General features: G+C 72.9%; 44 protein-coding genes and 5 pseudogenes. 15 read left to right on the top strand and 34 right to left on the bottom strand.

Going from position 1 to position 56,688, the window contains the following annotated elements:
- Nucleotides 1-120 precede the first annotated feature (120 nt).
- From ACFP3V_RS17840 to ACFP3V_RS17830, 3 genes are all read right to left on the bottom strand, one after another.
- Nucleotides 121-483, bottom strand: coding sequence for a hypothetical protein (locus ACFP3V_RS17840; RefSeq protein ID WP_380584530.1), 363 nt, complete (start codon nt 481-483; stop codon nt 121-123).
- Nucleotides 484-876: 393 nt separating this feature from the next.
- Nucleotides 877-1,560 carry a ribonuclease HII gene (locus ACFP3V_RS17835; RefSeq protein WP_380584528.1) on the bottom strand — a complete coding sequence of 228 codons (684 nt, stop codon included), beginning with the start codon at nt 1,558-1,560 and terminating at the stop codon, nt 877-879.
- Nucleotides 1,561-2,012: 452 nt separating this feature from the next.
- The gene (locus tag ACFP3V_RS17830) at nt 2,013-2,615 is read right to left on the bottom strand and encodes a TetR/AcrR family transcriptional regulator (protein ID WP_380584624.1); all 603 of its coding nucleotides are present in this window, start codon (nt 2,613-2,615) and stop codon (nt 2,013-2,015) included.
- A gap of 133 nt (nt 2,616-2,748) precedes the next feature.
- On the opposite strand from ACFP3V_RS17830, the gene ACFP3V_RS17825 reads away from it, so the two are divergent.
- The gene (locus ACFP3V_RS17825) at nt 2,749-4,293 is read left to right on the top strand and encodes an MFS transporter (RefSeq protein WP_380584526.1); all 1,545 of its coding nucleotides are present in this window, start codon (nt 2,749-2,751) and stop codon (nt 4,291-4,293) included.
- A 231-nt stretch (nt 4,294-4,524) separates the two neighbouring features.
- Here the strand turns inward: ACFP3V_RS17825 and ACFP3V_RS17820 are convergent, their stop codons facing one another.
- A complete protein-coding gene (locus ACFP3V_RS17820; protein WP_380584524.1) occupies nt 4,525-6,885 on the bottom strand; it encodes an immune inhibitor A domain-containing protein in 2,361 nt (786 codons plus the stop codon).
- Nucleotides 6,886-7,129: 244 nt separating this feature from the next.
- Between ACFP3V_RS17820 and dapA the strand changes: the two genes are divergently transcribed.
- Nucleotides 7,130-8,023, top strand: a complete 894-nt coding sequence (gene dapA / locus ACFP3V_RS17815; protein ID WP_380584522.1) for a 4-hydroxy-tetrahydrodipicolinate synthase — start codon at nt 7,130-7,132, stop codon at nt 8,021-8,023.
- A 144-nt stretch (nt 8,024-8,167) separates the two neighbouring features.
- Here dapA and ACFP3V_RS17810 read toward each other — a convergent pair whose 3' ends face one another.
- Complete coding sequence (locus ACFP3V_RS17810) at nt 8,168-8,548, bottom strand: winged helix-turn-helix transcriptional regulator (protein WP_380584520.1); 381 nt, start codon at nt 8,546-8,548, stop codon at nt 8,168-8,170.
- Between the two features lie 39 nt (nt 8,549-8,587).
- On the opposite strand from ACFP3V_RS17810, the pseudogene ACFP3V_RS17805 reads away from it, so the two are divergent.
- A pseudogene (locus tag ACFP3V_RS17805) lies at nt 8,588-9,784 on the top strand (MFS transporter); the annotation flags it as partial.
- 172 nt (nt 9,785-9,956) lie between these two features.
- On the opposite strand, the pseudogene ACFP3V_RS17800 reads toward ACFP3V_RS17805, so the two are convergent.
- The 3 genes and pseudogenes from ACFP3V_RS17800 to ACFP3V_RS17790 all read right to left on the bottom strand — a co-directional run.
- Nucleotides 9,957-10,100, bottom strand: a pseudogene (locus ACFP3V_RS17800) (tRNA (guanosine(37)-N1)-methyltransferase TrmD); the annotation flags it as partial.
- A gap of 5 nt (nt 10,101-10,105) precedes the next feature.
- Nucleotides 10,106-10,405: a YciI family protein gene (locus ACFP3V_RS17795; protein ID WP_380584518.1), complete on the bottom strand. Its 300-nt coding sequence runs from the start codon at nt 10,403-10,405 to the stop codon at nt 10,106-10,108.
- A 12-nt stretch (nt 10,406-10,417) separates the two neighbouring features.
- The gene (locus ACFP3V_RS17790) at nt 10,418-11,059 is read right to left on the bottom strand and encodes a histidine phosphatase family protein (RefSeq protein WP_380584516.1); all 642 of its coding nucleotides are present in this window, start codon (nt 11,057-11,059) and stop codon (nt 10,418-10,420) included.
- A 78-nt stretch (nt 11,060-11,137) separates the two neighbouring features.
- On the opposite strand from ACFP3V_RS17790, the gene ACFP3V_RS17785 reads away from it, so the two are divergent.
- Nucleotides 11,138-11,689, top strand: a complete 552-nt coding sequence (locus tag ACFP3V_RS17785) for a GNAT family N-acetyltransferase (protein ID WP_380584514.1) — start codon at nt 11,138-11,140, stop codon at nt 11,687-11,689.
- Between the two features lie 73 nt (nt 11,690-11,762).
- On the opposite strand, the gene ACFP3V_RS17780 is transcribed toward ACFP3V_RS17785, so the two are convergent.
- Both ACFP3V_RS17780 and nrdR read right to left on the bottom strand, forming a co-directional pair.
- Complete coding sequence (locus ACFP3V_RS17780) at nt 11,763-14,639, bottom strand: vitamin B12-dependent ribonucleotide reductase (protein ID WP_380584512.1); 2,877 nt, start codon at nt 14,637-14,639, stop codon at nt 11,763-11,765.
- 164 nt (nt 14,640-14,803) lie between these two features.
- Complete coding sequence (gene nrdR / locus ACFP3V_RS17775; RefSeq protein ID WP_380584510.1) at nt 14,804-15,271, bottom strand: transcriptional regulator NrdR; 468 nt, start codon at nt 15,269-15,271, stop codon at nt 14,804-14,806.
- A 626-nt stretch (nt 15,272-15,897) separates the two neighbouring features.
- Here nrdR and lexA point away from each other — a divergent pair.
- Nucleotides 15,898-16,569 (top strand): annotated as a pseudogene (gene lexA / locus ACFP3V_RS17770) (transcriptional repressor LexA); the annotation flags it as partial.
- Nucleotides 16,570-16,749: 180 nt separating this feature from the next.
- Here lexA and ACFP3V_RS17765 read toward each other — a convergent pair.
- The 11 genes and pseudogenes from ACFP3V_RS17765 to miaA all read right to left on the bottom strand — a co-directional run bounded on the left by ACFP3V_RS17765 (nt 16,750) and on the right by miaA (nt 33,372).
- A complete protein-coding gene (locus ACFP3V_RS17765) occupies nt 16,750-18,816 on the bottom strand; it encodes an ATP-dependent DNA helicase (RefSeq protein WP_380584508.1) in 2,067 nt (688 codons plus the stop codon).
- Between the two features lie 63 nt (nt 18,817-18,879).
- Nucleotides 18,880-20,160 carry a lysine N(6)-hydroxylase/L-ornithine N(5)-oxygenase family protein gene (locus ACFP3V_RS17760; protein WP_380584506.1) on the bottom strand — a complete coding sequence of 427 codons (1,281 nt, stop codon included), beginning with the start codon at nt 20,158-20,160 and terminating at the stop codon, nt 18,880-18,882.
- 32 nt (nt 20,161-20,192) lie between these two features.
- Entirely contained in the window at nt 20,193-20,810 is a 618-nt protein-coding gene (locus ACFP3V_RS17755) for a GNAT family N-acetyltransferase (RefSeq protein ID WP_380584504.1), read from the bottom strand.
- Complete coding sequence (locus ACFP3V_RS17750) at nt 20,807-22,630, bottom strand: IucA/IucC family protein (RefSeq protein ID WP_380584502.1); 1,824 nt, start codon at nt 22,628-22,630, stop codon at nt 20,807-20,809. The genes ACFP3V_RS17755 and ACFP3V_RS17750 overlap by 4 nt, the downstream gene beginning before the upstream one ends.
- 11 nt (nt 22,631-22,641) lie before the next feature.
- On the bottom strand, nt 22,642-23,988 hold the full coding sequence (locus ACFP3V_RS17745) for a pyridoxal phosphate-dependent decarboxylase family protein (protein ID WP_380584622.1): 1,347 nt from the start codon (nt 23,986-23,988) through the stop codon (nt 22,642-22,644).
- A gap of 1,273 nt (nt 23,989-25,261) precedes the next feature.
- Nucleotides 25,262-26,650, bottom strand: a pseudogene (locus ACFP3V_RS17740) (diaminobutyrate--2-oxoglutarate transaminase); the annotation flags it as partial.
- 122 nt (nt 26,651-26,772) lie between these two features.
- Nucleotides 26,773-28,281 carry a GTPase HflX gene (gene hflX, locus ACFP3V_RS17735; RefSeq protein ID WP_380584500.1) on the bottom strand — a complete coding sequence of 503 codons (1,509 nt, stop codon included), beginning with the start codon at nt 28,279-28,281 and terminating at the stop codon, nt 26,773-26,775.
- A gap of 31 nt (nt 28,282-28,312) precedes the next feature.
- Nucleotides 28,313-30,598, bottom strand: coding sequence for a RelA/SpoT family protein (locus tag ACFP3V_RS17730; protein WP_380584498.1), 2,286 nt, complete (start codon nt 30,596-30,598; stop codon nt 28,313-28,315).
- A gap of 198 nt (nt 30,599-30,796) precedes the next feature.
- Nucleotides 30,797-31,660, bottom strand: a complete 864-nt coding sequence (dapF, locus tag ACFP3V_RS17725; protein WP_380584620.1) for a diaminopimelate epimerase — start codon at nt 31,658-31,660, stop codon at nt 30,797-30,799.
- Between the two features lie 99 nt (nt 31,661-31,759).
- Complete coding sequence (locus ACFP3V_RS17720; RefSeq protein WP_380584618.1) at nt 31,760-32,224, bottom strand: hypothetical protein; 465 nt, start codon at nt 32,222-32,224, stop codon at nt 31,760-31,762.
- Between the two features lie 218 nt (nt 32,225-32,442).
- Nucleotides 32,443-33,372, bottom strand: a complete 930-nt coding sequence (gene miaA, locus ACFP3V_RS17715) for a tRNA (adenosine(37)-N6)-dimethylallyltransferase MiaA (RefSeq protein ID WP_380584496.1) — start codon at nt 33,370-33,372, stop codon at nt 32,443-32,445.
- Nucleotides 33,373-33,462: 90 nt separating this feature from the next.
- Here miaA and ACFP3V_RS17710 point away from each other — a divergent pair, with 90 nt between their 5' ends.
- Nucleotides 33,463-33,927 carry an antitoxin gene (locus ACFP3V_RS17710; protein ID WP_380584494.1) on the top strand — a complete coding sequence of 155 codons (465 nt, stop codon included), beginning with the start codon at nt 33,463-33,465 and terminating at the stop codon, nt 33,925-33,927.
- 6 nt (nt 33,928-33,933) lie between these two features.
- Here ACFP3V_RS17710 and ACFP3V_RS17705 read toward each other — a convergent pair whose 3' ends face one another.
- On the bottom strand, nt 33,934-34,635 hold the full coding sequence (locus tag ACFP3V_RS17705) for a class III extradiol dioxygenase subunit B-like domain-containing protein (RefSeq protein WP_380584492.1): 702 nt from the start codon (nt 34,633-34,635) through the stop codon (nt 33,934-33,936).
- 51 nt (nt 34,636-34,686) lie between these two features.
- On the opposite strand from ACFP3V_RS17705, the gene ACFP3V_RS17700 reads away from it, so the two are divergent.
- Nucleotides 34,687-35,619 (top strand): alkaline phosphatase family protein, encoded by a 933-nt coding sequence (locus tag ACFP3V_RS17700; protein WP_380584490.1) that lies wholly within the window; start codon nt 34,687-34,689, stop codon nt 35,617-35,619.
- A 72-nt stretch (nt 35,620-35,691) separates the two neighbouring features.
- On the opposite strand, the gene miaB is transcribed toward ACFP3V_RS17700, so the two are convergent.
- On the bottom strand, nt 35,692-37,185 hold the full coding sequence (gene miaB / locus ACFP3V_RS17695) for a tRNA (N6-isopentenyl adenosine(37)-C2)-methylthiotransferase MiaB (RefSeq protein ID WP_380584488.1): 1,494 nt from the start codon (nt 37,183-37,185) through the stop codon (nt 35,692-35,694).
- Between the two features lie 136 nt (nt 37,186-37,321).
- Here miaB and ACFP3V_RS17690 point away from each other — a divergent pair, with 136 nt between their 5' ends.
- The gene (locus tag ACFP3V_RS17690) at nt 37,322-38,329 is read left to right on the top strand and encodes a TAXI family TRAP transporter solute-binding subunit (RefSeq protein ID WP_380584486.1); all 1,008 of its coding nucleotides are present in this window, start codon (nt 37,322-37,324) and stop codon (nt 38,327-38,329) included.
- A gap of 174 nt (nt 38,330-38,503) precedes the next feature.
- Here ACFP3V_RS17690 and ACFP3V_RS17685 read toward each other — a convergent pair whose 3' ends face one another.
- Entirely contained in the window at nt 38,504-39,304 is an 801-nt protein-coding gene (locus tag ACFP3V_RS17685) for a MerR family transcriptional regulator (protein WP_380584484.1), read from the bottom strand.
- Between the two features lie 252 nt (nt 39,305-39,556).
- Here ACFP3V_RS17685 and ACFP3V_RS17680 point away from each other — a divergent pair, with 252 nt between their 5' ends.
- Nucleotides 39,557-40,255: a maleylpyruvate isomerase N-terminal domain-containing protein gene (locus ACFP3V_RS17680; RefSeq protein WP_380584482.1), complete on the top strand. Its 699-nt coding sequence runs from the start codon at nt 39,557-39,559 to the stop codon at nt 40,253-40,255.
- Between the two features lie 14 nt (nt 40,256-40,269).
- On the opposite strand, the gene ACFP3V_RS17675 is transcribed toward ACFP3V_RS17680, so the two are convergent.
- Together ACFP3V_RS17675 and ACFP3V_RS17670 are read right to left on the bottom strand one after the other, a co-directional pair.
- The gene (locus ACFP3V_RS17675; protein WP_380584480.1) at nt 40,270-41,664 is read right to left on the bottom strand and encodes a sensor histidine kinase; all 1,395 of its coding nucleotides are present in this window, start codon (nt 41,662-41,664) and stop codon (nt 40,270-40,272) included.
- A gap of 18 nt (nt 41,665-41,682) precedes the next feature.
- Complete coding sequence (locus ACFP3V_RS17670) at nt 41,683-42,393, bottom strand: response regulator transcription factor (RefSeq protein ID WP_380584478.1); 711 nt, start codon at nt 42,391-42,393, stop codon at nt 41,683-41,685.
- A 228-nt stretch (nt 42,394-42,621) separates the two neighbouring features.
- Between ACFP3V_RS17670 and ACFP3V_RS17665 the strand changes: the two genes are divergently transcribed.
- The 4 genes from ACFP3V_RS17665 (at nt 42,622) to ACFP3V_RS17650 (ending at nt 46,287) form a co-directional block, all read left to right on the top strand.
- The gene (locus ACFP3V_RS17665) at nt 42,622-43,347 is read left to right on the top strand and encodes an ATP-binding cassette domain-containing protein (RefSeq protein ID WP_380584476.1); all 726 of its coding nucleotides are present in this window, start codon (nt 42,622-42,624) and stop codon (nt 43,345-43,347) included.
- A gap of 143 nt (nt 43,348-43,490) precedes the next feature.
- Complete coding sequence (locus tag ACFP3V_RS17660) at nt 43,491-45,083, top strand: FAD-dependent monooxygenase (protein WP_380584474.1); 1,593 nt, start codon at nt 43,491-43,493, stop codon at nt 45,081-45,083.
- Nucleotides 45,084-45,355: 272 nt separating this feature from the next.
- The gene (locus tag ACFP3V_RS17655; RefSeq protein WP_380584472.1) at nt 45,356-45,868 is read left to right on the top strand and encodes a cupin domain-containing protein; all 513 of its coding nucleotides are present in this window, start codon (nt 45,356-45,358) and stop codon (nt 45,866-45,868) included.
- Nucleotides 45,865-46,287, top strand: a complete 423-nt coding sequence (locus ACFP3V_RS17650) for a rhodanese-like domain-containing protein (protein ID WP_380584470.1) — start codon at nt 45,865-45,867, stop codon at nt 46,285-46,287. The genes ACFP3V_RS17655 and ACFP3V_RS17650 overlap by 4 nt, the downstream gene beginning before the upstream one ends.
- Before the next feature lie 117 nt (nt 46,288-46,404).
- Here the strand turns inward: ACFP3V_RS17650 and rny are convergent, their stop codons facing one another.
- The 3 genes and pseudogenes from rny to recA form a co-directional block, all read right to left on the bottom strand.
- Nucleotides 46,405-47,817, bottom strand: a complete 1,413-nt coding sequence (gene rny / locus ACFP3V_RS17645) for a ribonuclease Y (protein WP_380584468.1) — start codon at nt 47,815-47,817, stop codon at nt 46,405-46,407.
- 71 nt (nt 47,818-47,888) lie between these two features.
- Nucleotides 47,889-48,407: pseudogene (recX, locus tag ACFP3V_RS17640) on the bottom strand (recombination regulator RecX); the annotation flags it as partial.
- 63 nt (nt 48,408-48,470) lie between these two features.
- Nucleotides 48,471-49,580: a recombinase RecA gene (recA, locus tag ACFP3V_RS17635; RefSeq protein ID WP_380584466.1), complete on the bottom strand. Its 1,110-nt coding sequence runs from the start codon at nt 49,578-49,580 to the stop codon at nt 48,471-48,473.
- A gap of 233 nt (nt 49,581-49,813) precedes the next feature.
- Between recA and ACFP3V_RS17630 the strand changes: the two genes are divergently transcribed.
- Nucleotides 49,814-50,953 (top strand): AI-2E family transporter, encoded by a 1,140-nt coding sequence (locus ACFP3V_RS17630; protein ID WP_380584616.1) that lies wholly within the window; start codon nt 49,814-49,816, stop codon nt 50,951-50,953.
- 413 nt (nt 50,954-51,366) lie between these two features.
- Here the strand turns inward: ACFP3V_RS17630 and ACFP3V_RS17625 are convergent, their stop codons facing one another.
- From ACFP3V_RS17625 to ACFP3V_RS17610, 4 genes are all read right to left on the bottom strand, one after another.
- Nucleotides 51,367-51,561: a DUF3046 domain-containing protein gene (locus tag ACFP3V_RS17625; protein ID WP_380584464.1), complete on the bottom strand. Its 195-nt coding sequence runs from the start codon at nt 51,559-51,561 to the stop codon at nt 51,367-51,369.
- A gap of 31 nt (nt 51,562-51,592) precedes the next feature.
- Complete coding sequence (locus tag ACFP3V_RS17620; RefSeq protein ID WP_380584462.1) at nt 51,593-51,904, bottom strand: AzlD domain-containing protein; 312 nt, start codon at nt 51,902-51,904, stop codon at nt 51,593-51,595.
- Nucleotides 51,904-52,608, bottom strand: coding sequence for an AzlC family ABC transporter permease (locus ACFP3V_RS17615; RefSeq protein WP_380584460.1), 705 nt, complete (start codon nt 52,606-52,608; stop codon nt 51,904-51,906). Before ACFP3V_RS17615 ends, ACFP3V_RS17620 begins: the two co-directional genes overlap by 1 nt.
- Nucleotides 52,609-52,692: 84 nt before the next feature.
- Complete coding sequence (locus tag ACFP3V_RS17610; RefSeq protein ID WP_380584458.1) at nt 52,693-54,348, bottom strand: MFS transporter; 1,656 nt, start codon at nt 54,346-54,348, stop codon at nt 52,693-52,695.
- A 112-nt stretch (nt 54,349-54,460) separates the two neighbouring features.
- Between ACFP3V_RS17610 and ACFP3V_RS17605 the strand changes: the two genes are divergently transcribed.
- Nucleotides 54,461-55,099 carry a TetR family transcriptional regulator gene (locus ACFP3V_RS17605; protein WP_380584456.1) on the top strand — a complete coding sequence of 213 codons (639 nt, stop codon included), beginning with the start codon at nt 54,461-54,463 and terminating at the stop codon, nt 55,097-55,099.
- A gap of 7 nt (nt 55,100-55,106) precedes the next feature.
- Here the strand turns inward: ACFP3V_RS17605 and ACFP3V_RS17600 are convergent, their stop codons facing one another.
- Nucleotides 55,107-56,528: a S8 family peptidase gene (locus ACFP3V_RS17600; protein ID WP_380584454.1), complete on the bottom strand. Its 1,422-nt coding sequence runs from the start codon at nt 56,526-56,528 to the stop codon at nt 55,107-55,109.
- Between the last annotated feature and the right edge of the window lie 160 nt (nt 56,529-56,688).

Below are 56,688 nucleotides of genomic sequence, written 5' to 3'. Positions count from 1 at the left end.
GCGCGCCCCAGGCCGGAGACTCCATCAGGCCGAGCGCCGCGGCCCTGCCCGACCAGGGGCCCGGCTTCCGACCAGAACGACCATCAGCCCAGCTGGGCAGTGGCGGCCGCGCTCAGGAGGTCAGACAGTCGGGCCGCAGACCAGCAGCAACCGGGTGGCGTGTTCCCGGGCCTTGGCGGTCGCGGCGGCGACGGCCGCCTCGTCCCCGCCGTTGACCGCGAGCACCACGACCTCGCGCCGGACAGCGCGGCAGGCGAGCGCCTCCGCGTAGAAGACGTCCGCCGCCTCGTCCAGTTGGGCCCAGTAGCGCTCGGCCCCGAAGGACTCCTCGTGCTGCTGCCAGGGGTGGGGCTCGGCCGTCGTCAGGACGAGGATCTGCTCGGGCGCCCGGCCGGTCTCCAGCAGCAGGTCGACCGCCTCGTCGGCCCGGTCCATCGCGCCCTCGGGGCTCGACGGCAGGACCTGCGTCTCGACCTGGTGCACGTCCGCCGCAGCGGCGGGCGTCCGCCGAACGGCCGGACCGGGCTTGGGAACACGGGCGGGACCGGCAGGCGGGCCGGGAACCGGCCGACGCGCCGGCGGCCCGGGGCGCGGACCCGGACGCGGCCCGGGAACGACAGAGGAAGGTACAGGCATGGTGCGGGCTACCGGGTCCGTCTCGTCGGTGGATGGAACGCCCTGGCCCGAGTCGGTCTTGTGGATCTCCAGCTCCTCGGCACTGCGTGGCGGCGCACCGGATGGCACCGCACAGGCGCAGGGAAGCTTACTCCCAGGCCGCACGCCCTCGACAGGGGGGTACGGGCAACACACCCGACCGATGGTCCGCGTACACCCGGACGTCGTCGTCCTGCCGCCCCGGCGTCGTCCGACGCCCCGTCAGAACCCCAGCGCCAGTTGCTCGCCCGAGTCCTCGCGCTGACGGACCACCCGCAGGTGCCGCCACTTCGGCAGCTCCTCCCAGTAGGCCCAGGACATCCGGTGGTGCGGCGTCGGCCCCAGCTGCTCGAGAGCCGCCTTGTGCACCGGCGACGGGTAGCCGGCGTTGTCGGCGAAGCCGTAGTCCGGGTGCCCCGCCCCCAACTCCGCCATGGCGGCGTCCCGGTGGACCTTGGCCAGCACGGACGCGGCGGCGACGGCGACGCACGACTGGTCGCCCTTGATCACCGTGCGGACGCGCCACGGCCCGCCGAGGTAGTCGTGCTTGCCGTCGAGGATCACCGCATCCGGCTGCACCGGCAGCGCCTCCAACGCGCGGACGGCGGCGAGGCGCAGCGCAGCCGTCATGCCCAGTTCGTCGCACTCCTGCGGGCTGGCGTGCCCGAGGGCATGGGCGGTGACCCAGCGGGCCAGCACAGGAGCGAGTTCCTCACGCCGCAGCCGGGTGAGCAGCTTGGAATCGGTCAGCCCCTCCGGCGGGCGGCGCAGCCCGGTGATCGCCGCGCACACCGTGAGCGGCCCGGCCCAGGCCCCGCGCCCGACCTCGTCCACCCCGGCCACGAGGGTCGACCCGGTCGCACGCAGGGACCGTTCGACGCTGTGGGTGGGGGGAGCGACTGCCATGGCAACAGACTAGCCGCCCCCCGACCCCCGATTTGCCGCCCCCGACGCCCGGTTGCCGCCCCCCACACCCCTCATGCCGCCGCCTGCCCGCCCGGGCGCCGCCCGAGCGGTGGCCAACGACTCCTGGACGGCGAAAGCACCGGCAACAACGCTCCCTCATTTCCGGCCGCCGCGGCCGGACCCCAGGTCCCGGCAGGGCCATGGGCCGGCCCGGCGCATGGCCGGCGCTCCCGGTCACGCGCGGGCCCCGGCCCCCGGCGCATCGCGCGCAGCCAAGCCCCGCAGTCCGGCCAGGCGGAACAACCACGGCCCAGCGCCCGCGGCCAAGCCCCGCGGTCCGGCCGGGCGGAACAACCACGGCCCAGCGGCCGCGGCCAGGCCCTGCCGGGCGGGGGCAACTTCCCTGGCGGGCAGGCATCCTGACGTCGCGTTCGCGTCATGCCGCGGCGTCGTCAGGTCGTGTCCGGCCGATGAGTGCGGACGATGGGCAGAAGGACCTCGTCCACCGCGGCGCGGGCGTCTGCGGGGGTGAACTCGCCACCGCCCAGCTTGGAGCGGTACATCATCAACGCGGGGATCACGTCCACGACAGCCGGGGTCACCGAACCGGGGCGGATCTCGCCGCGGGCCTCCGCCGCCGCGAAGACCTCGCGCAGCAGCTGCTTCACCGGGTCGACCAGGCGCTCGTGCATGAAGCCGACGAAAGCCGCCGCCCGCTCGTGGTCCAGTTCGCTGATCACCGCACGGGCCGCGCAGCCGGGCGGGGAGGTCATGGCGACGCGCAGCCGGTCGAGCACCTCCAACAGGTCCCCGCGGAGGGACCCCGTCGCCGGGGGCACGCCGGGCTCCGGCAGGGTGGACCGCAGCGCGTCGAGGACCAGTTCCTCCTTCGACGGCCAGCGGCGGTAGACCGAAGCTTTGCCGGTACGCGCCGCCGTGGCCACGGCCTCCATGCTGAGCCGTGCGTACCCGGAGGACGTCAGCTGCTCCAGAGCGGCGTCGAAGATCGCCGCCTCCAGCTCGGCGCCCCTGCGGCGCACCCCGGCCCGACGCATCGCTTCCACCGCCTCCTGCTCCCTCCCGCTTCCGGCCATCCCAGAATAAGGAACGATTGCGTTCACAAGAGATACAGGACTACCGTCCAAGGTATTGATTGCGAGCGTCCTCTCATAGCCGCAGGGGGAAGCCGTGGCCAATCCATCCACGCTTGCCAAAGCACCACCCGCACAGGCCCGGCGAGGACAGCATCCGGGCCTCTCCCTCACGATCATTGCCACCACGCAGTTGATGGTCGTCCTCGACATCACCATCGTGAACATCGCGCTGCCGCACATCGCGAGCGCGCTGCACTTCTCGGAAGCCACCCTCTCCTGGGTGCTCAACGCCTACACGCTGACCTTCGGCGGCCTGCTCCTGCTCGGCGGCCGGATCGGCGACATCCTCGGGCGCAGACCGACGCTGATGGCAGGCGTGCTGATCTTCAGCCTCGCCTCCCTCCTCGGCGGCCTGGCCACCGCCTCGTGGATGCTGCTGGCCGCCCGTGCGCTGCAGGGCATCGGCGGCGCCATCGCTTCGCCGACGGCCTTCGCGCTGATCGCCACCAACTTCGCCGAAGGCCCCGCCCGTAACCGGGCGTTCGGCGTCTACTCGGCCGTCGCCGGCGCCGGAGGCGCGATCGGGTTGCTGCTCGGCGGCATCCTGACGTCCTGGCTCTCCTGGCGCTGGGTGTTCTTCGTCAACGTGCCCATCGGACTCGCCTTGGCCATGCTGGCGCCGCTCTACGTCAACGACTCCGAGAAGCACCCCGGCCGTTTCGACCTGGCCGGTGCCCTGAGTTCGACCCTCGGCATGGTCGCGCTCGTCTACGGTTTCATCCGGGCCGCCGACAAGGGCTGGTCCGACGTCTGGACCGGGGTCTCCTTCGCCGTGGCGGTCGTGCTGCTGGCGAGCTTCCTGGTGATCGAGCGGCGCACGCCGCAGCCGATCACCCCGCTCCACCTGTTCCGCAACCGCAACCGGTCGGGCGGCTACGGCCTGATGCTCTGCCTGGCCGCGGCCATGTTCGGCATCTTCTTCTTCATGACCCAGTTCATCCAGAACGTCCTGGGCTACAGCCCGGTCCGGGCCGGCCTCGGCTTCCTGCCGATGAGCGCCTCGATCATCCTCGCCGCACAGGTCGCGGCCAGGCTGCAGAGCAAGTTCGGCGCCCGGCCGTTCCTGATCCTGGGCACGCTGCTGATGACCGGCGGCACGCTGTGGATCACGCAGATGAACACGGGCTCCAGCTATGCCGAAGGCGTGCTCGGGCCGACGATGGTCTTCGGCTTCGGCATGGGCTGCATCTTCGTACCGGTGATGCTGAACGCGGTCTCCGGAGTCAAGCCCCACGAGACCGGTGCCGCCACCAGCCTGCTCAACGCCACGCAGCAGGTGGGTGGTTCACTCGGCCTGGCCATCCTGGTCACCGTCTTCGCGACAGCCAGCCGCAACGAGGGCAGACACCAGGCGGCGCAGTTCCTGCAGCACGCCACTCCGGGCCAGTTGGCCACGTTCAAGTCCAGCGGCCACCTGCCGCCCGCGTACGCCAACGAGGTCTTCGTCCACGGCATGACCAGTGCCTTCGAGGTCGGCCTGATCTTCTGCGCGGTGGCCTTCCTGATCGCGGTCTTCGTGATGCACCCGGTCCGGCCGGACGCCCTGCCCGCGGACCGGCCTCCGGCCACGGAGGCCTGAGCGGCCGGCCGGCCCGGCGGCCCCCGGCAGCAGCCCGCGCAGCCCCGGCGGCCGAGCCGACGGCCCGCACCGGCCTGCCTCGTACGCCAGCCCGACCGCCCGCCGCCCGCCGGACCCCGTCCGCCTGCCCGACCGCCCCGCCGGCCCCTGTCCCACGACAGCGGACGGAACGCACGGCCGCCCGCCTGGAGGAAGCCTCCGGCGGGCGGCCGCTGCTGACAAGCCGTCGGCTCAGCTCTGCGACGGTGAGAGCTTCAGCCACACCGACGAGCCGTCCTTGGAGAACTTCTCGACGGTGATCCGGGTCCCCGTGTCCGGGACCTTGACGCTGCCCCACGGGTCGTTCGCCGACCAGTACGAACCCTTGTGGTCGTCGAAGACCGAGACGCCCTGCTGCGACGGGACGACCGTGGTCACGCCGTAGCGGTGCACGGCCAGCGACGCCGTCGGCGCCAGGCCGAAGGTGGCGTCGTAGGCCTGGAGTCGGTGGTTCATCAGGATGTCGGTGCCGCTCCAGACAGTCGGCTGCGGGTGCGCGTCGACCGGCAGGGCCAACCCCTCGCCCGGGTGCTGGCTGGTGTTGTTGTCCGTCTGGGACGTGTCCCAGAGCCACACCTGCACACCGTTCTGGTACGGGTAGTGCTCCACCCAGTCGGCCTTCGTGTCCAGCCAGCCGAACTGGTACGGACCGGTCTTCAGCGTGGCGTCGTAGGAGACGTACTGCCGGTTCTCCACGATGTAGTACTCGGGGTAGGCGGTGGTGATCGACGCGCCCACCCGGGAGAAGCCGGAACTGGTCCAGCCCGCAGCCTCGGTCTCGGCGTCGTCGCTGAACAGGGTCGAGCCTCCGCCGGTGACGGTGATGCGGTCGGCCGCGAAGCCGAGGCCGTGCACGGCCGTGTCGGTGGTGTAGCGGAAGCGGAACTGGATCTTCTGCCCCACGTAGCCGTCCAGCGGGTAGACCAGTTGCCTGTGGCTGTCCGAGGCGCCGTTGAGGGCCGGCTTGCCGGCGCCGTCGGTGCTCAGCGGGCCGCCGTCGGCGGTGCCGTCGACCACGGTCCAGTTGGCCCCGCCGTCCTTCGAGACCTCGGCGTACACGTAGTCGTAGTCCGGCTCGGTGTCCCACCAGCCGTCCAGCGAGACGGCAGCGGCGCCGCTCACGCCGCTGAGGTCGATCTCGCGGGCCAGCGTGGCCGTGCGGCTGTCGCCGGTGCCGCTCCACCACTGGGTGCTGCCCTGCCCAGGGGTGGTGATGTCCGTCGTCACCTTCTTGTCGGGCAGGTTGACCACCAGCCCCTGGCCTTGGTCGCTGTTGTACTCGGACAGGTTCAGCTTGACCGTCTTCTTCGAACCGGCCTGGGCCGTCGTGTAGTTGAGCCAGCCGAGCTGCAGCTTCGACCAGGCGTCGAGGTCGTCCGGACGGTCTCCGATCTCGGAACCGCCGGTGCCCAGCCAGGAGCCGGAGGACATGATCGACCAGAAGCCGGTGGAGTTGTCGCCCCCGGCGGTGTCGTACAGGTCCGGCAGACCGAGGTCGTGGCCGTACTCGTGGGCGAAGACGCCGAGCCCGCCGTTCTCCGCCTGCATGGTGTAGTCGCCGACCCAGACGCCGGTGTCGCCGACCTGCGTGCCGCCGAGCAGGTTGCCCTCCGGCCCGGTCACCCCTGCCTGCGAGGCGAAGGCGTAACTGCGGTGCGCCCACAGCGCGTCGGTGCCCTGGACGCCGCCGCCGGCGGACTCGTCCACGCCCGCGTGGACGATCTGGAAGTGGTCGATGTACCCGTCGGGCTCGTTGAAGTCGCCATCGTGGTCGTAGTCGTAGCGGTCCCACTGGTCGTACTGGGCCAGCGTCGCCTTGATCTCCGCCGTGGTCCTGCCGGCCGCCTTCTGCTGCGCCGCCCAGGCGTTCACGCCGTCGGCGATCAGCTGGTAGGCGTTGGCGCAAACGTGGCTGCCGCAGTAGTCGGACCCGTAGCGGGCCTCGTTCCAGTCGACCTTGACCCAGTCGCTGACGGAGCCGTCGACCGAGTAGCGGCCGGAGGACTGCGCCTCGTAGTAGGTCTTCAGCGAGGGCTTGCTGCCGCTGAAGTACATGTCCTGGTAGTGCTGCTGGTTGAAATCGGCCAGCCAGGAGGTGGTGTTGTCGACCGAGCGGTCGGGCGGCTCGATCCGGTTGTGCAGCGGCCCGGGGGTGCCGCCGTACTTGACCTTCCCGTTGTAGAGCGTGGTGTTGTCGACCTTGTCGCCGAACTCGACCAGGACGGTGAAGATCTTGTCGGTCTTCTCCCGCGCCAGTTCGGCGTACTTGCCCTTGCCGAGCCGCACGACCTTGGAGCCGTGCACGGTCTGCACGGTCCGCTTGCCCGAGAGCACGTCCTGCAGGGCGGCCTGACGCTCCTTCTGCTGCTGCTTGGCGATCGGAGCCGCGTAGTCGTCGCTCTGCACCGTGCGCACGGTGCCGTCGGCGGCGGCGATCTGCTGCGGCTGCGCCACGGCGACCGGGCCGTACGCCGCGGCCGTGGCGACGGCCGCGGACAGCGCCGTGAGCAGGACCGCGGTGCGCCTCAGGACTGAGCCTCTTGTCTCTGCCACCAGGTGATTCCTCCCCCGCGTGCGCACAACAAAGAGGCCCACGAGGGTAGTTGGGCCTCTCCTGCAGCACGCGTATCCAGTGGCAGACATTGGATCGTAAGAAAGGTAAGAAAATCCAGTACTTCTCCGAACTTTGTGACCACTGGACGGGGTGGCAGCAGGGCGGACAGTTGAGCAACCGTGAACAGTCAGTGCCAGAGATCATTGCTGGTGCTACACGGCCATCCCGGGCGACGCTGTTCCCATGAGCACCTCCCCCGCTTTCGGCCGCCTCGCGGTCGCGATGGTCACCCCCTTCCACGGCGACGGCAGCCTCGACACCGAAGGGGCGCAGGCGCTGGCCGCCCACCTCGTCGACCAGGGCTGCGACGCACTGGTCCTCAGCGGCACCACGGGCGAGGCGCCGACGACCACCGACCAGGAGAAGCGGTCACTGATCCGCTCGGTGGTCGAGGCGGTCGGCGATCGCGCCCGGGTCCTCTCCGGTGCCGGCAGCAACGACACCGCGCATGCCGTCGAGCTGGCCCGGCAGGCCGAGGCGGCCGGCGCCCACGGGCTGCTCGTCGTGGCCCCGTACTACAGCCGGCCCCCACAGGAAGGCGTCCGGCGGCACTTCGAGTCCGTGGCCGACGCCACGTCACTTCCGGTGCTGCTGTACGACGTTCCGGCCCGGACCGGCGTCCGCCTGGACCGTGACACCCTGCGCCGCCTCGCGGAACACCCACGCGTCGTGGGGGTCAAGGACTGCACAGGAGACCTGCTGCACTGCGCCCGGATGATCGCGGAGACGGGCTTGCAGTACTACTCCGGCAACGACGACCTCAACCTGCCTCTGGCGGCGGTGGGCGGAGTCGGGGCGATCAGCACGGTGGCCAACGCCGCCCCCCGGGAGAGTCGGGCGGTGCTCGACGCCTACGCCCGTGGCGAGACCGAGCTCGCCGCCCGTCTGAACGCCGAGTTGCTGCCACTCGTGGAGGCCATGATGGGCAGCCACCCCGGGACGGTGACCGCCAAGGCGCTGCTCGCGCACCAGGGCCTGCCCTCGGGCCCGGTGCGCCTCCCGTTGACCCCCGCGGACGAGGAGTTGACGGACCGTCTGGTGACCATCCTGCATGCGAGCGCCCTCTGCCCCGCCTGACCCCCGGGTCCGGCGTCGCCGCCCTGAGGCGACCGGCACGCAGGGGACCCGTCCTCGGGTCGTCCGTCCTCGGGTCGTCCGTCCTCGGGTCGTCCGTCCTCGGGTCGTCCGTCCTCGGGGCGCCCGTTCTCCGTTGACGCGTCCTCAGTTCACCGCGTCGTAGACGGCGCGCGCGGCCGTGACGTCCGCCCGGTGGCGCTCGGCCCAGTCGGTCAGCGCCACCAGCGAGTCGTAGAGCTCCAGCGCCATCGGCGTCGCCTGGTACTCCACCCGCGGCGGGACGGTCGGATGGACCGTGCGGGTCAGCAGGCCGTCCCGCTCCAGGTTGCGTAGGTTCAGCGTCAGGATCCGACGGCTGATGCCCTCCAGCGCGCGCTCCAACTCCGTGAAGCGGATGGGCCCCTGACTGGCCGCCACCAGGATGGAGATGTTCCACTTGGCGGCGACCCGGCCGAGCACCTCCACCATCGGGCAGGTGTCCTCGACCAGCTTCCGGGCCGTTACCTCGGTGTTCCTGCGTGACATGAAAGTGCCTCCTTCCGCCGGTCCCGATGGTCACACACCATGGGCTCTGTTACAAGAAGTTCCCCAAGGACGAGGGAGGCCCTTGTGAAGGCCCGTGGCCTGGCCCTGGCGGTGCTCTGTGCCGGGACGTTGATGATCGTTCTCGACGGCACCGTGGTGACCGTCGCCCTGCCCGAGATCCAGCGGCAACTCCGGTTCGGCAGCACCGGACTGGCCTGGGTGATGAACTCCTACCTGATCGCCTTCGGCGGCCTGCTGCTCCTCGCCGGCAGACTCGGCGACCTCCTCGGCCGCCGCCGAGTGCTACTGGCCGGACTCGCGCTGTTCACCGTGGCCTCCCTGCTCTGCGGCGTGGCCGCGGACGCCTGGCTGCTGATCGCGGCACGGGCGCTGCAGGGTGCAGGCGGAGCGCTGGTCTCCGCCGTCAGCCTGGGCATGACCGCGGCGCTCTATCCCGATCCGCGGCAGCGCGGCCGTGCCTTCGCCGTGTTCGGCTTCACCGGCTCCGCAGGAGCCGCCCTCGGCCTGGTGCTCGGCGGCATGCTCACCCAACTCGCGGGGTGGCACTGGGTGTTCCTCATCAACGTGCCGATCGGCCTCGCCGCTTCGCTGCTGTCGGCCCGGATCCTGCCGGACGCCCCCGGCCTCGGCCTGCACCGGCGGGCCGATGTCCCCGGCGCGCTGCTGGCGACCGCCGGTCTGATGCTGGCCGTCTACGTCACCGTCGAAACCGGGACCCACGGCTGGCTCTCCGGCTTCACCCTCGGCCTGGGCGCGCTTTCGCTCGCCCTGCTCGGCGCCTTCCTGTGGCGGCAGTCCCGGACGGCTGACCCGCTGCTACCCCTGCGCCTACTGCGCAGCCGCTCGGTGCTGGGCGCCAACCTGGTGCAACTGCTGATGGTGGCGGCACTGTTCACCTTCCAGGTGGTGCTCGCGCAGTACCTGCAGCAGGTCCGCGGCTACAGCGCCGGCCGGACCGGGCTGGCCATGGTCCCCACCGCCGTCGCCATCTCCGTGGCCACCCTCGGCTTCGCCGCGCGGCTGATCCGCCGCCACGGCGAGGGCCGGGTGCTGGCCGGCGGGCTGGCCGCCCTGGTGGCCGGACTGGCCTGGCTCACCCGTGCCCCGGTGCACGGGAGTTACGTCCTCGATGTCCTGCCCGTGGCCGCCGCGGCGGCCGGTTTCGGGCTGGCGGTGACCGCGCTCACCGGCCTGGCCATGGACACGGCCGAGGCCGACGCCGGACTGGCCTCCGGACTGTTCAACACCGGCCAGCAGATCGGTGCGGCGCTCGGCGTGGCGGCCACGGCCGCACTGGCCGCCGCCCGCACATCCCGGCTGCGCGCCGTCGGCAGTGATCCGGTGGTGGCGCTCAACGGCGGCTACCACGCCGCCTTCGGCATGGGTGCGGTTCTGCTCGCCGTCGCGCTGGCGGTGGCGGTGGCGCTCTTCGTCCGGCCCCGGCNTCCAGCAGGTCGGCCATCCGGCCCGGCGCGAAGGAGTCGTCCTGGTGCGACTCGGCGTTGCCGAGCACGCCCGGCAGCAGCCGGGCCTCCGTCAGGAGGTCTGCTCCTCACGGTAGTTGACCAGCGCCGACGCGGTCTTGGTGGCCCGGAACTCGACGACGTCGTACCGGGCCACGCCGCCCTTGGCGAAGGGGTCGTCCGCCAGCAGCGCGTCCAGCGCGGCCCGCTCCATCTGCGGCGCGATCAGGATGCCGCCGTCGCGCGGTACCTTGGCGCCCGAGGCGAGCAGCAGGCCGTCGGCGTACGCGGTGTCCAGCCACTCCCGGTGCTCCGGGATCAGCGCGTCGACCTGCTCGATCGGCGCGGTGTAGGACAGCGTGACGACGTACATGGCGGCAGCTCCTCAGGAGGGGTAGGCCCAGCGTTCGAAGGGCCGGTCCAGGGTATAGCGGCCGTCCGCACCCAGGAGCAGGATGCGCATCTCGCCGTTGTCGGGGTTCGACAGGGCCTCGAACTCCTCGACGCTCCAGTGGAACCAGCGCATGCAGAACAGCCGCATCAGCAGCCCGTGGATCACCAGCAGCACGTTGGGCGGATAGTCCGGGCGCAGGAAGTTGCGGTGCATGGTCTCGAAGAAGGCGCCCACCCGGTCGTAGACGTCGGCCCCGGACTCGCCCTGGGTGAAGCGGTAGAAGAAGTGCCCGTAGGTGTCGCGGGCCTTGCGCTGGCGGCGGATGTCCTCGACGTCCTGCAGGTTGCCCCAGTCCTGCTCGCGGAGCCGGGGCTCCTCCATCACCCGGATCCGGCTGGGGTTGAGGCCGAGCAACTGGAAGGTCTGCCGGGTGCGCAGATAGGGCGAGACGTAGACCTGGGCCCGGTCCTGTCCGAACAGCCCCCGGATCTCCTCGCCCGCCCGTCGGGCCTGCTCGCGGCCGCGGGCGGTGAGCTCCAGCGCGTGGTCGGGGACGCGCTGGTAGATGGTGTCGTCGACATTCCCCTGTGACTCACCATGTCTGAGCAGCACAATCCGCCGAGGTCGGGCCATGGCGCCACGATAGCCCGGTTATTCGGTTGACCCCCGTCCGGACGGACTGCCAGGGTGCTCCGGTCCATATGGCGAGACATGACCCGTACGAACGAGGAGCGAACCGTGGTCCTGGGTGAACGGGTGCGGCTGCGCCCGATGGAACCGTCCGACGCCGAGGCCCTGTGGCGCTGGAACAGCGACCCCGAGGTCATGCGCTGGATGTCCGACGGCTACCGGCAGACCCTCGCCAGGACGGTGGAGCGGTTCTCACAGCGGGAGCCCAACCGCTACGAGGACGTCCTCTACGGGGTGGAGTGCCTGGACGACGAGATGCTGGTCGGTCTGGTCCGGCTGCACGGCGCGGAGCCGGAGACCGGCATCGCGGAGATCGACGTCTACATCGGCGAGAAGCAGTACTGGGGCCGGGGCCTCGCCACCGACGCCATGCGCACCATGTGCCGGTACGGCTTCGAGCAGATGCGCCTGCACAAGATCACGCTGACGGTGGTGACCGAGAACCGCTCCGCCCACCACGTCTACTCGAAGCTCGGCTTCGTCGAGGAGGGCCGTCTGCGCCAGGTCTTCCGCCGCGACGGGCGGTGGCACGACATGTACCTCATGGGCCTGCTGGAGGGCGAGCTCCGCTGAACTGCGCAGCAGGCCGAAGGGGCCCCGGCCGGCGAACCGGTCGGGGCCCCTTCGTCACTGACGGCTGCTCAGCTCAGCTGCAGCCGCTGGTCGAGCCGCAGCCCTCGCAGAGGTAGCAGGAGCCGGCGCGGCGCATCTTGGTGCCGCAGGAGAAGCAGAGCGGGGCGTCGGAGTTGATGCCCTGCTGGATCTCCAGCAGCTCCGTGGAGTTGTGCACCTGCGGCGTCGGCAGCGGCTGGACCTGGGCGGACGCCTGCGGCTTGGCCGCCTGCTCGCGCGGCGCGGACTGGGCCAGGCCCTCCACGTCGACGTCCTCGGCCTCGACCGGCTCGTAGGAGCCGGTCTCCAGGTGGCGCTGACGCTCCTCCACCGAGTGGATGCCGAGCGCCGAACGGGTCTCGAAGGGCAGGAAGTCCAGGGCCAGGCGGCGGAAGATGTAGTCGACGATCGACTGGGCCATCCGCACGTCCGGGTCGTCGGTCAGACCGGCCGGCTCGAAGCGCATGTTGGTGAACTTCGAGACGTACGTCTCCAGCGGCACGCCGTACTGCAGGCCGACCGAGACGGCGATGGAGAAGGCGTCCATCATGCCCGCGAGGGTCGAACCCTGCTTGGACATCTTCAGGAAGACCTCGCCCAGGCCGTCGTCCGGGTAGGAGTTGGCGGTCATGTAGCCCTCGGCGCCGCCCACCGTGAAGGAGGTGGTGATGCCGGGACGGCCCTTCGGCAGGCGCTTGCGGACCGGGCGGTACTCGACGACCTTCTCGACGGCGGCCGGGGCCTCCACGGCGGCGGGCTCCGCCTTCGCCGCGGACTCCTTCTTCTTCGCCGAGAGCGGCTGGCCCACCTTGCAGTTGTCGCGGTAGATCGCCAGCGCCTTCACGCCGAGCTTCCACGCCTCGAAGTAGATCTCTTCGACCTCTTCGACGGTGGCGCTCTCCGGCATGTTGACGGTCTTGGAGATGGCGCCGGAAATCCAGGGCTGAATCGCCGACATCATCCGCACGTGGCCCATCGGGGAAATGGACCGCTCGCCCATCGCGCAGTCGAAGACCTCGTAGTGCTCGGGCCGCAGACCGGGCGCGTCGATCACGTTTCCGTGCTCGGAGATGTGTGTGACGATCGCCTCGACCTGCTCGTCCTGGTAGCCCAGGCGCTTGAGCGCCCGCGGCACCGTGCCGTTGACGATCTGCATCGAGCCGCCGCCGACCAGCTTCTTGAACTTGACCAGGGCCAGGTCGGGCTCGACGCCGGTGGTGTCGCAGTCCATCATCAGGCCGATGGTGCCGGTCGGGGCCAGCACCGAGGCCTGGGCATTGCGGAAACCGTTCTGCGCGCCCAGGCGGACGACGTCCTGCCAGGCCTCGGTGGCCGCGGCCCAGACCGGGGTGTCCAGGTCGTCCATGCGCACGGCGGCGGCGTTGGCGTCCGCGTGCTGCTTCATGACCCGCTGGTGCGGCTCGGCGTTGCGGGCGTAGCCGTCGTACGGGCCGACGATGGCGGCCAGCTCGGCGGAGCGCTTGTAGGCGGTGCCCGTCATCAGCGAGGTGATCGCACCGGCCAGGGCGCGACCGCCCTCGGAGTCGTAGGCGTGGCCGGTGGCCATCAGCAGGGCGCCCAGGTTGGCGTAGCCGATGCCCAGCTGGCGGAAGGCACGGGTGGTCTCGCCGATCTTCTCGGTGGGGAAGTCGGCGAAGCAGATGGAGATGTCCATCGCGGTGATGACCAGCTCGACGACCTTGGCGAAGGTCACCGCGTCGAAGGAGTCGTCGTCGCGGAGGAACTTCATCAGGTTCAGCGAGGCGAGGTTGCAGCTGGAGTTGTCCAGGTGCATGTACTCGGAGCAGGGGTTGGACGCGTTGATGCGGCCGGACTCCGGGCAGGTGTGCCAGTGGTTGATGGTCGAGTCGTACTGGATGCCGGGGTCGGCGCAGGCCCAGGCGGCCTCGGCCATCTTGCGGAACAGGCCCTTGGCGTCGACGGTCTCGATCACGTCGCCGGTCAGGCGGGCGCGCAGGCCGAAGTCCTTGCCCTCCTCGACCGCCTTCATGAACTCGTCCGAGACGCGGACCGAGTTGTTGGCGTTCTGGTACTGGACGGAGGTGATGTCGTCGCCGCCGAGGTCCATGTCGAACCCCGCGTCGCGCAGGGCGCGGATCTTCTCCTCCTCCTTCACCTTGGTCTCGATGAAGGCCTCGACGTCCGGGTGGTCCACGTCGAGCACGACCATCTTGGCCGCGCGGCGGGTGGCGCCACCGGACTTGATGGTGCCGGCGGAGGCGTCGGCGCCGCGCATGAAGGAGACCGGGCCGGAGGCGTTGCCGCCGGAGGAGAGCAGTTCCTTGGAGGAGCGGATCCGGGAGAGGTTCAGGCCGGCGCCGGAGCCGCCCTTGAAGATCATGCCCTCTTCCTTGTACCAGTCGAGGATCGACTCCATGGAGTCGTCGACGGCCAGGATGAAACAGGCGCTGACCTGCTGCGGCTGCTGCGTGCCGACGTTGAACCAGACCGGCGAGTTGAAGCTGAAGACCTGGTGGAGGAGGGCGTAGGTCAGCTCGTGCTCGAAGATCTCGGCGTCCGCGGGGCCGGCGAAGTAACCGTTCTTCTCACCGGCCGCGCGGTAGGTCTTCACCACCCGGTCGATGATCTGCTTCAGGCTCCACTCGCGCTGCGGGGTGCCCACCGCGCCGCGGAAGTACTTGCTCGTGACGATGTTGACCGCGTTGACCGACCAGAAGTCGGGGAACTCCACCCCGCGCTGCTCGAAGTTGATCGAGCCGTCACGCCAGTTGGTCATGACGACGTCGCGGCGCTCCCAGGTGACCTCGTCGTAGGGGTGCACGCCGGGGGTGGTGTAGATCCGCTCGACCGTCAGACCCGCGCCGGCCTTGGCGCCGCCCTTGGCCTTGGCCGCGCCCTTGTTGCGGGAGCCGCTGGTGGTATCTGTCATTGCCGCCTCCTCCTGGGCAAACGCCCTGCACGCCCCGCTGCTTCCCGGGTCGCCGTACTGGTAACTGCTAGGTCCTGCTGGTTGCCGCTGTGCACACGCTCGCGCGTGTTTCCGCGCAGCACGGAGCCCGCCGTCGGGCTGGTGCTGGGGTGCGCGGCCGTGCCCTACTGGGGCGCGGCCGCGGGGGGCCGCTCGGCGCGGAGTTCCGCGATGGCGGCGTCGAAGTCTTCGAGGGAGTCGAACGCCCGGTAGACCGAGGCGAATCGCAGGTAGGCCACCACGTCGAGCTCCCGGAGGGGACCGAGTATGGCCAGACCGACATCGTGCGTGGACAGTTCGGCGCTGCCGGTGGAACGGACGGCCTCCTCGACCCGCTGGCCGAGCTGGGCCAGCGCGTCCTCGGTGACCGGGCGCCCCTGACAGGCCTTGCGGACCCCGCTGATGACCTTGTCCCGGCTGAACGGCTCGGTGACGCCGCTGCGCTTGACCACCATCAGCGTGGCGGTCTCCACGGTCGTGAACCGGCGGTTGCAGTCGGGGCACTGGCGGCGGCGCCGGATCGAGGTGCCGTCGTCGGTGGTGCGGGAGTCGACCACGCGGCTGTCCGGATGACGGCAGAAGGGGCAGTGCATGTCCCTCTCCCCTCCTCGTTTCCACCCGTTGGACGCGCTCGGCGCAGCCGACAGTGTAGGCGATGGCGGAGACAGCTCCGCCACCGGGGACCACTACCTGTGGGCTGCGGTCACCCATCTAACCACTAGATCTGGTGCACGGCGTGCGCTTCCGCCACCGCGTGTCGTGACCCCCGGCTCACTGCGGGCGATCACCGCAGGTCAAGCCGGAAGGCTTGGGCCGGACGGTGGAAGCACGCGTTTCGGCCCGCCCAGGGCGCCGCGCATGAGAGGATTTGTCTCGAACACACGAACGGTCGAGAGCCGCGAAATACACCTGGAACCTTGATCGATTCAGGGAATCGGGCAATAATTCACTCGAACGTGTGTTTGGCGCAACCTTTCGATAGGAGCTCCCGTTGGCCTATTCAAAGGGAGATCGTCCGAAGGAGAGAGGGGCCGCCGTGACCATCGCCGAAAGCAGCACCGTCCCGGTGCAGGAACGCTCCCAGTTCACCAGTCAGGAAGACCTGCGAAATGCCGCGTCGGGCCTGGTTCCGGACCAGCCGCGGGGCGGTTCCGCACCGCACTCCTCGGGACACTCCGTGACCGTTCATTCCGTGGAAAACACCGCCGACGAGACCCCGGTCCGCGCCCTGCCCGGCCGCCCGCCGGGGATCCGCACCGACGAGGCCGGCCTGACGGAACGTCAGCGCCGCGTCATCGAGGTCATCCGCGACTCCGTGCAGCGGCGCGGATACCCGCCGAGCATGCGCGAGATCGGCCAGGCCGTGGGCCTGTCGAGCACCTCCTCGGTGGCGCACCAGCTGATGGCCCTCGAACGCAAGGGCTTCCTGCGACGCGACCCGCACCGGCCCCGGGCGTACGAGGTGCGCGGCATGGAGGTGGCCCGCCCCGCTCCCGAGAGCACGGGCGGCCGTCCGGCCACCTCGTACGTGCCCCTGGTGGGCCGGATCGCGGCCGGTGGCCCGATCCTCGCGGAGCAGTCGGTGGAGGACGTCTTCCCGCTGCCGAGGCAGCTGGTGGGCGACGGCGAGCTCTTCGTGCTCAAGGTCCAGGGCGACTCGATGATCGAGGCCGCGATCTGCGACGGGGACTGGGTGACCGTCCGCCGCCAGCCGGTCGCGGAGAACGGCGACATCGTCGCGGCGATGATCGACGGCGAGGCCACGGTGAAGCGCCTGAAGCGCGAGGACGGGCACATCTGGCTGATGCCGCACAACGCCGCCTACGAGCCCATCCCGGGCGACAACGCCACGATCCTGGGGAAGGTCGTCGCCGTCCTGCGGAGGCTCTGACGCCCCGTTGGAGGGCGTAGCCCTCAGGGGCGCGAGGAACTGTGCGAGCAACCCGCCACTCAGGGAGGTCCGTCCCGCATGAAGGGGTCGAACCTCCCTGAGTGGTGTGCTGGGCGCGCAGTTCCTCGCGCCCCTGAGGGCTGCGCCCCCTGAAGGCGCTTCGCGCCTCGGGGCTGCGGCCTAACGGCGCGTCACCGGGGGCGCGCTCGCGTTGATCGCGGCAAGCGACCTGCGGACCTGGTTGCGGTCCGTCGTGTACCAGAAGTCGGGCATCGAGGCTCGGAAGAACCCGCCGTAGCGGGCCGTCGCCAGGCGGCTGTCGAGAACCGCGACCACGCCGCGGTCGTGCGAGGAGCGGACCAGCCGGCCCGCGCCCTGGGCCATCAGCAAGGCCGCGTGCGTCGCGGCGACCGCCATGAAGCCGTTGCCGCCGTGGTCCTCCACGGCGCGCTGGCGGGCGCTCATCAAGGGGTCGTCGGGCCGGGGGAACGGGATCCTGTCCATGACGACCAACTGGCAGGCGGAGCCCGGCACATCGACGCCCTGCCACAGGGACAGCGTGCCGAAGAGGCAAGTCTCCGCGTCTGCCGCGAAGTTCTTGATCAGCTCGCCGAGGGTGTCCTCGCCCTGGAGCAGGATCGGTCCTGGCACCTTGTCCCGCAGGGCCTCCGCCGCCGTCTGAGCCGCGCGCATGGAGGAGAAGAGGCCCAGCGTCCGGCCGCCCGCCGCCTGGATCAGCTCCGTCAGTTCGGCCAGCATCTCCGGGCGTTCCGGGTCCCGCCCCGGAGGGGGCAGGTGGCGGGCGACGTAGAGGATGCCCTGCTTCGGGTAGTCGAAGGGCGAACCCACGTCCAGCCCACGCCACTTGGGCGTCTCGCCGGCCAGCTCCTCGCCCACGTCGTCACGGCCGGTCGGGGCCAGGCCCACCGAGGCGGCCACGCCGTTGAAGTCCCCGCCCAGCTTCAGCGTGGCCGAAGTCAGCACCACCGAGCGGTCGTTGTAGAGCTTCTCGCGCAGCAGGCCGGAGACCGACAGCGGGGCCACCCGGATCGAGGCGGGGGCCGCGACCAGCCTCTCGTTGCGCTCGATCCAGATCACGTCGTACACGGAGCCCTCCAGCAGCCGGTCCGCCGTGTCATGGATGGTCTCCAGCGAGGCCATGGCCTGCTTGCGCACCGCGTCCTCGTCCGACAGGGACTTGTCCCGGACCTCGCCCAGGGAGGTGATCACTTCCCGGCAGGCGGAGCGGATGCTCTCCACCGCGTAGGCGATGTTCTCCGGCAGCTCCTCGACCCGGCCCGCGTCGGCCAGCTCCATCAGTCCGTGGAAGTTCTCGGCAGCGGCCTGGAGGGCGTCCACGGCCTTCTCGTTGGCGAGCTTGGCCGCCCGCTTCACCGCGCGGTTCACCGCCGTCACCGTCAGCTCGCTCGTCGCGATGCCGGTGACCCGGGAGACCAGTTCGTGCGCCTCGTCGACGATCAGCAGCTCGTGCTCGGGCAAGACCGGGGCGCCCTCCAGCGAGTCGATCGCCAGCAGGGCGTGGTTGGTGACCACCACGTCGGCGAGCTTGGCCCGCTCGCGGGCCGCCTCGGCGAAGCAGTCGCCGCCGTAGGGGCACTTGGTGGCGCCCAGGCACTCCCGCGAGCTGACCGACAACTGGGCCCAGGCCTTGTCGGAGACGCCGGGTGACAGGTCGTCACGGTCGCCCGTCTCCGTCTCGTCGGCCCAGTCGCGCAGCCGGACGATGTCCTGGCCCAGCTTGGAGGTGGGGCCGCCCAGCGCCTCCGCCGGATCGAACAGGCCCTCGCCCTCGTCCTGCGGCGCACCCTCGTGGACCCGGTGCAGGCACAGGTAGTTGGACCGGCCCTTGAGCATCGCGAACAGCGGCTTGCGGCGCAGCAGCGGATGCAGCGCCTGGACCGTGCGCGGCAGGTCGCGCTCGACCAGCTGCCGCTGCAGTGCGAGGGTGGCCGTGGCGACGACCACCTTCTCGTTCCGGGCCAGCGCCGGCACCAGGTAGGCGAGCGACTTTCCGGTGCCCGTGCCCGCCTGGACCAGCAGGTGCTCCTGCTGCTCCGCAGCCTCGGCCACGGCCTCGGCCATGGCGACCTGGCCGGGCCGCTCCACGCCGCCGACGGCCTCCACCGCGGCGTGCAGCAGTTCCCGGACCCGGGAGGCAGGGGAAGCGGCGGATGCTGGGGCTTCGGTGCTGCCCGCGTCGGCGTCGGGCTCGAGGAGATCGCTCATGGCAGAGCCCAGCCTAGAGGGCGGCACCGACAACGCGTGCCGCTTCCCGCTGCCGGGCCACTCCTACGAGGGGCGCACGGGCCCGAACGTCGTCCACGCGGTGCGCTGCGGCAGCGGGTGCACCTCGCGTCCGGCAAGGGAGTTGAGGATCACGGCGGCGCGGTGCGCGCCCAGGCCCAGGTCCGGGGTGCCGACCCCGTGGGTGTGCAGCTCGGCGTTCTGGACGTAGAGACCGCCCGCGGTGGCGGTGGCCACCCGGTGGTCCAGGTCCACGCGGTAGCGGCCCCGGGGGTCCCAGTCGATCAGCTCCGCGAGGGGTTCCAGGCAGGCGGGCCGACGGGCGGCGTAGCCGGTGGCCAGCACCACCGCGCCGGTGTGCAGCTGCTCCTCCACCCCGGTCGCCCGGTGACGCACGGTCAGCTCCAGCCCCGGCGCCGCCCGGACGACCTCGGTGCCGGGCCGGATGTCCAGGTCCGCGGGCAGCCCGGCCACCGTGCGCTGGTAGAGGGCCTCGTGCAGCTCGCCCAGGGTCTCGGCGCTCGCGGCCTTGTAGAGCTGCCACTGGCTGGGCACCAGCCGGTCCCGCTCGGCCTCGGGGAGGCCGTGGAAGTAGCGGGTGTAGTCCGGGGTGAAGTGCTCCAGCCCGAGCCTGGAGTACTCCATCGGCGCCAGCGCCTGGGTCCGGGTGACCCAGCGCAGGTGCGGCTCGCGCTCCGGACCGCGCCGGCGCAGCAGGTCGAGCACCACCTCCGCGCCCGACTGACCGGAGCCGACGACGGTGACGTCCGTCTCGCGGCAGAGCTTGTCGACGACGGAGAGGTAGTCCTCGGAGTGCCACACGGCGGCCGCCCGCACCGCCGCGAAGGCGGGCGGGACCACGGGCTCGGTGCCGACGCCCAGGACGACGTTGCGGGTCCGTGCCCGCATGCCGCCCTGCGTCGTCACCGTGAACAGGCCGGTCGCGGCCGCGTACTCGACTTCCGTCACCCGCTGACCGAAGCGGCAGGAGGCCAGTCCGGAGGCGGCCCAGCGGCAGTAGTCCTGGTACTCGCGGCGGGTGGGGTGCCACTGCTCGGCGAAGTAGAAGGGGAACAGCCGCCCGCGCTCGCGCAGGTAGGCGAGGAAGGACCAGCGGCTGGTGGGGTCGACCAGGCTGACCAGGTCGGCGAGGAAGGGCACCTGCAGCCGGGCGTCGTCCAGCATCATGCCGGGGTGCCAGTCGAACTCCGGCTTGCCGTCCAGGAACAGCGTCCGCAGTCCGGGGACGCCGTCGGCCAGGGCCGCCAGCGACAGGTTGAACGGGCCGATGCCCACACCGACCAGGTCGTAGATCACATCGTGCACGGGAGCCTCAGCGGTGGTGAACGGAGGTGGGATCAGCGGTCGTAGACCATCAGGGCGGCCTGCTTCTCCGGCAGTGCCAGCTCGCCCGCGTACCGGTAGCCGGCCTTGGTGAAGGCCCGGACGGAGGGCAGGTTGCGCACGTCCGGTTCGGCCACCACCCGTCTGCAGAAGGGGCGCTGACGCAGGATCAGCAGCGTCAGCGCGTGCAGCAGCACGCTGCCGAGGCCCCGGCCACGCAGGTCCTCCGGGCCGATCAGCAGGTGCACGCCGGTGTCGTGCGGGCGCGCCGGGTAGTGGCGGGCGAGCGGGTCCAGGTCGGCCCGGTAGACCTCGAAGTAGCCGACCGGTCCGCTCTCCAGCAGCCCCAGGCAGGGCACGCTGCGTCCGTCCCCGGCCAGTTGCCGCCGGATGTGCTGTTCCGTCAGTTCCGCCGGCCCGGCCAGCTCCCAGAAGACGGCGGTCACCGGATCGTTCATCCACTCCGCCACCAGGTCGAGATCGCGCGGCAGCCGGACCGGCTGCAGCCGGAACTCGCCGTAGCGGGTGGGCGCGGCGGGCCAGCGGGCGATGTTGTCGAGCAGGTCGCCGGGCCGGGCCTGTGCCGGGACCAGCGGGGCCGTGGCCGCCCCGGCCGGTCGCCGCTCCGTCATGCCGCCGCTCCGGCGTGCAGCGGGTTGGCCACGGTGACGTAGACGGACTGCGTCTCCACCGGGCCGACCAGTTCGTCCATGCCGTGCAGCCGGGTCAGCAGGTTGGCCTTGCACTCCAGCGTCGGGCTGTCGAGCAGGCGGGCCGGCAGGGTGGAGCCGGTGGCGGCCACCGCCCGGGAGGCCAGGAAGCCGCGCAGCCCGGCCAGCAGCACGCGCTCGTCGGCCAGGCCCTGTGCGCCGAACGCGCCGACCAGGCCCAGCAGATGGTTGACGCCCAGGTAGTAGGCGAAGCGCTCGTCCGCGACCGGGTCCGGGACGAAGGTGTCGCTCTGCTTGCCCACGGCCCGGCCGGGCAGCCGGCCGTCGAGTTCGGCGGCACGGGACTCGCGGAAGTAGTAGCCCTGGTTGTCGCGGTAGCGGCCGCCGGTCGGCCAGCCCTCCTCGTCCAGCAGCACCAGCGAGTTCTGCTGGTGCGCCTCGAGGGCGATCCCGGCGCGGCCGTCGAGCCAGAGCACCGGCAGGGCGACGGCGTCCAGGTAGCGCAGGAACCACTCGGCCGCCACGGTCGTCGCGGGGCGACCGGTTCGGGCGGCCAGGCGGTGCAGCAGTTCGCCCAGCCGGGACCGGCTGGGAGTCCCCGTCCCGGGGTCCAGCCAGGGCCGCTCGGCCAGCAACCCGGCCACGCAGAGGGCGCGTTGGCGGTCCCAGGCCCCGAAGGGGTTCTGCCTCAGCACCGCGTCCAGCCCGGTGGCGGCGGAGTCGTCGGCCCCCGGGAGGTCGACGCCGACCCAGGCCGGGTCGCGGACGATGTCGAAGCCGGGGTGGGCGGCCTGCCACTGCGCGCCGAGGCCGGACTCGAGCAGCCGGTGCACCTCGACGCCCCGGAGCAGCTCCTTGCGCAGGTTCTCGCGGCGGGAGTTGGTGATGGCGAGCCCCAGCGAGAGCTTGAGCATCCACGGCCGGTCCGCGCGGTAGACGGTCCGCACCGACGAGGTGGGATGCCACAACTCGCCGCTGCTGCCCAGGTCGTGCAGCAGACCCGCCTCCAGCAGCGCCGCGATCGCCGGCCGGTGCGTCAACTCCCGTGCCTGCCAGGGATGCAGTGGCAGCGGCACGGTCCCGGGCGGCAGGGCCCCGCCGTGCAGGGCGGCCAGCAGGGCGGGCGCGTCCGAGTCGAGGGCCGAGTCGTGGACGGCGAGTTCGCGATCGGCGGCGAACCAGTGCAGGCGGAACGCGCCGCGCAGCTCGGGCGAGTAGGCGACGGTCTCCGTCTCGCCCAGACCCTCCCGGCTCTTGGGCGTCGGGTGCAGCGGGTGCCCGAGGAGCAGTGCCTGTTCGGCCTCCAGGAAGGGCGTGGTGCCGGGTGCGGCGGCGGGCGTGTCCCGGCGGTCGGCCACGAAGCGGGCGGTGCGGCGGACCGAGTCGGCCACCCGGGCGGCGAGTTCGGCGGTGTGCCGGACGCCGGCGCGGTCGGCGGTGATCCCGCTCTCGCGGGCCAGCAGGGCCGCCATGGTCACGGCGTCGACCGGGTGGCCGTCGGTGCCGATCTCCGCGACCAGCCGGGCCTGCCCGAAGCGGTGCCAGCCCGCCGGGGACCAGTACCGGACCGGGACGGCCAGGCACAGGCCGTCCCCCAGCGCCACCCGGAGCACTCCGCCCGGCGGTTCGCAGCGGCCGGTCTCGCGGACCCAGCAGCGCAGCAGGCACTCCGTCGCGGCCGCGTCCGCGGCCACGGCGGGGTCGGGGTGCAGCAACGGGTCCTCTTCGGGCAGGGGGGTGCGGACCTGGGCGGGGACGCCCAGGGCGGCGTGGGTGGTCACGGGTGGTGCTCCTAGCGGTGTCGGTTCTGCGCGGCCGCGGCGGCTCCGGCCGCGCGGACGCGCTCCAGCAGGCGGTCCAGGTCCGCCTCGCCGGCTTGGGGGTTGAGCAGGGTGAGCTTGAGCCACACCGCCCCGCCGATCTCGGTGCGGCCGACCACCGCGGTGCCCTCGGCGAGGAGGCGCCGCCGCAAAGCGTCGTTCACCTCGTCCGAGTCGCCGTAGCGGAAGACCACGGTGGTCAGCATGGGCACCGTGTAGAGCTCGAAGTCCCGGCTCTCGCTGATGCGTTGGGCGGTGTGGCGGGCCAGCGCATGGCAGTGGTCGACCAGGGCGCCGAGCCCCTCCCGGCCCAGGGTGCGCAGGGTCACCGCGACCTTGAAGGCGTCCGGGCGGCGGGTGGTGCGGAGCGATCGGCCGAGCAGGGAGGTGAGCCCGGCCTCCTCGTCCGCCTCGGGGTTGAGGTAGGCGGCGTGCAGTTCCAGCGGCTGCAGCGCGGATCTGTCGCGGACCAGGAAGACGCCGGCGGCGACGGGCTGCCAGCCGAGCTTGTGCAGGTCCAGGCTGACGCTGTCGGCGCGGCCCAGGCCGGCCAGCAGCGGCGCGAGCTGACGGGAGAACAGGGCGCCGCCGCCGTATGCGGCGTCCACGTGCAGCGGGACGCGGTGGCGGGCGGCGACGTCGGCGAGCGCGTCGAGCGGGTCGATGGCCCCGAGGTCCGTGGTCCCGGCGGTGGCGACGACGCAGACGGGGAGGTCGCGGCAGTCGGCGAGGGCCCAGTCGAGCAACCGGGGGTCCATCCGCCCGTAGCGGTCGCTCTCGACCGGCCGCACCTCGGCGCCCAGCAGCGCGCAGGCGCGCCGGACGGAGAAATGCGCGGCGTCCGAGCAGAAGACGACCCGGCGGGCGGTGCCCTCGGCCCGGTCGCGCGCAAGCAGCAGGCCCATCAGGTTGGACTCGCTGCCCCCGGTGGTGAACGTGCCGTCCGCCCCGTTCGGGAGCCCGGCCAGCTGGGTGAGGGTGCGCACCACCGCCTGCTCCAGCTCCACACCGCCGGGCGCCTGGTCCCAGGAGTCGAGGGAGGGGTTCAGCGCGTTGACGGCCAGGTCCGCGGCGACGGCCACGGCGAGCGGGGGCACGTGCAGGTGCGCAGCGCAGGCCGGGTCGGCGGGGTCCGCGGCGGTGCGGGCCAAGGCCCGCGTCAACTCGCCCAGCGCGCCGGGCACTCCGCGATCCGGCAACAGCGCGCCCGGCGTCAGCAGGCCCGCCCACGCGGCGCGCACGGCGTCGGGCCCCCCGGCGGGCAGCGGACCGCCGCGCTCGCGGGCACCGGTCTCCAGCGCCCCGAGCACCTCCCGCATCAGCCCCGCCAACGCGGCGGGTCCCTTGGCCCCACCGCTGAGCCGCCACTCATCCACCGTGCCCGCCCCCGTTCCAGTCCCCGGTCCCGACGACGGCGTTGCCTTCCCCCGGACGCTCGCTCCCCGCGCCCGGAACAGCGCCGTCCAGCGGCAGGGCCGTCCCGGAGCCGCGCCCACCGTCGGCCGCTCCGCGGCTCACGGATACCCCGGGCACGAACCCGCCGCTCGCGGAACCAGCCATGTGCGGACCGCCCATGTGCGGCTCGGCCCCCGCTGCCGGCGCGGGAGTGTTGTCTCCGGCGCTCGCAGCAAGCCACGGGACAACAGGACTCCCCGGTCCCGGCCCCGGTGCGCTCGCGCCGAGGGGCGTCACCGACCCCGAGACCGGCGAAACCGAGACACCGGGGCTACCCGCGCCAACGAGCGACACCGGCCCGGGGAGCGGCCCATCCGAGGCACCGGGGCTCCCCGCGCCCACGAGCGACACCGGCCCGGGGAGCGGCCCATCCGAGGCACCGGGGCTCCCCGCGCCCACGAGCGACACCGGCCCGGGGAGCGGCCCATCCGAGGCACCGGGGCTCCCCGCGCCCACGAGCGACACCGGCCCGGGGAGCGGCCCATCCGAGGCACCGGGGCTCCCCGCGCCCACGAGCGACACCGGCCCGGGGAGCGGCCCATCCGAGGCACCGGGGCTCCCCGCGCCCACGAGCGACACCGGCCCGAGGAGCGGCCCATCCGAGGCACCGGGGCTCCCCGCGCCCACGAGCGACACCGGCCCGAGGAGCGGCGCATCCGAGGCACCGGGGCTCCCCGCGCCCACGAGCGACACCGGCCCGGGGAGCGGCCCATCCGAGGCACCGGCGCTCCCCGCGCCCACGAGCGACACCGGCCCGAGGAGCGACCCATCCGAGACACCGGGGCTCCCCGCGCCCACGAGCGACACCGGCCCGAGGAGCGGCGCATCCGAGGCACCGGGGCTGGCCGTGGCGGCCGAGACCCCCTGAGGCAGCGAGGGGTTGGTGCGCTCCGCGTCCCCGCGCTGTGCCCGGCGCAGTCGCACGCCCCGCCCCGCGCTCCGGCCGGCCCCCGGACCGGACTCGCCGCGCGCCGCCGGAGCAGCGCTCCCCGGCACCGCCGCCCGCGCCATGGCCACATGCCCACCGGCACCGGTACCGGCAGCGGTAGCGGCCCCGACCCCCACCCCCGGCACTGACGGCTGAACGGCCGAGGGAGCGCCCGGAGCGGGCTCTCGGCTCGACGCCCGGCTCTGGCCGGACGCGACGAGGATGGCGTCGGCCAGACGCGTGAGCACGGCTTCCGCCTGCTCGTCCGTGATGGTCAGCGGGGGCAGCAGCCGGACGACACTGCCGTGGCGGCCGCCGAGTTCGACGAGCAGGCCGCGGGCGAGGGCCTCCGCCCGTACCCGGTGGGCGAGTTCGGGCGCAGCCGGGTGCGCGCCCAGCGCGTCCGCGGGCCGCTCGGGGTCGACCAGCTCGACGCCCAGCATCAGTCCCCGGCCCCGCACGTCCCCGATGACCGGCAGCTGTCCCTGGAGCCCGCGCAGCCACCTCAGCATCCGGCCGCCCAACTCCTCGGCGCGCTGCTCCAGTTGCTCGCGCCGCACGAAGCGCAGCGTCGCCGCCCCGGCCGCCATCGCCATCTGGTTGCCGCGAAACGTTCCGGCATGCGCGCCCGGCGCCCAGACATCCAGTTCGGACCGGTACACGATCGCGGCCAACGGCAGACTGCCGCCCACCGCCTTGGACACCACGACCACGTCGGGGATGATCCCCGCGTGCTGGAAGCCCCAGAACCGCCCGGTCCGGCCGACCCCCGTCTGCACCTCGTCGACGATCAGCGGGATGCCGCGACGTTCGGTGATCCGGCGCTGCTCCCGCAGCCAGAAGTCGGGAGCGGGGAGGACCCCGCCCTCCCCCTGCACCGGCTCGACGAGCATCCCGGCCGGTGGCTCGATCCCGCCCTTGGGATCGTCCAGCAGCGACGCGGTCCACCGGGCGCCGAGCCGCGCGCCCTCCTCCCCGCCGAGCCCGAACGGGCAGCGGTAGTCGTAAGGGAAGGGCAGCCGGACCACCGCGCCACCCCCCGCTCCGCCACCCCCGCCGAGACCGACGCGGGCGTCCCGGTCACCGGTCGCGGCCAGCGCTCCCGCCGTCATCCCGTGGTAGCCGCCGGTGAAGGCGAGCAGGCCGCTGCGGCCGGTCGCGGTGCGGACCAGCTTCAGCGCCGCCTCCACCGCGTCCGTCCCGGCGGGCCCGCAGAACTGCACCCGCGCGTCCGCCGCGAACTCCGGGGGCAGCGTCTCGAACAGCGCGGTGGTGAAGTCGTCCTTGACCGGCGTCGCCAGGTCCAGCACGTGGAGCGGCGCTTCGGTATCCAGGACGCCGCGGATCGCCTCCAGCACCACCGGGTGGTTGTGGCCCAGCGCCAGCGTCCCGGCCCCGGCCAGGCAGTCCAGGTAGCGTCTGCCGTCGGCGCCCTCCACCGTCATCCCGCGCGCCCGCACCGGGACGATGGGCAGCGAGCGGGCGTAGGTCCGGGCGGCGGACTCACGTGCGGCCTGGCGGGTGAGGATCGCCGCGGCGTCAGCTGCCGCAGCAGGCACGGGGGTTGACGCGGCAGCGCGGCCGGGGTCACCTGTCACGCCCTGTTCAACGATCGACTGCCGCCCCAGGCAACGCCGTTCCCTCTCCGCAACGCAGAACCGCCACGGTTCCCACACAGGGGACCGTGGCGGTTCGGGGGCCTGACGGGACTGACGGGACGTCAGCCCACCGGCACGAAGCGCTCCAGCTCCGCGGCCAGTTCGGCCTGCACCCGGGCCCGCAGCAGCGTGCCCTCGGCGGTGTGCTCGGTGGCGAGCACCTCGCCGTCCCGGTGCACCCGGGCGACCAGGCCGCCCTCGGTGTACGGGACCAGCGCCTCGACCTCGATCGAGGGGCGCGGCAGTTCGGACTCGACCAGCTTGAGCAGCTCGTCGATGCCGTCGCCGGTACGGGCCGAGACCGCGATGGCGTGCGGCTCGCGCCGCAGCAGCCGGGCCAGCACCAGCGGGTCGGCCGCGTCCGCCTTGTTGATCACGACGATCTCCGGCACGTCCTGCGCGCCCACCTCGACGATCACCTCGCGCACGGCGGCCAACTGGGCCTCAGGCTCGGGGTGCGCGCCGTCGACGACGTGAAGGATCAGGTCGGCGTCGGCGACCTCCTCCATGGTCGAGCGGAAGGCCTCGACCAGGTGGTGCGGCAGGTGCCGGACGAAGCCGACGGTGTCGGCCAGGGTGTACACCCGGCCGCCGGGCGTCTCCGCACGGCGGACGGTCGGGTCCAGGGTGGCGAACAGGGCGTTCTCCACCAGGACACCGGCCCCGGTCAGCCGGTTGAGCAGCGAGGACTTGCCGGCGTTGGTGTAGCCGGCGATGGCCACCGACGGCACCTGGTTGCGACGGCGCTCCTGGCGCTTGGTGTCGCGGCCCTTCTTCATGTCCGCGATCTCCCGGCGCAGCTTCGCCATCTTCTCGCGGATCCGCCGCCGGTCGGTCTCGATCTTGGTCTCACCGGGACCACGGGTCGCCATGCCGCCGCCCGAGGAGCCGGAGCCACCGCCACCCATCTGCCGGGACAGGGACTGACCCCAGCCGCGCAGCCGCGGCAGCATGTACTGCATCTGCGCGAGCGAGACCTGCGCCTTGCCCTCACGGGACTTGGCGTGCTGGGCGAAGATGTCCAGGATCAGGGCGGTCCGGTCGACCACCTTGACCTTGACGACGTCCTCGAGGTGGATCAGCTGGGCCGGCGTCAGCTCACCGTCGCACACGACGGTGTCGGCGCCGCTGGAGAGCACGATGTCGCGCAGCTCCTGGGCCTTGCCGGAACCGATGTAGGTGGCCGGGTCGGGCTTCTCGCGGCGCTGGATCACGCCGTCGAGCACCTGCGAGCCGGCCGTCTCGGCGAGGGCGGCCAGCTCCGCGAGGGAGTTCTCCGCCTCCTCGGCCGTGCCGTCGGTCCAGACCCCGACGAGCACCACGCGCTCCAGGCGGAGCTGCCGGTACTCGACCTCGGTGACGTCCTCGAGCTCGGTGGAGAGGCCGTGCACACGGCGCAGGGCGGCACGGTCCTCGCGGTCGAACTGGTCACCGTCGAAGGTGTGGCCGAGGGCCTCGTCGATTCCCGCGAGGTCCTCGTCCATCAGTGCCTCGGCTCGCAGGTCGGCCGGGCGACGGGCGCCGCGGGTCTGCTTCTGGGAGGCGTCGCGGGATTCGAACGTGGAGGTCATTGCGTCCTTAAGTGTGTCGACTCCGGGGGAGCTACTCCCCCACGGAGGACAACGCGGGATCGTCGTCCCGCATTCCCCTCGCCGTAGATGGTCGCATGCCCGCCTCCACGCGGTCACCACCATTTCCGGCGCGGTCCCCGGCCTGGCCGCTCGGCTGCTCCCCGGCCCGGTAGACGTCGTAGACGCCGGGAACCCGCTGCATCGCCCGCATCAGGCCGGGCAGCGCCTCGGCGTCGGGCAGCTCGACCGTGTAGACGTGCCGTACCCGCAGTTCCTGCGGCGGCTCCACGGTGGCGGACAGGATGTCCACGCCGGCCGAGGAGATGGCGGCGGTGAGGTCGGCCAGCAGCCGCGGCCGGGTCAGCGCCTCGGCCTGCACGGTGACCCGGTAGCCCGCCTCGCCGTCGACCCGGGTCCAGTGCGCCTCGACCGGGCGGCGGCCCTTGCCGCGCATGGCCTGGGCCGTCGGGCAGTCCTCCCGGTGCACGGTCAGCGTGCCGCCGCGGACGGCGAAGCCGAGCAGCGGGTCGGGTGGGACGGGGGTGCAGCAGCCCGCCAGCCGGATCCGGGCCCGGGGCATCGCCGGCGCGGCGACGGCGTCCGGCACCGGGGCCTCGCCACCGGGGGTGAGCTGCGGCCCGGCGTCGGGCAGCGGGCGGGGGGCCGCGGTCTCCGGGGCAGGATGGTCGGCCAGCCAGCGCTCGATCGCGATGCGCGCCGCCGGGGTGTGCGCGTGCGCCAGCCAGTCGGGGCCGGGGCCGCCGGGCTCGGCGCCGTCCTGCGGGTCCTCGGTCAGCAGGTCGATCAGGTCACCGTCGTGGAGTTCCACCGAGAGCGCGCTGAGGCGGCCGTTGAGCCGGGCGCCGATACATCGGTGGCCGGTCTCCTCGCCCAGCGCGTAGGCGGCGTCCACGCCGGTGGCGCCGACCGGGAGCTGCAGCGGCCGGGCCGCCGCGCCGCCGTGGCCGGCCACCAGGACCGTCAACTCGCCGTCCCGGGAGAGGTCTTCACGCAGCTGGTCCCAGAAGGTGTCCGGATCGGGCGTCTCCCGCTGCCACTCCAGCAGCCGGGACAGCCACCCCGGCCGGCCCGGGTCGCCCCCTTCGGTGCCCTCCAGCGCCTCCGCCTCCGGGTCCGCCGCGGTCGGGGCCCCGTCCAGCGCGACGACGCCGAACTCCGCGACGCGGTGCATCCGTTGGGTGCGCACCAGCACCTCGACGACCTCGCCGTCCTCGGTGGCCACGGCCGTGTGCAGCGACTGGTAGAGGTTGAACTTCGGTGTGGCCACGAAGTCCTTGAACTCGCCGGGCAGCGGCGTCCAGCAGGTGTGCAGCTCGCCGAGGACCGCGTAGCAGTCGGCGTTCTCCTCGACCACGATGAGCAGCCGGCCCAGGTCCGTCGAGCCGGTCTCGGCCCGGTTCAGCCGGACCCGCTGCACGGAGACGCAGTGCCGGGGCCGGATGCCGACCTCGGCGGGGATCCGCGCCTCGCGCAGCTGGCGGCGCACCCGCTCCGCGAACTCGGCCAGCGGCCCGCCGCCCAGCTCCGCGTCCCGCGCCTCGTGACGGGCGATCAACTCCCGGGTGCGGGCGTACTCGTCGGGGTGGAGCGTGGCGAAGACGATGTCCTCGAGCTCGGTCTTGACCACCTGGATGCCGAGACGTTCCGCCAGCGGGATCAGCACGTCCCTGGTGACCTTGGCGATGCGGATCTGGCTGGCCGGCTTCATGTGCCGGATGGTGCGCATGTTGTGCAGCCGGTCGGCCAGTTTGATGACCATCACCCGGACGTCCTCGCCGGTGGCCACGAGCATCTTGCGGAAGGTCTCCGCCTCCGCCGCGGCGCCGAAGTCCACCTTCTCCAACTTGGTGACGCCGTCCACGAGATAGGCCACCTCGTCGCCGAAGCCGGCACGCACCTCGTCCAGCGTGACCGCCGTGTCCTCGACCGTGTCGTGCAGCAGCGCGGCCACCAAGGTCGTGGTCCCCGCGCCGAGTTGGGAAAGGATCATGGTGACCGCGAGCGGGTGGGTGATGTACGGCTCGCCGCTCTTGCGGGTCTGCCCCCGGTGCGAGGCCTCGGCCACGGAGTACGCGCGGGCCAGCAGCGCGATGTCGGCACGCGGATGGTGTACGCGGTGCTGACGGACGACGTGTTCCAGCGCGTCCGGCACCCCCGCCGTCCGGCCCCCCGTCAGCAGCGCGGCGATCCCGGCCCGGCCGAGCCCCGGCAGCGAGCGTCCGCGCCGCAGCGGCGGAGCGGCCAGCTTCCCGTCCAGGGGCATCGCGGGTACCGCGTGGAGATCACCGGCATTCATGCACACCTCCGGCACTGATCACCGGAGCTTGCTGCCGCTCCGATGGTCCATGCTAACGAGTGCAGCACGGAGCGCGATGCCGCGTGTTCCCTACGTCACTTTGATCACCCGAACGGGGGATTTGAACCGGTCTGTCACGGGCAAGACTTATGGATTGCCCTGTTCGGGACGGGTCCGACCGCTCTCCGCCGACTCGGCTCAGCCCTCGGCCCAGACGGCGTCCAGCTCGCCCTCGGCCAGGATCACCGCAGGTCCGGTCATGTCCAGGGAGCCGTCCGGGTGCTCGGTGATGACGAGGCGCCCGCCCGGGACGTCCACGGTGTAGGTGACGGCCGTTCCGGTGACGGCAGGGTCGGCCCCCTCCCGCCGGGCCGCGGCGACCATCACCGCGCAGGCCCCCGTACCGCAGGAGCGGGTCTCCCCGGAGCCGCGCTCGTGCACGCGCAGGGCGACGTGCCGTGGGCCGCGGTCGACCACGAACTCGACGTTGACACCGGTGGGGTAGGCCGAAGCGGGGGTGACGGCGGGGGCGGTGAAGAGGTCCCCGGCGTGGGCCAGGTCCTCGACGAAGGCCACGGCGTGCGGGTTGCCCATGTTCACGTTGACGGCGGGCCAGCGACGCGAGCCGACCGCCACCTCGATCCCGTCCGGCCCCGGGAGGGCGGCGCGCCCCATGCCCACGGTGACGTCGCCCTGGGCGGGCACAGTGACGCCGCGCAGACCGGCGCGGGTGGCGATGTGGAACGTGCCGGGCGTGGCGAGGCCGGAGTCGACCAGATAGCGCCCGAAGACGCGGACGCCGTTCCCGCACATCTCGGCGACGCTGCCGTCCGCGTTGCGGTAGTCCATGAACCACTCGGCTTCGGCGGACAGGGCCGCCACCTCGGGCGCGGCCGCGGTCCGCACGACGCGCAGCACGCCGTCGGCCCCGATGCCCGCGCGGCGATCGCAGATCCGGGCGACCTGAGCGGGCGTCAGTTCCAGCGCACCGTCGGGGTCGGGGATGATCACGAAGTCGTTCTCCGTGCCGTGACCCTTGAGAAACCGCGGACCCTTCACCAGTTCGTTCACACCGCCGAGTCTAGGGGCAGTGGACTGCCCCGGCGCGAAAAGCGCCCACCAGCCGGGAAGGACACGCGGGGCCCGGGCGGCGGGTGTCGCTCAGCCGTGGAGGTGGGCGACGCGCCAGACGCCGAGGGCCAGCAGAGCCAGGGTCAACGCGGTGTAGCCGAGGAGGACCCGCCAGCTCGCCCGCACTCCTGATCCCTGGCGAGGCAGGCCAGGCCAGGTGTAGCCGGCGCGGCGCGCGGCCATCGCACCCCAGCCCGCGCTCGCCGCCATCAGCAGCAGCCCCAGCATGCCGACCAGGTTGCCGCTGCCGCCGCCGGTCTCGAAGGCCAGCGGGAAGGCGAACATCAGCGACCCCAGGATCGCCAGCGCCACGATCGGCAGCAGCTGCCAGATCCGCAGCCGGCGCTGCGGACGCAGCTCGCGGGCATGGAGTTCCAGATCCTCGGGCGGGGCGGGCAGCAGCGGAAGGGGTGTCAATTCCCGTGCGGGCAGCGCCAGATCCTTCGGGTCGAAGCCGTCGTCCGGCAGACGCTGCGTGTCGGGGCCGGTATCCATGGACACGCGGCCTCCCTGCGCGGTCGTGCCGACGTCTGGTCGCTGCGCCGGTCTGCTGACGGTCTCGATGGCTCGATGATGGCATGGACAAACCGCCCGCCAACTATCTGTCCGGCGGTCCGCTGCGATCCGTGGCCATGACGTGATCAGCCCGTGACCGCCCGCCTACCGGACCCACAGGTCACGCCGGTGACGCTCCGGCGCACGCGTCGCCAACCTCAGGCGTGCACCCGCTCCAGCGCGCGCCGGAGCAGGTCGTCCGCCGGGGCGTCGAGGTCGCGGACGAGCCAGTGCACGCGGGGGTCGCGACGGAACCAGGACTCCTGCCTCCGCGCGAAGCGCCGGGTGGCGCGGACGGTCTCGGCGCGTGCCTGGGACTCGTCGTACTCGCCGTCCAGTTGGGCCAGCGCCTGGGCGTAGCCGAGGGCCCGGGAAGCGGTGCGGCCCTCGCGCAGGCCCTGCGCGTCCAGCTCCGCGACCTCCTTGAGCAGGCCCGCCTCCCACATGTGGTCCACCCGCAGCGCGATGCGCGCGTCCAGCACCGGGCGCGGGAGTTCGACGCCGATCTGCACGGCCTCGTAGACGGACTGATGGCCCGGCAGATTCGCGGTGAAGGGCAGCCCGGTGATCTCGACGACCTCCAGCGCGCGCACGATCCGCCGCCCGTTGCTCGGCAGGATCGCGGCCGCGGCGGCCGGGTCCACAGCGGCCAGCCGCGCGTGCAGCGCGCCGGAGCCGAGCTCGGTCAGCTCCGCCTCCAGCCGGGCGCGGACCTCCGGATCCGTGCCCGGAAACTCCAACTCGTCCACGGCGGCCCGGACATACAGTCCGGAACCGCCCACCAGGACCGGCACCTTCCCGGCGGCCAGCAGCTCGTCGATCTTCGCCCGGGCCAGCCGCTGGTACTCGGCGACGCTGGCGGTCTCGGTGACGTCCCGGATGTCCAGCAGGTGGTGCGGGACGCCCTGGCGCTCCTCCAGGCTCAGCTTGGCGGTGCCGATGTCCATGCCCCGGTACAGCTGCATCGAGTCGGTGTTGATCACCTCGCCGCCCAGCTCGCGGGCGAGGGCGACGCCGAGGTCGGACTTGCCGACGGCGGTCGCGCCGACCACGGCGACGACCTGGAAGGAGGGGCTGCTGCTGGTCACCCGTCTAGTCTGGCAAACCCGCCGGTCCTCCGTACTATATGGATACCTTTGGGTGCGAATGCCCGACCTGTACAGCGAGGAGCAGCCGTCATGGGCCTCACGGACACTCTCAAGGGCGCGCTCACCCAGGCCAAGGACAAGGCCACCGAGTACGCGCGGACCCACAACGACCAGATCGGCGCCGGCCTGGAGAAGGTCGGTCAGATGGCCGACAAGGCCACCAAGGGCAAGTACCACGAGAAGATCAACACAGGCACGGACAAGGCCAAGCAGGCCGTGACCAAGTTCAACGAGCGGCCGCGCACCGTTCCCGGGGAGACCGCCGAACCGACCGGAGCGACCGGAGCGACCGGAACGACCGGCACGACAGGAACCACCGGAACCACCGGAACCACCGGCACGACAGGAACCACGGGCACGACAGGAACGGCGGGGACGACCGGAACCACCGGCACTACGGGAACGACCGGCACGACCGGAACGACGGGAACCTCCGGGACGACGGGGCCGGCCGCGGCCGACGGCCCTACCCCGGACGAACCGCAGCAGCCCTGAGCCGTGCTACCGGGTCCACGACGCCACGAAGTACCCCACGCCGTAGGGAGCGTCGTCGTAGAGCAGTTCCGCGCGCACCGGCTGCTGCCCCCGCGCACCCGCGAGGACCTCCCACGGCGCCCGGCCCGAGGCCATCAGCTCGAAGGCCAACTCGGCGTCCAGGTCCCGGATCTCGCCCGCGGCCAGCGCCTTGGCGACGACCGCGTCGAAGGCCTCGGCCCGATCGTCGTAGTAGCCGGGTGACTTGACGGTCCGTCGGGCGGAGCCCTCCCCCAGCACCAGCAGCCCCACCCGCTCCGCCGACTCCGCCAACTGCACGCCGTTCTCGGCGCAGAGCGGCTGCTCCAGGTAGTCCGGCACCGCCAGGCCGCGCACGGGGCCGGTCCAGCCCGCCCGCTCCAGCAGCCAGGCGCCGACCGCGAGGGACGCGGGGAGCGCCTCGGCGGCCGCGGAGTCCTCGTCGCCGGCGCCGAGCCGGACGCTCACGTCCACGCCGAAGCTGCGGAAGCCGCCGCGGCTGCCCTGGGGGAAGAGCCCGTGCTCGGGCCCGGGGCCGATGACGCAGACCAGGTCGGGCCGCGCCTCCAGGAGCGCGCCCAGAGCCCGGTCGCAGGCCTCGCGCAGCCCGTCCAACTCGGGCGCCGCCCCTGACGCGACCTCAGGAACCAGCAACGGGGGACACGGGCACACTGCTGCTGCGGCAAACATGACCACGACCCTACCCGGCCGCCCCGCGCCGGCCAGAGCTCCGGAGGGACCATGCCGGCACCGGCCCACCGTCGCCGCCGCCCCGCCGTCGCCGTACTGGCGGGACTCGCGGCCCTGCTCGGCACCCTCAGCGGCTGCTCCTCCGCCTCCGGTCCGGCCGCCGCGAACACACCGTCACCGGCGGCGGCCTCGACCGCCGTCACTGCACGGACGAGCGCCGCCGGACGACTGCCCGCACCCGACCACACCGTGGTCGTGGTCATGGAGAACCACGCGGCCGACGAGGTCCTCGGCAGTCCTGCGGCCCCCTACGTCAACGGCGTCCTCGCCAAGGGCGGCGCGGTGCTCAGCGGGTTCCACGCGGAGACCCACCCCAGCCAGCCGAACTACTACGTCCTGTTCTCCGGCAGCACCCAGGGCGTCACCGACGACAGCTGCCTGACGCCCGGATTCAGTTCGGCGCCCGACCTGGCCGCCGAACTGCTCGCCGCCGGCCGGACCTGGGCGAGCTACAACGAGGGCCTGCCCACCCGGGGTTCGACGGTCTGCACCGCCGGACGATACGCGCAGAAGCACAACCCCTGGTTCGGCTTCTCGAACGTGCCCGCGGACTCCGCGCTGCCGCTGAGCGCGCTCCCCCACGATCCCGCCCGGCTGCCCCAGGTGGCCTTCGTCGTGCCGGACCTCTGCCACGACATGCACGACTGCCCGGTCTCCACCGGCGACACCTGGCTGCGGGACACCCTCGGCGGCTACGCCGCCTGGGCGCGCACGCACAACAGCCTGCTGGTGCTCACCTTCGACGAGGACGACGGCTCCGCGGACAACCGGATCCCCACCGTCGTCTACGGCGCGCACGTGGCCCCAGGCGGCTCGACCGCGGTCCGGTACGACCACCGCGACCTGCTGCGCACCCTGGAGGACCTGAGCGGCCTGCGCAGCCACGCGGGCAGCGGCCACGACATCACCGGCATCTGGAACTGAGCCGGAACGGCGCCGGGGCCGCCCCAAGGGGACGGCCCCGGAACGTTTCTGACGGCCCGTCGGGCCGTCGGCTCAGCAGGCGCAGCCCTTCGCCTCGGCGACCGGCAGCGGGGCCGGCACGCCGATGCCGGGCAGGCCCAGCATGACGCCCTGCGGCTTGGGCGCCGACTCCGCCTGTCGGCGCTCCCAGGCGTCGCCCGCCCGGGTCCGCCGGACGCCGCGCGCCGGGCCCTCGGCGAGCAGGTGGTGCGGGGCGGCGTAGGTGATCTCGACCGTCACCATGTCGCCGGGGCGCACGGGCTGCTCGGGGCGGGTGAAGTGCACCAGGCGGTTGTCGGGCGCGCGACCGGAGAGGCGGTCGGTCTGACCGTCCTTGCGGCCCTCGCCCTCGGCGACCAGGACTTCCAGCACCCGGCCGACCTGCTTCTTGTTCTCCTCCCAGGAGATCTCCTCCTGGAGCGCGACCAGCCGCTCGTAGCGGGCCTGGACGACCTCCTTGGGGATCTGGTCCTCCATCTCGGCGGCCGGGGTGCCCGGGCGCTTGGAGTACTGGAAGGTGAAGGCCTGCGCGAAGCGCGCCTCGCGGACCACCTTCAGCGTCTCCTCGAAGTCCTCCTCGGTCTCGCCGGGGAAGCCCACGATGATGTCGGTGGTGATGGCCGCGTCCGGCATGGCGGCGCGGACCTTCTCGATGATCCCGAGGTAGCGCTCCTGTCGGTAGGAGCGGCGCATGGCGCGCAGCACCGTGTCCGAGCCGGACTGCAGCGGCATGTGCAGCTGGTGCATCACGTTCGGCGTCTCCGCCATGGCGGCGATCACGTCGTCGGTGAAGTCCTTCGGATGCGGCGAGGTGAAGCGGACCCGCTCCAGGCCCTCGATCTCGCCGCAGGCGCGCAGCAGCTTGCTGAAGGCCTGGCGGTCGCCGATGTCCGAGCCGTAGGCGTTGACGTTCTGGCCGAGCAGCGTCACCTCGACGACGCCCTCGTTCACCAGGGCCTGCACCTCGGCGAGGATGTCGCCGCTGCGGCGGTCCTTCTCCTTGCCGCGCAGGGCCGGGACGATGCAGAAGGTGCAGGTGTTGTTGCAGCCGACGGAGATGGAGACCCAGGCCGCGTAGGCGGACTCGCGTCGCGTGGGCAGCGTGGAGGGGAAGACCTCCAGCGACTCGAGGATCTCGACCTGCGCCTCCTCCTGCACCCGCGCGCGCTCCAGCAGCGCGGGGAGGTGGCCGATGTTGTGGGTGCCGAAGACCACGTCGACCCAGGGCGCCTTGCGGACGATGGTGTCGCGGTCCTTCTGCGCCAGGCAGCCGCCGACGGCGATCTGCATGCCCGGGTGCGTGGCCTTGACCGAGGCCAGCCGGCCGAGGTTGCCGTAGAGCCGGTTGTCCGCGTTCTCGCGCACCGCGCAGGTGTTGAACACCACGACGTCGGCCTGGTCGCCCTCGCCGGCCTTGGCGTAGCCGGCGTCCTCCAGCAGCCCGGACAGGCGCTCGGAGTCGTGCACGTTCATCTGACATCCGTAGGTACGGATCTCATAGGTCTTGGAAGCTTCTGCGGTACCCACGCCGTCAAGGGTACGGGCAGCGGCACGCCCCTCCGTCCGGGGTCGGCCGGGGAGCGACGGGGCCGTGGGTGCGTCGTCGGCCACCCCGGGCCCGCGGGGCCTTGGCCCGCCGGGGACGGGATGGCAGGATCCCGCCATGCCCTCCCGCCTCCGTCCCGCGCTGCGCCGCCTGCGGCTGCCGCTCGCCGCGCTGCTGGTGCTGGCGGTCGCCCTGGCCTGGTGGCTGGCCGGACGGACCTCGCTGGGCTACCCGCAGGGCACCTACGGTTTCGCCACCGGGACCCGCGGCGGCGTCTACGACCTCTACGGCTCGCTGTTCAAGCCGGTGGTGGAGCGCGAGGTCCCCGGCGTCCGGCTCCGTCTGGACCCCAGCGCGGGCGGCCCGGACAACCTGGAGCGGATCGCCACCGGCCAGGACGCCTTCGGCGTCGCCACGGCCGACGCGGTCGCCGCCTACAACGGCCCCGGCAAGGACCGCCTCCAGGCGCTGGGGCGCCTGTACGACGACTACGTGCAACTGGTCGTGCCCTCGGACTCGGACATCCGCACCGTCGCCGACCTGCGCGGCAAGCGGGTCGGCACCGGCCAGGCCAACTCCGGGGTGGCGCTGATCGCCTCCCGGGTGCTCCAGCTGTCGGGGCTGCACCCCGGACATGACGTGACGTCAGTTCCCCTGGGTATCAAGGACGCGCCGGGCGAGCTGCGGGCGGGGCGCATCGACGCGTTCTTCTGGTCCGGCGGACTGCCCACCTTCAACGTCTCCGCGCTCAGCGCCGACATGCGGATCCGGCTGATCCCGCTGGGCGGACTCGCCTCCGCGATGGACAGCCTGGCCCAGACCCAGGACGCCGGCTCCCGCGGCACCCAGCTGTACCGGACCTCGTCCATCCCCGCGTCCGCGTACCCCCTGACCGCCCCGGTCCAGGCGGTGCCGACGCTCGCGGTGGCGAACCTGATGGTGACCCGCGACGACGTCCCGGCCGCGCTCGTGGAGCGTGTGACGGCGGCGATCATCTCCAGCCGCGACACGATCGGGCAGCGGGTGCACTCGGCCCAACTGGTGGACATCCGCTCCGCGATCTACACCGACCCCCTCCCCCTCGCGGAGGGCGCCCGCCGCTACTACGCAGCCGCGAAGCCCTAGTTGCACCGCCCGTGGCGGCCGCAGCCGCCAGGGGCGCGAGGGTCCCTCGCCCTTCGGGCGGGAGGTGCCTCCACCGCGAGCAACACACCACCCACGGAGGTCCGGCCCTATGGCGAGTCGAACCTCCGCGAGTGGGAGCTGGTCGCGCAGCTGCGCCGCTGAGGGGCGGTGCGACTAAAGCTCTCGGGCGAGAACGTCACGCAGGTGCGGGGGGACCGCGGAGTCGAGGAGGCGGACGGCTTCCGCGCGCAGCGCCCGGGCGAGTTCCGCGTTGACGACCTGCTGGGCCAGGGGCCGCAACTCACGGACGCTCGCCGCCGCCTCCGCGGCCTCCTCGTCCGTCAGCGCGTGGCCGGCGTAGCGGGCGAAGACGTGGAGCGCGCTGAACTCGACGAAGTCCCGGGCCATCCCCTCCACGTCCGCCCGCAGCGACTCCAGGTGACCGAGGCACGCCTGCAGCGGCACCCCCAGCGCGAAGAGCCGGGCGGCGACGCCGAGGACCGCCGGGTTGGGGACCAGGAACGACTCCCACGCCTCGGACTCGGGCTCCAGCACCCCGAGCCGCACCGCGGCTGCCAGCGCCTCCGCGTCCTCCACCCCGCCGAAGCGGGCGCGCAGGTCCGCGCGGCAGAGCCGCTCCGGCAGCTCGTCGGTCCAGGGGCCGGTGACCTCGGCCACCAGGCCGAGGACTCCGCCCAGGCCGCGGCCGTCGGACCAGGCGTCGAGGAGTTCCTTGATGCCGGCCAGGGTGTGCCCGCGGTTCAGCAGTTGGGCGATCAGCCGCAGCCGCTGCAGGTGGGCCGGGCCGTAGACGTTCGACCGGCCGCGGCGTTCGGCCGGAGGCAGCAGGCCGCGGTCCTGGTAGGCCCGGATGTTGCGGACCGTGGTGCCCGCCGCCTGGGCGAGGTCGTCGATCCGGTACTGGGTGCGCCGCTCCAGGCCGCTGTCCGTACGAGGGCTGGGAACCCTGGTCATGGCGTCCGATCCTCCCCTGCCGCCATCCGCCCCGTCGCGGCCGTCCCCTCGGGAGGCGCGGAGCGCCGGACGGTCGGAAGCCGCGCCCGGGGCAGGGCTTGAGCGTACCCCCGCTCCCTGGGTGGGACGCACGCCGAGCGGGCAGCCGGGACACGAAGCAGTCACAACGCCGCGCCGCCCCCGCGTCCCTTCTAGCCTGGGGTCACGGTCGCGGGTCCGCCGAAGTACCCGCCCACCCGTAAGGAGTGACGCATGCTCACCCGGTCCGCCCCGCCCGTGCTGGCGCCGCAGCTGGCCCTGGCCGCCGTGTACGACCAGGTCACCGACGCCGTCTCGGCCCTCGACGACGGGCAGTTGCGCGCCCCGACGCGCTGCCCGGGCTGGTCGGCCGCGGAGCTGCTGCTGCACCTGCTGCTGGACGCGCAGCGGGCCCTGGTCACCCTGGCCTCGCCCACCGAGGCCCCGGCGACGGCCAGCTTCGCGTCCTACTGGCAGGACCACCGCAGCGACGCCGACCCCGACGGGGCCGCCGCGCACGCGGAGTGGGTCCGCCGGAGCGCCGCCGCGTATCGCGATCCGCGCGGCATCGTCCGGCACTGGTGCGACACCGCCCCGGCCGCCGGACGCGCCGCCGGGGCGGCACCGCTGGAGGGCCGGGTGGCGACGCAGGGCCATGTCCTCGCCGTGCCGGACTTCCTGACCACCCTCGTCGTCGAGGCGTCGGTGCACTACCTGGACCTGGCGGTGGCCGTCCCCGATCCCGCGCCGCTCGCCGCCGAGGCCGAGGCGCTGACCCATGCGACGCTGACCGCGCTGCTGCAAGGGGTGGCGACGCCCGCATCCTGGGACGACGAGCAGTTCATCCTCAAGTGCACCGGGCGGCTCCCGCTCTCCGACGGCGACCGCGCGGCGCTGGCCACCGCGGCCGACCGCTTCCCGGTCCTCGGCTGACCGCTGACGGCCCGTCAGTCCTGCCGCGGCACCGTCAGGACCACGGTCAGCCCGTGCGGCTCCGCCGGCCGGAAGGCGAGGGTGCCGCCGCCGGCGCCGAGCAGCGCGCGGGCGATGGAGAGGCCGAGTCCCGAGCCGGCCACGTTCTGCTGGTGCGGGCTGCGCCAGAAGCGGTCGCCGATCCGGGACAGCTCCTCCTCGTCCAGGCCGGGCCCCGCGTCGGTGACCGTCACCACCGCGTGGCCGTCCTCCTCCCGGGCCGCCAGGCGGACCGTGCCGCCGGCCGGGGTGAACTTGATCGCGTTGTCCAGCACCGCGTCCAGCGCGCTGCCGAAGCCCACCGGGTCCGCCAGCCCGCTCACCGGCCCGGCGGGCACGCCGGCGGTGTCGACGGAGACTCCGCGCTCGCGGGCCAGGGGCGCCCAGCCCTCGGCCCGTTCCCGGGCCACACCCGCCACGTCGCAGGGTTCGACGACAGGTCCGGCGTTCTCCGCCACGGCCAGGCCGAGCAGATCGTCCAGCACGCGGGCCAGGCGCTGCCCCTCGACGCGGACGCTCTGCAGCTCCTGCTCGTGGCCCGGGGGCAGTTCCATGCCGAGCGCCTCCACCCGCAGCATCAACGCCGCGAGCGGGTTGCGCAGTTGGTGCGAGGCATCCGCCACGAAGGCCCGCTGCTGGTCCAGCACCGCCTCGACGTGGTCCGCCATCTCGTTGAACGCACGTGCCAGCCGCCGCAGTTCGGGCGGTCCTCCGGCCGGTGCGACCCGGGAGGCGAGCCGGCCGGTGGCGATGTCGTGGGTGACCTTGTCCAGGTCGCGGACCGGGCGCAGCACCCAGCCGGTCAGCCCCACCGCGGCCGCGACGGCCAGCAGCACCGCCACCGCCTCGCCGCCCGCGATCCACAGCCAGCCGTGCAGGATGCGGGCGCCGAGCGGGCCGGTGGGCGAGGAGGTCACCACGACCGCGACGACGTCGCCCTCGCGGACCACCGGGGACGCGACCACGAGCTGTCGTCCGTGCTGCCACGGCCAGGCCTGGCCGGGGTCGTGGCTGCGGCGGCCGTCCAGCGCGGTCTGGAACGGCTCGGCGGACGGCCCGGTGCGGGCGTTGCGCCAGTCGGTGGGTGCGGCGGCGATGGCGTAGCCGTCGAGCGCGAAGACACCGATGCCGATGCCGTAGACGTCGTGGTACCGGCGCAGTTCGGTGTCCAGGGTGGTGCGCAGCTCCAGGTTGTCCGGCTCGGCCATGACGTTCTGGGCGAGCACCGCGAAGCGCGCGGTGTCGTCGATCCGGTCGACCAGCAGGTGCTGCTGCTCGGCGCGGGCCTCGCTGACCGCGAGGGGGATGCCCAGGGCGGCCAGCACACAGGCCATCAGGGCGAGCAGGATGCCGAGCAGGCGGGTGCGCATGGTCAGTCGGGGTCCGGCTCAGTCGGCGGTGGGCCGGGGCACCAGGCGGTAGCCGATGCCGCGCACGGTCTCGATCGCCGCGGGCACCCCGAGCTTGTGCCGCAGCGAGGCGATGTGCACCTCCAGCGTCCGCGCGGTCCCCTCCCAACTGCTGCGCCACACCTCGGAGATGATCTGCTCGCGGCGGTAGACCACGCCGGGGCTCTGCGCCAGCAGGGCCAGCAGGTCGTACTCCTTGCGCGTCAGCGGGACCTCGCGGCCGTCCACCGTGGCCCGGCGGGCGTCGGGGTCGAGCACCAGGCCGAGGCCGCGGAGCAGCTCCTTGCGGCCGAAGGCCTCCACCTTCTCCCGGGTGTCCAGTCCGGCGTCGCGGCGGGAGACCGCGTGGATGCGGGCGAGCAGTTCGCCCATGTCGTAGGGCTTGACGACGTAGTCGTCGGCACCCAGGTTGAGCCCGTGGATCCGGGACCGGATGTCCGAGCGGGCGGTCACCATGATCACGGGGGTGGTGCTGCGGCGGCGGATCTGGCCGCAGACCTCGAAGCCGTCGCGGTCGGGCAGCCCGAGATCGAGCAGGACCACCCGGTAGGGCGGTCGGCTGTCCGGCACCAGCGCGTCCAGGGCCTCGTTGCCCGAGCGGACGTGGCGCACCTCGAAGCCGTGCTTGGTCAGCACGGTCTGCAGCGCGGCAGCGACGTGGTCGTCGTCCTCGACGAGGAGCAGGCGCACGATCCTCTCCTTCTCCTCCGGTCCGGTCCGTGGGATGAGTTGTACCGGAATCCATCCGCACCGGGGTACCCCCGGTCAAGAGCTGTCCGACTATCGGACACACGCGCCGGGCGCGAGCGGCTGCCAAGATCCTCAAATCCCGCTCAGAAGGGCACCGGTCCGGTGCTCAATGCACCTATGGTCTGGGTGCGGCCCACCCGCCGATCGGTCGCAGGCAAGGAGTCCGGCATGTCCACCGCCACCCCGCCGGCCCTGGCCGGCCTGCACGGGGTGAGCAAACGGCACGGCCTGGTGCAGGCGCTGCAGGACGTCCACCTGGAGCTGACCGCGGGCGAGACGGTGGCCCTGGTGGGCCCGCCCGGGGCGGGCAAGACCGCCCTGTGCCGGGTGCTCGCCGGCCTGGACCCGGTCGACTCCGGCCAGATCCTCGTCCACGGCCACCCACTGCCCCGCCGCGGGCGACAGCGGACGCGCCTGCGCGCGGCCGTCGCACTGGTGGGCGAACCACCGGAGCTGCTGCCCACGCGGACGCTGCTGGAGAACCTGACGGCCGGTCAGATGAAACTGCGCGGGCGCACGCTCCTGGATGCGGAGCGCCGCGCGCTGGCCGAACTGCGCCGGGTCGGCCTGATCGGTTACGCAGCCCGGCGTCCGCCCGAACTGACCGGCGACGAGCGCCTGCGCACCGCGCTGGCCAGGGCCCTGGCCCTGGACCCGGCGGTGCTGCTGCTCGACGATCCACCCACCGCCGTCCGGGACCTGCTGCCGGAGCTGACCCGCGCGGACCGCGCCCTGGTGGTGGTGACCCGCGAGGCGGAGCTGGTCCGCAGCGAGGCGCACCGGGTGGTCTTCATGTCCACCGGCCGCATCGTGGAGGAGGGTCCGGCCCACCAGTTCCTGAGCGCCCCCCGCACGTCACGCGCCCGCGACTTCCTGACCCGACTGCTCCACTGACCCGGTCACGGGCCCCCCGCGATCCGGGGCGCACGGGGCCCTCACGACGCGAACCGGCGTACTACTGACGCTGCTTGACGGTGGGCCAGCTGATCTGTTGCAGTGCTCTGTATGACTGGTCCGGCACCCCAGGCGGCGTCCCCGTGGACCCTGTGATCATCGCCGGCGCAGGCCCCGTCGGGCTGGCGCTGGCACTCGCGCTGGCGCGCCAGCAGGTGCCCAGCGTCGTGCTGGACGAGGGCTCCGGCGTCACCCCGGAGGGCTCCCGGACCACCGTGCTGCGCGGCGACACCACCGCGTTCCTCGCCCACCTCGGCTACACCAGGGTCACCGCGGACGGACGCGACTGGTCCGCCTGGCGGACGCTGCGGCGCAACCGCGAGCTGCTGCACCTCGAACTCGCCCCCGGCGAGGCCCTGCACCTGCCCCACCACCGGCTGCTGCGCGGCCTGCGCGACGCCGTCAGTGCGACCCCGCTGGTCCAGCTCGTCCCCGAGAGCGCGGTCCTGGAGCTGGAGCAGGACGAGTCGGGGGTCACCGTCCGCACCGAGCAGACGTGGTGGCGCGGCAGCCATCTCGTCGCCTGCGACGGCCCCCGTTCCACTGTGCGCAGGCAGCTGCGGCTGCGCTTCCCCGGCCGGGCCGCCGCGGACCACTACGCCGTCGCGACCGTCCGCACCGACCTGCCCTTCCCCGGCGAGGCGCGCCTGCACCGCGATCCGCCGCACTCCCCGCACAGCCGCGAGGTGACCGCCCGTCCGCTGCCGGACGGCGTCTGGCGGCTGGACTGGCGGCTTCCGGCCCGGCAGCCGGGCCTCAGTCCGGACGCCCTGGTCGAGCAGGTGCGCGCCACGCTCTCGCTGTGGAACGACGGGGCCGTCCCCCGCTACGAGCTGATCGCCGCCGCCGACTGGACCGTGCAGCAGCGCCTGGCCACCCGCTTCCAGGTGGACCGCGTGTTCCTCGCCGGCGACGCCGCGCACCTGCTGGGCGCGGTGGGCATGCAGAACCTCGACGAGGGGCTGCGCGACGCCGCGAACCTCGCCTGGAAGCTCGCCCTGGTCTGGCACGCCTGCGCCCCCGAGCGGCTGCTGACGACCTATCAGCAGGAGCGCCGCAGCGCCGTGATCAGCCGACTGCGTTCGGCCGACCAGGCCATGCCGCTGCTGCAGCCCACCACCGCGCTGCTGGAGGCGCGGCGCACCCTGCTCTCCGGTTCCCTGCGGCGGAACGCGGGGCTGCTCTCGGACGGCAACCTCGGCACGGGGCGGCTGGGTGCGCCCCCGGCCTATCCGGGCCGCGGCCGGGTGGGGCTCTCCCCCGCACTGCCCCCCACCGCACCGGGGGTGCTGGTGCCGGACCTGCCGGTGGTCACGGTCGACGGCACCCGCGAACGGCTGCGCGACCGGCTCGGCCGCGGCTTCCTGGTCCTGCTGGTCGCCCCGGGCACCCAGGTCTGGGCCTCGGAGCACTGGCTCGGCGCCGGCCTGATGCCCCAACTCACGGCCGTGACCGAGGACTTGCCGGTCCCGGCGGAACTTCTGGTCACCGAGGGCTACCCGGGCGCGCCCGCGCACACCGTGCTGCTGGTCCGGCCCGACGGCCACCTGGTGGCCGCGGTGCCGGGGAGCCGCCCGGAGGAGCTGCACCGCCTGGCCGACCGCGCCCGCGGCGGCGCCCAGGACCTGCCGGTACCCCGCCGGGACCGCGAGCCCCTGACGGCAGGTCAATCTTGACGGCGCGTGACACCCATGCTGTAGTGAGCCGCATGGGAACGCCTGGACTCCGGATCGTCCGCTGCACGCGGCTGGACGACGTCCGCTGTCCGCGCCTGTTCTGTACCCCGGGCTGATCCGTACGACGGCCCTGATCTGACGAGTGGCAGCCGCCGCTGCGCGGCTCCTCGTCGCTTTCCCCACCGTCGTTCCACGGACGGCCCTGCACCGCTGCGCACCCCCTTTCCACGTTTCGGGCGCCGCCGCGCGCCCGCGATCCCTTGGGACGAGACTTGCCCAGCACCCCGGTTGCGACCGCGCCCACGCTCACCGACCTGCTCTCCTTCGCCCGCGCCAGCGCGGCGGACCCCGACGTCCTGGCCGCGCTGCCGTTCGACCCGAACCGGCGGACCTGGGTCCGCCTGGACGGCCCCGGCGGCAGTGAGGCCTGGGTGATCGGCTGGCCCCCCGGCTCCGAGACCGGCTGGCACGACCACGGCGGCTCCAGCGGGGCGTTCGTCACCGCGAGCGGGGAGCTCAGCGAGCTGTCCCTGGTCATGCCGCTGCCGAGCAGCGGCTGGCGCCGCCTGGAACTGGAGGAGGGCGTCGACCGCCGGCGCACCCTCCCCGCCGGCGAGGGGCGGGCCTTCGGCCCGCACCACGTGCACCAGGTGGTCAACCCCTCGGCCGTAACGCACGCGGTCTCGGTCCACGTCTACTACCCGCCGCTGCCCAGCCAGCGCCGATACGTCCGCGACGGTGGCGTGCTGACGCTCGTTCAGGTGGAAGGCCCGGAGCAGTGGTGAGCGCGGTCGACACCGCGCTGGCCCGAGCGCGGGCCGGACTGCGACGGCTGACGCCGGAGCAGGCCGCCCGCGCGGCGGCGGAGGGTGCGCTGCTGGTGGACACCCGCTACGCCGCTCTGCGGGAGCGGGACGGCGAGGTGCCCGGGGCCGCCATCGTGGAACGGAACGAGCTGGAGTGGCGCCTGGATCCGACAAGTGAGTACCGGCTCGCGGGAGTTGAGGCGGAGCGGCAGGTCATCCTCTTCTGCAACGAAGGCTACGCCTCGTCGTTCGCCGCCCACGCGCTGCGGAGCCTGGGCATCACCACGGCCACCGACGTCATCGGCGGTTTCCAGGCCTGGCGCCACGCCGGGCTCCCGACCACGCCACCGGGTACGGCCTCTGCCCTGACGCCCCACGTCCAGTCGCACCCCCGTTAGGGGCGCGGGGAACTGCGCGAGCAACACACCACCCGGGGAGGTCCGGCCCCATGTGCGGGACGAACCTCCCCGGGTGGTTGGCCGGTCGCGCAGTTCCCCGCGCCCCTCACGGGGCGCTCAGCGTGCGTACTCAGTGGCCCGGCTCTCCCTGATCACCGTGATCCGTATCCGGCCCGGGTAGGTCAGCTCGTCCTCCACCCGCTTCGCGATGTCGTGGGCGATCACCTGGGCCTGGAGGTCGTCGACGACCTCCGGCAGGACCATGACCCGGACCTCGCGTCCGGCCTGCATCGCATAGACCTTGTGCACGCCCTCGTACCGCCGGGCGATCCGCTCCAGTCCCTCCATCCGCCGGGCGTAGACCTCCGCCGACTCCCGGCGGGCACCAGGGCGGCCGCCGGAGCAGGCGTCCGCCGCCTGCGTCAGCACCGCCTCCACGGTGCGGGGCTCGATCTCCCCGTGGTGCGCGGCCACGGCATGCACCACGTCCTCCGACTCGCCGTAGCGGCGGGCCAGGTCGGCTCCTATCCGGGCGTGGCTGCCCTCGACCTCGTGGGTCACCGCCTTGCCGATGTCGTGCAGCAGCGTGGCACGGCGCACCAGCTGAGGGTCGATGCGCAGTTCGGCGGCCATCATCCCGGCGATGTGCGCGGACTCCAGCAGATGTCCCAGCACGTTCTGGCCGTACGAGGTGCGGTACTTCAACCGGCCGAGCAGCCGCAGCAGTTCGGGGTGCATCTCGTCCAGGCCGGCCTCGGCCACCGCCTCCTCCGCCGCGCGCAGGCACAGCTGCTCGACCTTCTCCTGCGTGCGTTCGACGACCTCCTCGATCCGCAGCGGATGGATCCTGCCGTCCGCCAGGAGTTCGGTGAGGGAGAGCCGGGCCACCTCGCGCCGCACCGGGTCGAAGCAGGAGAGCAGAACCTGGCCGGGAGTGTCGTCGACGATCAGGTTGACCCCCGTGACCTGTTCGAAGCTGCGGATGTTGCGGCCCTCGCGGCCGATGATGCGGCCCTTGAGCTCCTCGCCGGCCAGGCTGAGCGAGGTGGTGACGGAGTCCGTGGTCTGCTCGACGGCGACGCGCTGCACGGCCGAGGCGACGATCTCGCGGGCGCGCTGCTCGCCCTCGCTGCGGGCGCGGCGCTCGATCTCACGGACCGTCAGCACGGCGTCCCGCTTGGCCTGCTGCTCGATCTCCCGCTGCAGCTGCGAGCGGGCCTCGGCGACGGTGAGCCCCGCCACGCGTTCGAGCGCCGCCCGGCGCTCGGTGTCGGCAAGCTCCCGCGCGGAGCGCAACTCCTCGCGGCTGCGGGCGAGTTCGGCCTGTGCCTCGGCCGCCTCCAGCTGGCGGAGGTGCAGGCGCTCCTGCTCGGCGTCCAGTCGGGCCTCGCGCTCGGCGTTGCGCGCCTCACGGCGCTCCAGTTCGGCCAGACGCGCCCGACTGCTGCGGTGGGCGACCCAGGCGCTCAGCCCGGAGACGACCAGGAGCAGGCCGGAGACGACCACAACCGTGCCAATTCCGACATCCATCGGCCCTCCCCGGTCGCGCAGGATGAGCCGAGATTAAGGCGAGGTCACGAAAGGGTCAAGATGTCGATCCGTCACCAATCGGGATCGTCAAGGCTGTTGGCCTGCTCCGGGGCATGGCCGGCGGCGCGCTCGGCCTCCAGGGCTTCGCGGACCACGCGCAGTGCCAGGCCCTCTGCGTAGCCGCGGCGGGCGAGCATCCCCGCCAGGCGGCGGACCCGGGCCGGATACTCCAGGCGACGGGTCGAAGCGATCTTGCGACCGACCAACTCCCGTGCGGTGGCCTCCTCCTGCTCCGGATCGAGCTGGGAGACCGCCTCGGCGACCAGCGACTGGTCCACCCCGCGCTGCCGCAACTCGGTGGCCAGGGCGCGCCGGGCCAGCCCGCGGCCGCGGTGACGTGACTCCACCCAGGCGTCGGCGAAGGCGGCGTCGTCGATGATGCCGACCTCCTCGAAGCGGTCGAGCACCTGCTCCGCCGCCCACTCGGGGATCTCCCGCTTGCGCAGGGCGTCCGCGAGCTGACGGCGCGTCCGGGGCTGGCCGGTGAGCAGGCGCAGGCAGATCGCCCGCGCCCGCTCGACCGGATCCTGCTCGCTCAGCGCCCGGGATTCGTGGGTGTCCTCCCCAGTCACGCGCTCACTCTGCCAAGGTGCTTACTCGGCAGCGGCCTTGGCCTTGGCCCCACGCGCGGCCGGGGTCTTCGGCGCCGGAACGGCGGCCTCGGCGACGGCGGGGGCGACCGCGTCGCCCTCGGCCGGGGCGTCCAGGCGCGGGCCGACGCCCAGCTTCTCCTTGATCTTCTTCTCGATCTCGTCGGCGAGGTCGGGGTTGTCGCGGAGGAAGTTGCGCGCGTTCTCCTTGCCCTGGCCCAGCTGGTCGCCCTCATAGGTGTACCAGGCGCCGGACTTGCGGATGAACCCGTGCTCCACGCCCATGTCGATCAGGCCGCCCTCGCGGCTGATGCCCTGGCCGTAGATGATGTCGAACTCGGCCTGCTTGAACGGCGAGGCGACCTTGTTCTTGACGACCTTGACCCGGGTGCGGTTGCCGACCGCCTCGGTGCCGTCCTTGAGGGTCTCGATGCGGCGGATGTCCAGACGCACCGAGGCGTAGAACTTCAGCGCACGGCCACCGGTCGTGGTCTCCGGCGAGCCGAACATCACGCCGACCTTCTCGCGCAGCTGGTTGATGAAGATCGCGGTGCACTTGGACTGGTTCAGCGCACCGGTGATCTTGCGGAGGGCCTGGCTCATCAGCCGGGCCTGGAGGCCGACGTGGGAGTCGCCCATCTCGCCCTCGATCTCGGCGCGGGGCACCAGCGCGGCCACCGAGTCGATGACGATGAGGTCGATGGCGCCGGAGCGGATCAGCATGTCCGTGATCTCCAGCGCCTGCTCGCCGGTGTCCGGCTGGGAGACCAGCAGGGCGTCCGTGTCGACGCCGAGCTTCTTGGCGTACTCCGGGTCGAGGGCGTGCTCGGCGTCGACGAAGGCGACGATGCCGCCGGCCTTCTGCGCGTTGGCGACGGCGTGGAGGGTCAGCGTGGTCTTACCGCTCGACTCCGGCCCGTAGACCTCCACCACGCGGCCGCGCGGCAGGCCGCCGACGCCGAGCGCGACGTCGAGGGCGATCGAACCGGTCGGGATCACCTCGATCGGGGCCCGCGCCTCGTCGCCGAGGCGCATCACCGAGCCCTTGCCGAACTGCCGTTCAATCTGGGCGAGTGCGGTCTCGAGAGCCCGCTCGCGGTCGTTCGCTGCCATGGATTCCACCCTGGGGGGTTGTGCTGAGCGCTTCATCACCAAAGACGCTAGCGCGTGCCACTGACAAACGGCCCGAATCCCGAATGCCTGTGGATAACTCGCCGCCGCACAGTATAGGGAACGTGAGTTCGATTATCTGCGGCGACACGCCACGGGTTCCTGCGGAGCGATAGGAGAGACTGAGCGACGTGGTCGACAGCGAACAGAACGCACGAGGTCAGCGACGGCAGCGAGTGCGCGACGCGCAGCACGGGCGGGAGCCGAACGGCACCGCCCTGCCCCGCTGGCTGCCCCGGGCGCTGCTGCTCGCCTTCGCCCTGCTCGCCGCGTACCAGCTGGGCAGCTGGGCCTTCGTCAGGCTGACCGGCTTCCTCTCCACGCTGCTCGTCTCCTTCGTGCTGTCCCTGGCCATGGAACCGGCCGTGGGCCGGATGGCCGCCCGGGGCATGCGCCGCGGGCTGGCCACCTTCCTGGTGTTCCTGCTGGTCCTGGTGCTGACCGGGGCCTTCGTGGCGGCCATGGTCACCCTCCTCGTCGACCAGGTCGGCCAGCTGGCGGCAGAGCTGCCGCACCTGGTCGACAACGCGATCCAGTGGCTGAACCGCACGTTCCACCAGGACTTCTCCATCGGCACGCTGCAGCAAGGCCTGCTCAGCAACGCCGGGACGGTGGAGCAGTACGCGCAGAAGGCGGCCAACAACATCTGGGGCGTCTCCAGCTCGCTGCTCGGCGGACTCTTCCAGCTGTTCACCATCGCCCTGTTCACCTTCTACTTCACCGCGGACGGCCCGCGGCTGCGGCGCAGCATCTGCTCGGTACTGCCGCCCCACCGGCAGGAGGGCGTGCTGCGCGCGTGGGAGGTGGGCATCGAGAAGACCGGCGGCTACCTCTACTCCCGCGCGCTGCTGGCCCTCTGTTCCGCGGTCGCGCACTACGTGATGCTCCGGGTGCTGGGCATCCCCTACGCGGCGGCACTGGCGGTGTGGGTGGGGGTGGTCTCGCAGTTCGTGCCCACCATCGGCACCTACCTGGCGGGCGCACTGCCGGCGCTGGTGGCGTTGACGATCGACCCCTGGGACTGCGTGTGGGTGGTCGCCTTCGTGGTGGTGTACCAGCAGGTGGAGAACTACCTGCTGCAGCCGCGGATCACGGCGAGGACTGTGGAGATCCACCCCGCGATCGCGTTCGGGTCGGTGATCGTGGGCGCGGCACTGCTGGGCGCCGTGGGCGCGATCATCGCCATCCCGGTCACGGCCACGGTGCAGTCGGTGGTGGGCAGTTACCTCACCCGCTACGAGGTCCTCGAAACCGGCGGCCCCGGCGCCCCTCCCCCTCCCGTCGAACCCGAGGAACCTGCCCCCGCCCCGGCCTGACGCCCCGTTGGATCCCGCCCCCGGCGCACGGCCGGCCCGGGTCGCCCCCTGAAGCCGCCCGCGCGCCGGGCCGACGGAGCCCGGGCCTGTGGAGCCCGGCGGCCCGAGCCCGAGGCCTTGGGCGGAGCCCAGGCCGAGGCCCACCCGAAGCGGACCGCCAAGCCAAGCCGGGCGGCGGAGCCCGAGCACGGCCGGGAGCCGAAGTCGAAGAGGCAGGTCAGGCGGACTAAGCGGGCCCGGAGCCGAGGCCGGGCCGGGCAAGCCCAGGCCCACGCCCGATAGCCGAGGCTGGGGCCTAACCGCGGAGCCCGGGGCGGGCGGAGCGCGGGCCGACGGAGCCCGGCGTGCAGCCCCGGGGCTGGCGTGGGGCGGGGTTGGGCGAGTGGGGCTTCAGGGGCAGCCCGCGCCAGCGGTCAGCGGAGGGTGGCGGGGACGCCTTGGTTGTCGCAGACGACCTGCCAGACGGTCTTGGCGTCCCAGCCCGAGGCCAGCGCCTCACTGACCGTCAGACCGTCGAGTTCGCTCATGACATGGTCCTTCGCGAAGCTCTCCGCGTAGGCCTCGCCGAAGTACGCGTTCATCCGCTTCCAGAACTCCGTCAGTCGCATGGGCTCCAGTATCCCCGCTCACCCTCCCCGCTCACCCTGCCGTCCGGACCAGCGCGGTGACCACCACCGCGACCAGCACCACCAGCAGGAACGGCACCCGCCGCCACACCGCCAGCGCCGCCGCGGCCAGCCCCGCCGCGCGGGCGTCCAGGACCAGGCCGTGGGCTGCGTGCCCGAACGTCTGCAGTGCCGTCAGCGCCGCCAGCAGCGCCACCGGGGCCAGCCCGGCGAACCGGCGCACCGCCGGGCGCTCCAACAGGCCCGCGGGGACGGAGAGTCCGAGCAGCTTGAGCAGGTAGCACCCGGCCGCCGTGCCCAGGACCGCGATCCACACCATGCCCATCAGCCCTGCCCTCCGTCGCGGCCGGTGCCCTGCTGACGTCGCGTCAGCATCACCACCGGGACCGCCGCCAACGCCACCAGCACCGGGACGCCGGCCGGCAGCACGAACGTCGCGGCCAGGGCCAGCGCCGCGCCGAGGAGTGCGGTGGTCCGCTCCTCGCCGCCCTCCCGCAGCCGCGGGGCCAGCAGCGCGAGGAAGACCGCGGGCCCGGCCGCGTCCAGGCCGTACCGGGCCGGGTCGCCGAGCGCGGTCGCGCCGAGTGCCCCGGCCAGCGTGGTCAGGTTCCACAGGGCGAAGAGGCTCAGGCCGGTCGTCCAGAAGCCGGTCCGGACGCTGCGCCGGTCCGGTTGGACCAGGGCCACGGCCGCCGTCTCGTCGATCACCAGCTGCGCCGCCAGCGGCACCAGCGCGCGCGGCAGCTCCAGCCGGGCGCCCAGCCGCAGTCCGTAGAAGGCGTTGCGGACGCCCAGGAAGAGCGCCCCGAGCACGGCGGCGAGCGGGGCCGCTCCGGCGGCGAGGGCGCCGACGACCGCGAACTGCGAGGCGCCGGTGAAGACGAGCAGACTGAGCGCGCAGGTCTGCCAGGTCGTCAGGTGCGCCGCGGCGCCGGCCACGCCGAAGGCGACCCCGGAGGTGCCCACGGCCAGACCGACGCCCAGCGAGTCGCGCACGACAGCGCGCTGCGAGGGTGAGGTGGCGTCCATCGGGTGATCATGCAACGCGGACGGCCCCCGGAGGCAAGTGGGTTCGCTCCCGGGGACCGCATGGCGAGACGGATTGACCGGCCGTCAGACGGCCGCAGGCCGGACGGACGGGCGGCCGTCGCCGGCGTCGGCGTCGGCGCCGGCATCGACGCCGCCATCCACGCCGGCGCCCGCGCCGCTCGGCGCCCCGGTCTCCGCGCCGGCCAGTGCCGTGGCGTGCAGGTCGCTGCGGCGGATGGCCAAGAAGGCGATCACCGCGCCCACGGCCGCGGTGGCCGCGCACACCCAGAAGACCTGTCCCATGCCGTCCACGAACGCGCTGCGCGCGGCGTCCGCGACGGCGGTGGCGATACCGCCGGGGGCGGCCTGCGCCACCTGGTTGCCCGCCCCTGCGGCCACGGCCTCCGCCGCGGCGTGCGCCTGCGGGCCCAACTGGCCTGCCACGGCAGTGTGTTGGAAGCCGTCCACCACCCGGTGCTGGAACAGCGCGCCGAAGGCGGCGATGCCGACCGCGACGCCGACCTGCTGGAAGGTCTCGCCCATTCCGGCGGCCATCCCGGCACGGCCGGGCTCGACGACCGCGATGGACAGCGAGGCGCGCGGCGGGTTGAACATCCCCATCCCGGCGCCGGTCGCGATCATGCTGGGCAGCAGCGCGGTCCACGTGCTGTGCGTGTCCACCAGCCCGACCAGGGCCAGGCCGGCGGCCATCAGCGTCAGCGAGGTGCCGACCAGCAGCCGCGGCGGCACCCGGACCGTCAGGCTGCCGGTGACGGCGGCGACGACGAAGAGGGTCAGCGTCAGCGGCAGGAACCGCAGTCCGGCCTGCCAGGGGGAGGAGCCGAGCACGTTCTGCATGTAGGAGACCTCGATGAAGATCGAGGACATGCCGGCGGCGTTGCCGAGGAAGGTGGCGGCCGAGATGCCGTTGAAGGTGCGGATGCGGAACAGCGACAGGTCCAGCATCGCCGCCGCCCCGGCCCGGCGCTCCAGCCGGACGAAGAGGTAGAGCAGCACGACCGCGCCGGAGAAGAGGGAGACGATCAGCGGGCTGGTCCACCCCTCCGGCTCGCCGCGCAGGAAGCCGAGCACGAGCAGCGTCAGCGCGGCGGAGAAGACCGCCAGTCCGGGCCAGTCCACCCGGTGCGCCCCGGGCTCCCGGGACTCGCGGATGCGCAGCTGCCCGAGGACCATGGCGACCACGCCGATCGGCACGTTGAGCAGGAAGATCCAGCGCCAGCCGAGCCCGGTGGTCAGGGCTCCGCCGATCAGCGGGCCGAAGGCGATGGCGAGCCCGGAGACGCCGCCGAAGACGCCGAAGGCGGTGCCGCGGTCGCGGCCGTGGAACTCCTGGCTGATCAGCGCCGGGCTGACGGAGAAGAGCACGGCCGCGCCGAGCCCCTGGGCGCCCCGGGCGAGGTTGAGGGTGAGGATGTCCCCCGCGGCGCCGCTGGCCAGCGAGGCCACGGTGAACAGCGCGAAGCCGACCATGAAGACCCGCTTGCGGCCGAGCCGGTCGGCGAGCGAGCCGCCGGTGAGCAGGAACGCGGCGAGGGTCAGCGCGTAGGCGTCGAGCACCCACTGGAGACCGTTGAAGTCGGCGTGCAGGGCGGTGCGCAGGTCGGGCAGCGCGACGTTCACCACGGTGAGGTCGAGCATCAGCATGAAGGTGGCGATGGCGGTGATCCCCAGCGTCCACCAGCGGTTTCCCCGAGCCGGTGCGTCCGGTGTTGCGGGCATGGCGGTCCCCCTGGACAGGAAGTCATGAAACACGAGCGATGACTCGTGTTTTCCTGGCCCGCAGATTACGAGTGATTGCTCGTATTCGTCAACGCGACCTAGACTCACGGGCATGGCAGAGCAGGTGGAGACGGCGACGCGGCCCAAGCGCCGCCAGGCGCGGGGTGAGCGGCGGATCGAGCAGCTGCTGGCCGCGGCGGGCGAGGTCTTCGCGGAGTCCGGCTACTCGGCGACCACGACCAACGCCATCGCCGCCCGCGCGGGCGTCTCACCGGGCACGCTCTACCAGTACTTCCCGAACAAGGACGCCATCGCCGACGCCCTGGGCGAGGTCTTCGCGGCCAAGCTGAACGAACTGCACCTGATGCTGGCCGTCGACCCGGACGACGCCGAACTCCCGCCCCTGGCCGAGGTCCTGGACGCGGCGGTGCTCACCACGGTCCGCTTCAACCGGGAGAACCCGGCCTGCCCCGTGCTCTTCATGGGGCCGGACGCCCCGCAGCGCCTGGTCGACGTCCACGCCCCCCTGCACGCCGAACTGCTCGCCCGGATGGGCGCCCTGCTCGGCCGCTACGCGCCGGAGGTCCCCGAGGACCGCATCCGTGACGTGGCCGAGGTGACCGTGGCGGCCTTCAAGGGCATCCTCCCGCTGCTGGTCGCCGCCGACGAGCAGCGCCTGCCTCAACTCGTGGAAGAAATGGAGCAGTTGCTCCTCGGCTACTTCAGCCGCGCGCTGGGGCTCACCACCTGACCGTCCGTCAGTGCGGCGCCTCCACCAGGCCGTAGCCGAAGTAGGCCGCCCCGGTGCAGGCACGCGACTTCACGTCGTGGCCGGGGCAGTCCAGCGGCAGCGCCGCCCGCTCCATCTCCCGCACCAGCTCGGCGGAGCCGGCCCCCGGGTGCAGCGCGGCGTAGAGCGCGGCGACGCCGCTGACGTGGGCCGCCGCCATGGAGGTGCCGGCCAGCGCGGCGTAGCGGTCGCCGGGCCAGTCGGAGATCACGGACTGCTGCTCGCCGCCGTCGGGGTCGCCGCCAGGCGCGGCCAGGGAGATCCAGCCGCGACCCCAGTTCGAGTACCCGGCCAGGTTCCCCTGCGCGTCCAGCGCGCTGACGTCGACGACGCCCGGCAGGCCGCCCGGAAGCCGTACGCAGTCGGGACCGAGCTGACGCGTCGTCACCGGGCCGTCCACGTGGTCGTTGGGGCTGCGGTCGTCCGTACGGGGACCGCCGAGGTCCTGCGCGTCGTTGCCGGCGGAGGCCACCACCACGGCCCCCTTGGCCTGCGCGTACGCGACGGCCCGGCCGACGGCGGCGATGATCGCGGCCTGGTCGGGGTCACCGGGGCAGTTGTACTTCCACGGGTCGGCGAAGTAGCTGTCGTTGATCACCCGGGCGCCGTGGTCGGCCGCCCAGAGGAACCCGCACACCAGGTTCTCGCCGTAGTACTGCCCGTTGGCGCTCAGCAGCCGCACGGCGGCGATCCGCGCCCCGGGAGCGACGCCGCGCACACCGTGGTGCTGGTCGGCCCGGTCGGCGGCGATGATGCCGCTGACATGGGTGCCGTGGCCGCTCTCGCTCATCCTGCTGTCGGGCCGCCAGGCCCCCTGCCGGGTGTCGGGCACGCCGGTCCCGCAGGAGGCCGAGCGGGACGTGTCGACGGCGGCGCGCAGGTCCGGGTGCCGCTCGTCCACGCCCGAGTCGAGCACCGCGACGACGACCTTGTGCAGGGCGTCGGCGGAGACCGGGACACCCATGCTCTCGCCGATCATGCTCTGGTTCCAGGCCGGCCGACCGCCCGGATCACCGGCGAACGGCACGTCGTCCCCCTCGAGCCCGTCCGCGCTGCCGATGGGAGGGTTCTGCACCGCGACGGTCCGACTCGCCCCGGCGGCGACGATGTCCGGCCGGGCCCGCAGCCGCGCGCCGAAGTCCGCGGTCGAGCCGTAGGCGAGGACGACGCCCACCTGCGGGTAGGCCTGCCCGACGATCCCGTGCGCGGCCCGGACCGCGTCCGTCGCCTGCGCGACGCCCTGCGGGCCGTCCGTCCGACCGACGACGAGGTAGGCGTGGTACGTGCGGGCGGCCCCGCCGACGTAGGGAACCGCGCCCCCGAGCAGCAGCACGGCGGCGGCGAGCACGGTGGCGATCCGCGCCAGCCCGAACCGAGAGCCCTTCGCCACGCGCGGCACGGCGCCTCCGGGGGTCGCAGGGTCAGGTCGTGTGGGCAGCGGTAATCACACGATATGAACACGTTTGTCCGCTTCGCCTCCCGAGAGACCCGTTCAGGGCCGCAGGCCCGCGAGGGGCGCGAGGAACTGCGCGAGCAACACACCACTCGGG

The organism is Streptacidiphilus monticola, from assembly GCF_042658505.1.
In the GTDB taxonomy this organism is placed as follows: domain Bacteria; phylum Actinomycetota; class Actinomycetes; order Streptomycetales; family Streptomycetaceae; genus Streptacidiphilus; species Streptacidiphilus monticola.
Note: the sequence above shows the minus strand (reverse complement) of the source record. Positions and strands in the feature narration are given on the sequence as shown.

Coding starts and splice junctions, on each gene's coding strand:
- ACFP3V_RS17705 (WP_380584492.1), bottom strand. CDS start 34,635: ATGTTTGCCGCAGCAGCAGTGTGCCCGTGTCCCCCGTTGCTGGTTCCT.
- ACFP3V_RS17745 (WP_380584622.1), bottom strand. CDS start 23,988: ATGCGGGAGGTGCTCGGGGCGCTGGAGACCGGTGCCCGCGAGCGCGGC.
- ACFP3V_RS17675 (WP_380584480.1), bottom strand. CDS start 41,664: ATGCGCACCCGCCTGCTCGGCATCCTGCTCGCCCTGATGGCCTGTGTG.
- ACFP3V_RS17620 (WP_380584462.1), bottom strand. CDS start 51,904: ATGGGCATGGTGTGGATCGCGGTCCTGGGCACGGCGGCCGGGTGCTAC.
- ACFP3V_RS17665 (WP_380584476.1), top strand. CDS start 42,622: ATGTCCACCGCCACCCCGCCGGCCCTGGCCGGCCTGCACGGGGTGAGC.
- ACFP3V_RS17625 (WP_380584464.1), bottom strand. CDS start 51,561: ATGCGACTGACGGAGTTCTGGAAGCGGATGAACGCGTACTTCGGCGAG.
- rny (WP_380584468.1), bottom strand. CDS start 47,817: ATGGATGTCGGAATTGGCACGGTTGTGGTCGTCTCCGGCCTGCTCCTG.
- nrdR (WP_380584510.1), bottom strand. CDS start 15,271: ATGCACTGCCCCTTCTGCCGTCATCCGGACAGCCGCGTGGTCGACTCC.
- ACFP3V_RS17710 (WP_380584494.1), top strand. CDS start 33,463: ATGGGCCTCACGGACACTCTCAAGGGCGCGCTCACCCAGGCCAAGGAC.
- ACFP3V_RS17780 (WP_380584512.1), bottom strand. CDS start 14,639: ATGACAGATACCACCAGCGGCTCCCGCAACAAGGGCGCGGCCAAGGCC.
- recA (WP_380584466.1), bottom strand. CDS start 49,580: ATGGCAGCGAACGACCGCGAGCGGGCTCTCGAGACCGCACTCGCCCAG.
- ACFP3V_RS17615 (WP_380584460.1), bottom strand. CDS start 52,608: ATGGACGCCACCTCACCCTCGCAGCGCGCTGTCGTGCGCGACTCGCTG.
- hflX (WP_380584500.1), bottom strand. CDS start 28,281: ATGACCTCCACGTTCGAATCCCGCGACGCCTCCCAGAAGCAGACCCGC.
- ACFP3V_RS17605 (WP_380584456.1), top strand. CDS start 54,461: ATGGCAGAGCAGGTGGAGACGGCGACGCGGCCCAAGCGCCGCCAGGCG.
- ACFP3V_RS17685 (WP_380584484.1), bottom strand. CDS start 39,304: ATGACCAGGGTTCCCAGCCCTCGTACGGACAGCGGCCTGGAGCGGCGC.
- dapA (WP_380584522.1), top strand. CDS start 7,130: ATGAGCACCTCCCCCGCTTTCGGCCGCCTCGCGGTCGCGATGGTCACC.
- ACFP3V_RS17680 (WP_380584482.1), top strand. CDS start 39,557: ATGCTCACCCGGTCCGCCCCGCCCGTGCTGGCGCCGCAGCTGGCCCTG.
- ACFP3V_RS17700 (WP_380584490.1), top strand. CDS start 34,687: ATGCCGGCACCGGCCCACCGTCGCCGCCGCCCCGCCGTCGCCGTACTG.
- ACFP3V_RS17835 (WP_380584528.1), bottom strand. CDS start 1,560: ATGGCAGTCGCTCCCCCCACCCACAGCGTCGAACGGTCCCTGCGTGCG.
- ACFP3V_RS17830 (WP_380584624.1), bottom strand. CDS start 2,615: ATGCGTCGGGCCGGGGTGCGCCGCAGGGGCGCCGAGCTGGAGGCGGCG.
- ACFP3V_RS17720 (WP_380584618.1), bottom strand. CDS start 32,224: ATGGATACCGGCCCCGACACGCAGCGTCTGCCGGACGACGGCTTCGAC.
- ACFP3V_RS17795 (WP_380584518.1), bottom strand. CDS start 10,405: ATGTACGTCGTCACGCTGTCCTACACCGCGCCGATCGAGCAGGTCGAC.
- ACFP3V_RS17785 (WP_380584514.1), top strand. CDS start 11,138: ATGACCCGTACGAACGAGGAGCGAACCGTGGTCCTGGGTGAACGGGTG.
- ACFP3V_RS17810 (WP_380584520.1), bottom strand. CDS start 8,548: ATGTCACGCAGGAACACCGAGGTAACGGCCCGGAAGCTGGTCGAGGAC.
- ACFP3V_RS17610 (WP_380584458.1), bottom strand. CDS start 54,348: ATGCCCGCAACACCGGACGCACCGGCTCGGGGAAACCGCTGGTGGACG.
- ACFP3V_RS17755 (WP_380584504.1), bottom strand. CDS start 20,810: ATGACGGAGCGGCGACCGGCCGGGGCGGCCACGGCCCCGCTGGTCCCG.
- ACFP3V_RS17730 (WP_380584498.1), bottom strand. CDS start 30,598: ATGAATGCCGGTGATCTCCACGCGGTACCCGCGATGCCCCTGGACGGG.
- ACFP3V_RS17765 (WP_380584508.1), bottom strand. CDS start 18,816: ATGAGCGATCTCCTCGAGCCCGACGCCGACGCGGGCAGCACCGAAGCC.
- ACFP3V_RS17790 (WP_380584516.1), bottom strand. CDS start 11,059: ATGGCCCGACCTCGGCGGATTGTGCTGCTCAGACATGGTGAGTCACAG.
- ACFP3V_RS17690 (WP_380584486.1), top strand. CDS start 37,322: ATGCCCTCCCGCCTCCGTCCCGCGCTGCGCCGCCTGCGGCTGCCGCTC.